The organism is Shewanella seohaensis (assembly GCF_023283775.1).
Lineage (GTDB): Bacteria > Pseudomonadota > Gammaproteobacteria > Enterobacterales > Shewanellaceae > Shewanella > Shewanella seohaensis.
Genome location: NZ_JAKILE010000010.1, coordinates 1 through 57,671, shown reverse-complemented (window position 1 = coordinate 57,671; position 57,671 = coordinate 1). Strand labels below are relative to the sequence as shown.

Below are 57,671 nucleotides of genomic sequence, written 5' to 3'. Positions count from 1 at the left end.
AAATCCCCATGTTTAAGCAAGCCTTGAATATGCCGCCTAAAACGGTGCGTAATCCCGCCTGTCAGCAAGTGGTAAAAACGGGCGATGAAGTCGATTTAACTCAGTTGCCGATTCAGCATTGCTGGCCGGGCGATGTCGCACCTTTGGTCACTTGGGGTTTAACCATTACCAAAGGTCCGCGTAAGAGTCGCCAAAACCTTGGGATCTACCGTCAGCAGCTGCTCGGCAAGAATAAACTCATTATGCGCTGGCTGTCCCACCGTGGTGGCGCCCTCGACTTTGCCGATTTTAAAGAGCAATTCCCCGGCGAACGTTACCCAGTGGTGGTAGCCTTAGGCTCTGATCCTGTGACCATTTTAGGCGCGGTCACCCCAGTGCCCGATGCCATGAGCGAATACGCCTTTGCAGGATTGCTGCGCGGCGAGCGCACCGAAGTCTGCAAGGCATTAAGCTGTGATTTAGAAGTGCCTGCCAGCAGCGAGATCATCCTCGAAGGCTATATCGATCCCGACGAAATGGCCGAAGAAGGCCCCTACGGCGACCACACGGGTTACTACAACGAGACGGATAAATTCCCTGTCTTTACCGTGACCCATATTACCCACCGTAAGGATCCGATTTACCACAGCACCTACACAGGCCGTCCACCGGATGAACCCGCCATGTTAGGTGTGGCACTCAACGAAGTGTTTGTGCCGATTTTGCGTAAGCAATATCCTGAAATTATTGATTTTTACCTGCCGCCCGAAGGTTGCTCCTATCGGATGGCGGTGATCTCGATTCGTAAACAATACCCCGGCCATGCGAAACGGGTAATGATGGGCGCATGGTCCTTCCTGCGCCAATTTATGTATACCAAGTTTATTGTGGTGGTCGACGACGATGTGAATTGCCGCGACTGGAACGATGTGATTTGGGCCATTACCACCCGTATGGACCCTAAGCGCGATACCGTGATGATCGATAACACGCCTATCGATTACCTCGACTTTGCCTCCCCCGTAGCGGGCCTCGGCTCCAAAATGGGCCTCGATGCGACTAATAAGTGGGAAGGCGAAACTAACCGTGAATGGGGCACACCGATCGTGATGGATCCTAAGGTTAAGCAAAAGATCGACTCAATCTGGGATGAGTTAGGCATAGACGACAGCCCAACCCTATAATTCAGCTTAAGCACGACTCTCGTACCCACTTAAGCCAAGAGAATAGGCCGCCAGCGGCCTTAATGTGACACCTAACGACAACAAATGATGAAAGGTGCAAAGGAAGTTTGATGAAAACCATACGTTGTAAGATAGAGAAAGTAACCCCCTTTAACGACGCCGTGTATCAGGTGTGGTTAAAGCCCGACACCCCCTTTGAGTTTCAAGCGGGACAATACCTGTGTGTTGTGATGGGTGAAAAAGATAAACGTCCCTTCTCTATCGCGTCCGCCCCCAATGCCGAAGTGATTGAGCTTCATATTGGCGCGGCCGTTAGCGAAAGCTATCCAATGCAAGTGGTTGAAAAATTGCGTAATAGCACGCATATCGACATCGAAGCTCCCGGCGGCGAAGCCCACTTACGCCACGACAGCCAGCGCCCACGTCTATTGATCGCCGGTGGCACTGGCTTCTCGTACATTAAGAGTATTGTCGAGCAACAAATCGCCCTCGACCAACAGGTCGAAACCACCCTCTACTGGGGTTGCCGTACCCAAGATGCGATGTACTACGAAAGCATCGCCCGCCAATGGCACGACGCTCACCCTTGGTTACACTTTGTGCCCGTTGTGGAAGAAGCTCCAGCTAACTGGCAGGGTAAAACCGCTAACCTGCTCGCGCAAATCAAGCAAGATTTTGTCAGCCTAAACGGCTATGACATTTATATCGCAGGTCGTTTCGATATGGTTGGCGCCGCCCGCGAAATCTTCCGCGAAATGGGTGTCGATGAAGCCCATCTCTACGGCGATGCCTTCGCGTTTATCAAATAACGCGTTGATGTGTGAGTTTGGCTGAGTAACCTTTGCCAACATAGGCTCAAACAATAACCCCCAGTTTTTACTGGGGTTTTGTTTTTTAGCGCAACTTGATTAACTGTAAGGATTAAGCACTGTCATTCCAGTGACACGCAGCGAGTACATCCATGTATGCTCGACGGCGGCATCCATGCCGCCAACGGTCACTTTCATGCCAATGCTTAATCTCTCCATCCCTTACCAAATCTTCATTCTATTTTTTACAACCACACATCAAATGATGTTAACCATCGCTGACTAAATAAAATGTCATATTACGACGAACTCCGGTGATATTATCCCCTTATAAAACATCATTATAATTCTATGCTCGTTTTAAGGATTGAAACAAAATGAAGAAGTACCTTGTCGCTTTACTCGCCTGTATTGCCGCGCTATTTTGGTTTACCCAAAAAAACTCTAACAGCTCATCGCATTCCAATGACAAGATAAAAACAGCCCAGCCCTCAACCTCGTCTTCATCCGCAACACTTGAGAAAGAAGTCGCCCACAAAAAACTGAAGGCTCCTAACAACTACTATAGTTGTCAGCAACTTATCACATCGGAAAAAGAAACACGTTGGAATTGGGCTAGAAAACAAGAATGGGATCAATGGTTAGACAAAGGGTATTCTATCGATGAGATTACATTGGCTATAGATCACTTTTTAAATTCTAATTTCGCGGCTAATTGGCGGGCAAAGCAGCTCAAAAAAGACTCAAAACTTAATCAGCAGAATCAAAGTTTAGCTGAACAAGTAAAGGCTTTAGTGCCTGATCTCCCCTCGTCTGTACGAATCGAGAGAAGCATACCTCAATCTCAAATAGAAAATATTGCCACACTCACTCAAGCTGACGCACTAGCACTCATTAAAGAAACGAAGCTCAGCATCGATGATGTTGATTGGTTGATTAAACAAGATTCACTTAGCCAGCAATTATTGTCACAAGCCATTGAAAAAATTGATAACACAGATGAGATTATAGGATTCGGAATCCAAGAGAATGAAACTCTACATCTTATCGATACCGCAGCCTACTATGGCAGGGATCAAATCGTAACCGCTCTGCTAGAAAAGAACAGTGTTCTCAGTGATGATGCATACCTAGGCACAACCATGGATTATGCCCTTGCTCGTCTGGATTACTATTTCCAAATGAATATTCCATTAGAAGATGACTTAATTGTACGACAAGTCAAAATAATTAAAGCGCTTCACGGACTAAATAGCACTGCCAACTTTAGCATTCAGTCAGATCAAAAAGCCGTGGGTTTCTTTCCTCGCCATATTTATAGCTTCGATGCACAACAAATAACAAATTTACAGCAAATGTATGGCCTCACACTCACAGATATACTCCCTAAAAAAGTATTAACTTTTAATCCTAACTCCCCTTTATTAAAAGAACTTAACGCCAATTTTGCACAACTAGATGCAAACAGTCCTACACCTGAAGCAGTTGCAGATTGCCAGTCATTCGTTCACAAAATAGATTCTCAATGGCAGCCACGTAGTCTTTCTTACTTTATCGATAAACTAACCAAAGAGGGCAAAGAGGTCACAGCCACCCATCTCCATCAAATTGATCCAGCATTAGCTGATTGCTTTAACTATCAACAATGGCAACCTCTTTCTAGACGGCAAAGTGGCGATCACAACTTAGACAGCGCTATATACAAGCTTGCGGCTCAGAATAACATCAATGAAGCCATTAAAATGGTTGAGGACGCGCAGTTAGAAGAGAATGTAAATCGTGAATTTTTCTATCAACTATTAGGTTATAACCCCAAGTATTTCACTGAGTTACAACTCAGCAAATTACGTCAAGAAACATTCGACTACGATGCCTTGTATCGCATGGCAAATTCCAAAACGATTTCCCTTATGACCGAAGGTTTGGATATCGATAAGCTAGATTATACGGGTAAAAGTTGGCTCGACATTGCGATAGTGAATCGCGATCTTCCACTGCTAAATTATCTGGTTAATCAGCATATTAGCTATCCACATAGGGAAAGCGGACGAGATCCACTGTATCTGTTATTGGAGACTAGCCATTACGAATTTAACCCTGAGCATCTATTGGAGTACTTATCCTTACTAATGGTACTTGAACCCAAGGTCTACCCTCATCATCAACGTTTAATGTCATTGATACGTTTGAAGTTCCCTGAGTCATACACTCAAATCATCAACCAATTCCCAACGTTAATCGCAAAAGAGGACACACCACTGCCACCTGCTGTGTGCCTTAATTATTAAGGTTGTCCAACAGATAAAAGTAAGAATGGAGACGCCCGCAATTCTTCTGGCTTTTCGGGCTAACTAACAACTCCAAAAATAATGGAGTTCGCCTCCCCTGCGAAGTTGTCGAAATACGTAGATAGCTCTTAGTTGTTTGAGCTGGGCCGTGGCGACATCAGGGATGATGGCGCAGGCTCGGTGAGACATGGATGTCCCATCTGAGCCGTTAGGCAATTTTTATTGGAGTATGAGACCACTAACCAATGCATGTAACTTCGCTAGGGACGTCGGGGGATTTCCAAAAGGGGAACAGGCGCTTTTCCCCTTTTGGTCGACTCTTTATAAAAAATCAAGGGGTGAAGCCCCACGACTTTGACTTTGACTTTGAATTAAAAACTCAAACGAAGTTTGAGTACCACCACCTACACTTGTGGTCTATGTAGATCGAAACGCAGATCTTCGGAGATCCCATAGTAGGCGGATGGGCCGCCAGCGCGCAGCACGGGTTCGGCGAGGGCGGTTTGATACACACCTTCACTATTGAGCAAATGCTTGGCGATATGCACGGCAACAACTTCACCTAAGACGAGCCAAGTATCAATCTTATCCCCATTGGCGGCAGTTAATTGAATACATTGAGACAGCTTACATTCAAAGTTTACCGGGCTTTCGGCCACCAACTCGGCTTGGACGATAGTGCCCGCCTTTGGGGTGAGTCCGGCAAAGGCAAACTCATCCTCCCCGCGGGGCAGCATGGCGGATGTTTGATTCATTTTCTCAGCAAGGCTGCGGGTGGTGAGGTTCCAGACGAACTCGCCGGTGTCGACGATATTGGCGACACTGTCCTTCCAGCCCGTGCTGGCAAAGCCAATGATCGGTGGTTTGTAGTTGAAACAATTGAAAAAACTATAGGGCGCGAGATTGCGTTGCCCCTGGGCACTGCGCGAGGAGATCCAGCCTATAGGTCTGGGGGCGACAATCGCATTTAAGGGGTCGTGCGATAGTCCATGTCCCTTGCTCGGCTCGTAAAAATAGCGTTCTGTAGTCATCTTCTTCCCTTATCGATTTGTGCCCAGTAAAGCTTAGCATTCACGCATGTCATTCATCTTAACCCGTGAACAGGTCGAATAACAGGAAGATATTAACCCAATAAAAAGAGGGACATGCGTCCCTCTTTTTGACTGGAGAATGAAGCTAATTAAGCACGAGTGGCTTTTTTAGCACGGCGAATAAATGCCATAGAAAGCAAGCTGAGTAAGCTCCATCCTAAGGCACCGCCAGAGCTAGATTCTGGCTCTGGGGTCTCAGGAGTCACTGGGGTGACTGGCGTAGGTTCAACACCATCAGACTCTACCGTCAGCATAAAGCTAGTGCTGGCGGCATCGGAGCTGATTTCGTTATCACGCACAGTCACTGTGACTAAGGTGTCACCGTGGAAGTTCGTTTCTGGGATCAGGGTAAACTGACTACCCTTGATCTCGGCACTAATGTGTTCACCCGTGACTTCAACCGTGTTCGGAACCTTGTTCGCATCCACATAGGATACACTCAGTCCTTCGAGACGGGTGTTTTCGGCAACGACTTGGTTAGCAATTGGCGCTAACTTGATATTGCCATTCACATTCACTGTATGCACTAACGTGGTAGGTGCTGCGCCTTCTAGGTCGTAGTTCAGCTCAACATTCAGCGTCTTGCCCGTAGCTTCCGGTTGAACAGCCACTTTAAAGCTGACTTCCATACGGCTCTGCTCAGGGCCCACATAGTCATAACAGACCACCAGATCGTTTTGCAGTTTTTCGTCTAAGTCATCGAAACCTAAGACTTCGTAGAGGTTGCCATTTTTTGGACCTACGGTTCTTGACCATGGAGAGTCAAACCCTTCCACAAATACCGCGCCTTTCGCCACATTTGCACCTAAGTTGCTATAGGCGTAAATGATTTCGTATTGGCCAGGACGATCGTCGATACCACTGCGTAAAATGGTTTCAAAGTCAAACTCTTCACCCGTTTTACTGTCGGTGACATTGTCGAACTCGAGGAACAGTAGATCGCCCAGATCTGGACGCTCTTCAGCATACTGAGTTGCAATGGTTAAACCCCATGGCTCAGAAGGATCGCGACGATACTTGCTGGTGAAAGTGCCACGCCAGAATGGTGCCAAGGCTTCGTTCAAGAATCCTGGACCACGGTGTTGTGACATGTACCAATAACCTGTGTTGAACTGCAACGCCCCCACGGTATGCATACGCATGTAGCCCGCGTTAGGTTGGTTGTAGACTTCAAACTTGGCGTTTTGTTTGTAGAACAGCCAATTGATAGGCACATCGAATGCGTTGTTAAAGTCACCGACAAACCAGTCTGCGTTAGGCTGGATGCGGAACTCACCCCACAGGTCGATATAGCCGCCTTTCGAATATTCATCGATCAGCGGTGTATGGCACATCTTATCGGTTAAGCTGGTGCTGACCTTGTACTCACGTCCAACGTTGCGTGTCGACAACTGTAAACCACTCAGGGTTAGGTTGTGCTCATCGGCAACGATCGCTTTGGTCACATCATCGTTATTGGTTTTGATCGTTCCTGTCGCGAGACGCATACCTTCTGGCAGCTTCATCTCGAACTTGTAGTTACGATCCTGTGTCTCTAAGTTAGGCGCAATGTTGAGCTTAACGTCGATGACATCCATGCTACGGGCCTTGTCTTGGCTCACAGACCAAGTTACCGCATCGTCGGCACGACGAATATCCAGCGCGGTAAAGCCTAATGTGCCTTCGGCACCTGGCATATTGCCAAGGTCGAAACCACCGTAGTAAACATCGCCAGCTTTGGTTTCAGGAATGTTCCAGTGAAGGCCAATCTCATAGTTACCATTACCGTCGTGGGATGCAGGGCCTGACATGCTCAAGTAGCCCTTATCATCGTTTTCCATCACTAGGGCATAGCCCGTTTCGATGGCGACGTCACCTTGACCAGAGCCGTAGGCCATGGCAGTAGCCACCCAGTAAGTCCCAGGGGTTGGGCTCTCAAAGCTACAGTAGTTATGCTCAGACTGACTGGTTGAAATACACACCAACTCATCGATATATTCCGCGCGAATCGCAGAACTCGTTGGGTTATCGCCCTCTGGTACGAAGGTATTACTGCCGTTCTTATCCAGACCCACCATGATAAAGGGGTGCATCTCGGTATAGCGTGGGTTCAAGTTTTCCTGCGTCGAGATAAGCTCTGCCTTTTGAACTTCTACCACGAAGCGTTTAGTGCCTTCAGGCACAACAACAGGGCGAATATCCCACCCCTTATCTATGTTCGCTTTGCTTAAGATAGCGCTCACAGCCGTTAACTTGTTGGAGGCGATCTCTGGCTTCACAGGCCCATAGAAACGTGGTGTCAGCTGGCTGTATGAATCCGTGTTCACCATCAAAGACTCTGTGCCTTGATCGCGAGAGATTTCAAAGCGGTGCGCGACAGGTAACTGATCGGCAACGCTCGCCACCACCACAGGCATATGCACTTCCGGTGAGCTGCCATTGATTTCTTTTAACAACACTTGGCCATTGAAGAAAGTGTTCTGATTGATCACTTCGCTCCAAGGCGCCGAAGCATCTTCAGGCTCAATCTTATGTTCGATAAGATTTGGTGTTTTCGCAGTGATAATAATGCTTTGCGACTCACCCGCCTTAAGGCTGAAGGACGCTGGCGATACAGATACCTCAAAACCTTCTTCCTTGCCGATACCTTCGACTGTCCAAGTGCCATCGCGGGTCGCCTTAACGGTACGCATCCAGCTACAGGTTTTCTCACATTCCATTTCCACCATAGAAGGCAAGTTCAACCAGTTCACTACACCGCCATTGGTCGGATCGGCATTCCGGTAGTTTTCGATGGTTTCATCCATCACTAACCCCGTATCCGCTGCGCGCGCCACGTTGATCGCGCCCGCACCCGCCATAAAGTTGTAGTAAGGTTCGATGAGCTCATAACCAGTATTCAATACCACAGGACCTGCGGTCAGCATGAGTGCAGACTGGATTTCAGCAGGTGTCCAATCTGGGTGTAACTGAGTCAGCAGCGTCATAGCCCCAGTAACGTGCGGCGCGGCCATTGAGGTACCGCTCATAAAGGTCCAGTCAGACGCACTCGGATTATTGGTAAACGGCTGATCGTCGGCGTTGGCCGCGTAGATATCCACACCCGGCGCCGTTAAATCTGGCACTAAGGTGTTGTTGGTTTTGCTTGGGCCTAAGGAGCTGAATGTCGCTAGGTTGTTACCCGCAGACGCATCGAAACTGTACTCGTTAGTAAAGTCGGTAATGGTCGCTCGCGCCGTACCTGGATTTTTCAGTACCCAGTTACGGATCTTAAAGCGGTCGGCATACTTCACCTGGATCCCCGGGATCACGTACACATCCGCTTCGAGGTTATCCACCGAAGAGCTCATATTTTGCAGGATCACGCCACCGGCGCCGCCTGCAGCCACGTTTTTCGCTTTTTCGATACGGGCAATATCACCACGCTCACAAACGACGATTTGATCCGATGTAAAGGTGCCCGCAGGGAAAGGCACGTTACAGCTTGCCGCCGTGTAGCTATCTTTGGTGTTAGGATCGGCATATTTCTCCGCCAACACAACTTCACCGGTAATCGCACCAGAGAAGCTGGTCCCTTGAATCGCCGCCGTTGGTTTACCCGTGCCTTCGAAGCCTGTGAGGCTCTTAATACCCGCCTTCAGCTTACGGTCATGGGTGGTTGCACCGACTGTGGTAACCCAAGGTGATGAGTGGTCAGCCGTCCAATAGGCACCGCTGTTACCCGCCGCAGCGGCCACCGAAATCCCCGCTTCGCGGGCAGATAGGAAAGCCAGCTCCATTGGGTCACCCCAAGGCATGTTTTCGGCGCCACCGATAGAGAAGTTAATCGCATCGACACCATCGGCAATCGCATCTTCAAATGCCGATAAAATGGCTGATTCAGGGCAGCCCGCATAAGGGTCGCCACTGGTGCCTGGCCAGCACACTTGGTAGGCAATAATGTGCGCGCGTGGGGCGACACCACTGGTCTGAGGGAAGGTGAAAGGTACATCCACGCCATCACTGACCTTATCGCCGGTAAAACCTTGCAGTGGTGTATCTTTTAAAGTGTTACCCGCAACGGTACTCGCCGTGTGAGAGCCATGGCCAGCGTAGTCCTCTGCGTTGGCAGGGCGAATACGCTTTTTCGCGCCACTAGAAGTTTGGAACTCAGGGGCGGCATACACATCGGTGATTTCAGGGTAAGAATGCAGGCCCACTAACTTGTTGTTACACAACTCAGGAAAGGCGCCACAATCGCCGATCGCCTGACCTTTGTATGGGTTTAAGCGTGCATATTCTTCATCATCGGCAAAGGCGACATGGTCGGTGTTGATACCGGTATCGATAATACCGACGACCATGCCTTCACCCTTCACGGGCAAACCGCCTTGCGTTGCAGTACCTTGCCACATTTGGTCGGCACCAATGAACTCTGGGCCGCGGTCGGTGCGCAGTTCAAAAATACGGTTAGGGGAAATACGCTTCACCCCAGCCTGATGCGACATACGAATCGCATCTTCCTGCGTCATCTCAACGACTAAAGCGTTGCTGGCAATAGTGAATTGCTTGTTGATTTTCAGGTTAACGCCCGCCTGACGTACGCGCGAAACAAAGTTGTCCTGTTTGCCTAACAAGAAACTCTTATAGGACTGAGCCGCCGCCGTGTTTACGCTGACACGACCCTTAGCGATGATAGAACGGTTAACCGGCGCCTTAGTCGCGGCGAACCCAGGGATATCACCCTCGTAGGTCGCCAGAGGTTCGGCCTCTAACTGCACTATGTAGGTCTGCACGCCCTGTGAATTGGCTTCAGGCTGGAAAATCTCTTGTGGAGAACGGGCTTTTTTAACGCGGTTTAGCTGTCCGGGTGTACCGACATAAATGTCACCACTTAACTCAGCCTTGCGCTCATTGGTCACTTTTAAGACATCTTCGGCGGTGAAAGTAGGAGTATAAAAACTGCTCCCTGCAACCTTCTCCATTCCAGGGTCGGCCAATGCAAACGTACAAGCACCGCTAACATAGAGCGCAGTCAGGCTCGCGATAGCGGTACGTTTGAACTGCTGATTGTTCATAGCATTTCCTTCAGAATTATATAGTTATTTTTTTACGCACAGAGGTGCGCTACTAGATATAACAAAACTCCGCAAAAAAATGCGTACCATTATGTAACCTGAGCAAAACACAAATTAAACATTTAAGATTTTGTTGGCGACGGCGATAATTCTAGAAAAAACATAAAAATACGCCGTAAATTCAACTTGTTCAGACTATTCTGCTAGAGTGTTGCAGATTAGGCATGGATAAAGCTCATCAGTCGGGCAAAGGAGTGGATATGAATCCGATAAATGCGGTCTGGAAACGTTGGCTATTGGCCCTAGTGTTAGCGGTCACGGGTTGTGCCAGCGTCGCCCAAGTGGATTTTGATAATCTTTATGGTAAAAGCTCGCCGCAGACGCGGGCCGACAATCAGTCAATCCAGAGTGAACTCACAGTAAAAACAAAGGCTTATCATTCGGCTGTTGAACCTATCATCAACAGTCGCTGCGTGGTTTGCCATGCCTGTTACGATGCGCCCTGCCAACTCAAAATGACCTCCAGTGAGGGCATTGAACGGGGCGCGAACAAGGAAAAAGTCTATCAGGGCACCCGCTTGGTGGCGGCAACACCGAATCGGTTATTTGTCGATGCCTACACACCTGAAGCATGGCGCGAACGCGGTTTTTATCCCGTGCTCAATGAGCGTACCCAAACCCCACAGGCCAATACACAGGCCTCAGTGCTGGCGCGGATGCTCACGCTAAAACAGGCCCATCCCCTGCCGGACACTAAACTGCTCGATAAAAGTTTCGACTTTAGCCTCGATCGGGTTCAGCAATGCGCCAGCATTGAGGAAATGGACAAATACGAGCAATACCAACCACTTGCGGGCATGCCCTACGGCTTGCCTGCGCTCAATCAGCAGGAACATAAGGTATTGATGCAATGGCTCGAACAGGGTGCAGTGTTGCCGACGCCACCAGCCCTCAGCGCCGAGTTTAATCAAGAAATTGCCCGCTGGGAGCAGTTCTTAAACGCCGACAGCCTCAAGGCGCAACTGAGCGCCCGTTATATTTACGAGCACTTATTTGCCTTCCACCTGTATTTTGAGTCATTAACCGCGGCCGATGCTCCTGCGGCTTACTTCGAGTTAGTGCGCTCACGCACGCCGCCGGGCAAACCGATTGATCTGATTGCCAGTCGCCGCCCCTTCGACGATCCACAAGTGTCGCGGGTGTATTACCGCTTTAAGCCCTATCACGCCACGATCGTCGATAAGACCCATATTCCCTACGCCTTAAATAACACTGTGCTGCAAAACTGGCAGCAGTGGTTTATCGATGCCAAGTACCAAGTCAGCTCGCTGCCAAGCTATGCACCGAGCGTGGCGGCCAATCCCTTCGAGGCCTTTATTCAACTGCCCGCAGGCTCGCGTTATCGCTTTATGCTTACCCGCGCCCAAGACACTATTATGGGCTTTATCAAGGGGCCGGTTTGCCGTGGTCAGGTCGCCCTCAATGTGATCAACGATAGATTTTGGGTTTACTTTGTCACCCCAGAATATATGGACGACAGCGACTTTACCGACTTCTATCAGGGCCAAATCGAGAACCTACGTATGCCCGCCGAGGAAGAAAGCACCGCCCTTGCCGTGACCTGGGTGAAATACGCCGCCAAACAGGGCGAGTATATGCGGGCGCGAAATCAGTTTTTAAATCATAAGTTTAAGAATGGTCGCCACCTTACTATCGATGGTTTATGGGACGGAGAAGGCAGTAATGATAATGCCAGCCTGACGGTATTTAGGCATTTCGATAATGCCACTGTGGTCAAAGGGTTAGTGGGAGAATCTCCTAAGACGGCTTGGGTGATCGACTATGCCCTGCTGGAGCGGATTCACTACCTCCTAGTCGCGGGTTTCGATGTGTATGGCAACTACGGCCACCAGCTACTCACCCGCCTGTATATGGATTTTTTACGGATGGAGGGCGAGTCTAACTTCTTGACCTTATTACCCCAAGAGGAGCGCCGTAAGCAGTTTAAAGACTGGTATCAGGATGCGGGCACCCAGCTAACCGCCTTTATTGCGGGGGATATTAATACCTTCAATCAACCCACAGGTGTGCTCTACTACACGGACGATCTTAAGGCCGAACTCTATCAAAAATTGGCCGCTAAGGTCGGCGAGGTTCAGCCCCAACGCTATCAAATCGCACTCAGTCAGTTGCAACCTAACAGCAAGGCATTGTTGCAGGCGCTAGGCAGAGTTAAAGGCACGCAAGCGACCCTTTTGCCCGAGCTGACGATGATTATGATTGAGCCTGAAAAAACGGGCAAAGCGGAAATCTTTACCTTAGTACGTAACAGTGCCCATCGAAATATTTCGAGCCTATTCAATGAGGAAAGCAACCGCGATCCCGCCAAGGATGATGTCACGCTAGTACGCGGGCTTTTGGGCAGTTACCCCGAAGCCTTCTGGCATATTAAGGAGCAGGACTTAGCCAAAGTTGTGGCAAAGGTCGAAGGTATGCAAACCGAAAAAGACTACGAAGCGTTATTGGATTTAGCGGCAGTGCGCCGTACCGATCCGCGTTTCTGGGCCTTTAGTGACAAACTCAACCAAGCCTTTTTCGACAGTCATCCGATTGAGAGCGGTTGGCTGGACTACAATCGACTGCAAAATCGCTAACAAAAAGGGAACCCTAGGGTTCCCTTTTTATCAACTTACGCTTACCAGATCTTCACGCGATCCTCTGGAGCTAAATACAGCTTATCGCCGGGCTTCACATCGAACGCAGTGTACCAAGCGTCTAAGTTACGCACGGTCAGCGCACGGTACATGCCAGGGGCATGGCCATCGGTCGCCACGCGGGCACGCAAAGCTTCGTCACGCATCTTAGTCGCCCACGTTTGCGCGAAGCCGATAAAGAAGCGTTGATCGCCACTAAAGCCATCGATAACTGGCGCAGGTTTGCCGTTAAGCGAAGCATGGTAGGCATCGAGCGCGGCCGCTAAGCCCGCCACGTCGGCAATGTTTTCACCTAAGGTCAGCTTGCCGTTGACATGCAGATCCGGGAATGGTGCATAGCTATCAAACTGCTTCGCCAATGCCTCACCCTGCTTAGCAAACTGAGCAAAGTCCGCTGGCGTCCACCAGTTACGCATAGCGCCAGTCGAGTCGAACGCCGCACCATTGTTATCGAAGCTATGGCTGATCTCATGGCCAATCACAGCGCCAATCGCGCCATAGTTATAGGCGGCATCGGCCTTAGCATCGAAGAATGGTGGCTGCAAAATCCCCGCAGGGAAGTTAAGCGCATTTTGCACTGGCAGGTTAACCGCGTTAACCACTTGCGGCGTCATCCACCACTCGCCCTTGTCCATAGGTTTGCCGATTTTGGCGAGTTGATGGGCGTATTCCACCTTTTCACCATTGATAGCATTGGCATAGGCATTAGTTGGCGATACGGCATAGGCATCGTAATTACGCCATTTATCGGGATAACCTACGCCCACGGCGATGGTCGCAACCTTAGCTAAGGCTTCCTGCTTGGTTGAAGGGTCCATCCACTCGAGTTTTTCGACTCGCTTACCAAAGGCACTGACGATGTTATCCACCATAGTGCTGACTTCGGCCTTGGCCGAGGCAGGGAAATAATGCTCGGCATAGGCGCGGCCCACGGCATCACCTAGATATTCATCCAAGGCACTCAAGGCGCGTTTATCACGGCTGCGCTGCTCAGGGGTACCCGATAGCTTAGTGCCGTTAAAGGCAAAAGAAGCGTTATCGATAGCCGAAGGCAATACATCGGCATGGCTGTTGATATGATGGAACACCAACCAGTCTTTCCACGCATCCAGCGGCTCAGAGGCCACCAGCGCCGACAGCCCAGTAATAGCACTAGCGTGATAGGCGGCAAATCTGTCTTGCTTGCCAAGCTGGGCGGCATCTAAAAATGCTGTCCAGTCGATGCCAGGGGCTTTAGCGTCAAAGTCAGCGCGGCTCCACACACCCGATGCCTTAGTGAAATCTTCACTGTCTTCACGGCTGGCGTGGGCGCTAGCAATCTTGTGTTCGAGGGCAAAAATGCGATCGGCACGGGCAGCGGCATCGCTGATGCCCGCATCGGTCAGCAGGGTCTCGATATAGGCACGGTAAGCGGTGCGGATCTCGACCATTTTAGGGTCGTCCGACAGATAATATTCGCGCTCGGGTAAACCTAAACCGCCTTGCAGTAGGTAAGGCAGCACTTCGCCCGGCGTCGCCAGACCTTGAGTCACGAAAATACCGAAGAGGTTTTCGGTGAAAAAGTCGGTGGCATTGAGAGGGTCCACATCGGCACGCAGGTTAGCACCGAGCGCCGCAGATAGGGCGTGTTTATCCGCAATGGCTTGATAGCTGGCTAAATCGGCTTCCATTGGCTTCATGCCCGCCGCATCGATTGCCGCAGTGTTAGTGTAAGCCTTGTAGAAATCGGCAATGCGCGCATCATCGCTGCCAGCGGCGTGTTCAGCCTTGACCAAGTCGGCGATCAGGCTGGTTTTATGTTTTTCCGTCTCTTGGAAAGCCACTAGAAATGCACCCGTGCTTGAGCGATCGGCGGGGATCTCTGTGGTTTTCATCCACTCGCCATTGGCATAGGTATAAAAATCATCACCGGGTTTAACCTTAGGCGACATGGCCGCAAGGTTAATGCCGATTGGCATGGCGGCTTTGTTGGCAGCAGGCGCTGCGCTGGTTTGTACTTTTGCTGCATTGTCGCTAGCGACAGCGGCGGTTTCCTTGGTGTTATCACCACAGGCAGTTAACCCTGTCAGTACTGTCGTCGACAGTAATATGGCGGGGATCAGGCGGTCCGACATATGAGACTCCTTCCGTTGTTATTCTTGTATTTTTGGTATTTTGGCTATTCGAATGCTTTCCAGCATGGCGAGGCAGTGTAACTGGCGATATGGTGAGATGTAAAAGAAACTCACGCTTTATGATAGAAAGTTAATGCAAAGTCTTTAATACACTCTCGATCTCTGCAAAGAGACACTTCTGGCAAACAGATGCTGCTAGCAAAAAGCCAAACAGCCGATGGTTATCGGCTGTTTAGATGGTTTTGTGATTAAAGCTTAACTTGAGTGTACTGAGTCCAGGCCAGCAGTTGCCCCATTTGTGGGACTATCCACACCGCCGTGCCCTGATTTTGATAAACCCGATAGTAAAACAGATCTTCATCGCGAATATCGTGCTTACGGATCGCGCGGTAAAACTGCATGGCAGAGCCACTCACCTCATCGGGTTTGGTGAGCTCCTTTTGCGACACTTTGACATGGAATACATCCACATTCAGATCATCAATTTGCGTTTGATACTGCTCAAACTCCCCACGGATAGTGTACTTAATCGGCGTGGTTAAACAGTCCTGATCGGTAATGCAGGAGGTGGAGTAAAACTTGCCCCGATTCTCCCCTTCGTACACCAGCGACATGCTGAGATCCGTGCGCACCAGCAGCTCGCCCGCCACAGGGAAATAGATATCCGCGTGGTAGTTATGCTCCAGCAGCTCCCCCGCCCCCTTGTCATCAATCGGCAGCACGATGCGGTTGTAGCGAATACGCTCCTCCATCGTCTTACTCAGCGGGATAAACTCGGCCATGTTAAGGCCCGCCGGCGTTGCATCAATCGAGGTGATATTGATCATGCCCTTGCCGTTACAATCCTTGGCATCGAGCGAGGGGCAAATGGCCATCGAATAGTTTTTACCATCCGTTGCGGCAAAGGCACTGAAATAAGGCAAGCCGCTGATATGGTTACCTTCTGGTGCTAAATGTTTTTGCCACCACGAGGGATGTAAATGTTCTTCATCGTCGATATACAGCACCTGTGCCGTGCCCAAGGTACCGCCAATATTGAGGCTGATATATTTATCGGCGTTCCATTTTGCCACCTGTTTGACCACGGCATGGTGATCGCTCCAGTACCACACAGAGATAAGGATTAACCCCAGCATCACGATGCCCGCCAGTTTCGTCCACGCCGAGACACCGACAATGGCATCGCGGATCGCATCGGCGTCGTTAATCGCCAACATCTTCACATGGGACTGTTCGGACACATGCAACTGATAACCGCGGCGCGCCACTGTTTTGAGCTGCACTTCGGTATAAGGCTCTAATTTTTTACGTAAGGTACTGATGCACTGAGTTAATGAGGTAGGCGCGACCACACGTTCTGGCCAGCCGACTTGCAGCAATTCTTCCTTGGTAAAAATCGCGTTCGGGGCAGATAACAGCAATACAAGTACGGCGGTTTCTGAAAAAGTCAGGCCGATCTGGGTTCCATGAACATGGTCAACAAGCTCTTTGGCCTGTTCATCTAACATTAGGTATGAAGTGATTTTATGCATGTTAAGCGCCCAAACTAAGCCAACACAATAGACTATGATTGCGCTAACAACGGGCAAACACAGTGAAACTCAGTCTCACCCGAGAGCAACCGTGATTCCTAGCTACTAAATCAAGAGGGTTTATTTTACTTCTTAACAACATAAAATACTGTGACCCTATACTCAGTTTACCCATTGTTTATAAAGCATAAATTTAAACTAATGCAGAAAAAACTAAACCTCTTGCCTCGCAAAAATCCAGCAGGCTAGTAATCCTAAAAGCCCTATCCAAGTCGCCAGCATGGCGTACATCAGCACAGGCCCCATCCCCGTTTGGGCAATCAGGGCCAGACTACTCTTCGCCGACAGGGTATCGGCGGGATTGGCGAGCAGGTTCAAGGCACGGAAAAGATCGGTAGGATTAATTAAAATCAATAGGTTAAATAGCTGGCGATTGAACACTTCCGCCAGACTCACCAGCGCCGTGAGTAGCACTAAGTCATAAACCAAGACCAGCACAAACCACAGTAGCAGTAATATGCCTAGGGCTTTGGCCTTTTCGCGCACACACAGACTCACGCAATAACCCAAAAGCACAAACACCAGCGACAGCAAAATACCGCTGCCAATCAAATGGATAAACCCGATAATTAAGGCGTGTCTTAAGTGTTCGTCAACAAAGGTAAGCAGTAGTAATGCCGTCGCGCCAAACCCCATCATACAGGCTGCAATCATCACATAGGCATGGCCGAGCAACTTGCCACACACCAAGTGCCAACGGGCCAAGGGATAGGTGAGTAGCAGCAATAGCGTGCCCGACTCACGCTCGCCAACAAAACTGTCGTAGCTGAGTAAAATCGCGCCCAAGGGCAAGATAAACACCGCCAGCGTGACTAAACCCGAGAAGATTTGTGCGCTCTCGAGCAGCACTACAGTGCCCGACACGGCGCTGCCCATAAAGCTCACGCACAGGGACAAAATCAACAAGATACCCGCCATCAAACCTAGCCAACGGTTGCGTAAATTGTCCTTAAACTCTTTCACAGCAACGGCTTGAATCAGTGTTAGCGCCCGTGGAGGGCAATATTGGGCAGCTTCTTGCTCGATACTTATCTGACTCATGCCACTAACTCCCTTTGATCTTGCTCTTCTTCAACCGCCGAGCGCACGGTTGATGAATTAGGGCGATTCAGCCCTGCCATAAAGTGATGGAAAATATCCTGCAAGCTCGGTGGCGCAATGGAAAACTCATGGATTTTAAGGAGATGTAATTGCTCGATAACCTTGGGCTTAAGCGCATCGGGCACACTAAAGCACACGCTGTTTGCGCTTGAGTGATTCCGCATTGAGGCGAACAGTGGCAGAGCCATTAGCTGCTGATATTGCCAAGGCGAAACGCGGTGCAACTCAAGCTGACTTGGCAGCGCGCTGATTGCCCTAAGCTGCGATAAATCACCTGCGGCGAGCAGCCGACCTTGGCCTAAGATCAGCGCACTATCCATTTGATCTTGCACTAATCCTAACTCGTGGGTACTGATGATGATGGCGCAGCCCTGCGCCTTCAATTGCGCCATTTTCTGATATAAAAATGCCGATGCGAGGGGATCTAAGCCTACAGTCGGTTCATCCAGCAACAGCACCTTAGGATCGGCCAATACCGCCTGAGCTAATCCCAAACGTTGGCGCATGCCCTTGGAAAAGGTGCTTAGGCGTTTATCCTTGGCCGCCATCAGGCCAAATTCTTCCAGCAAAATGGATATACGCTTGGGGGCAACACCCTTGAGTTTGGCTAAATAGCTTAAGATCTCCTGCGCCGTCATATTGTCATAAAAGCTCACATTTTCAGGCAAATAGCCTAATGAAAGGTTGGCGTTGGATCGCTTGGTATGCAGAGGTTGTCCCTGCACAAATAGCTCGCCATGGCTTGGGGAGACAAGGCCTAAGATCATTTTAATCAGGGTCGATTTACCCGCACCATTGTGGCCGAGTAGCGCTAAAGTTTGGCCTGCTTGCAGTTCAAAATGAAGATCCGTGAGCGCCTCAAATGTCGCATAACGCTTGCAAAGCCCGATGGCCTTAATCGCCACTTGCCCTTGGGATGAAGCCTCGTTTGTCATCAAGGTCAGCGCCTGTTTATGCTGTGCATCATTGCTGAAATGGCTCATTGCCCATCTCCTCGGTTTTCCATCCCATTAAGGGAAAGCTGTCACTCACACCACTTGCACCCGTTGGCTGAAACTGCCGCTCCACCCAACGCAGCAGCAAGACCACAGGGCTTTCCATCAGCAGTTTCGCCTCGGGATAGAGCCAAAAGAGTTTGTCTAAGCTATCGTTGGGCCGATGGGCGATATCCCCGACGCCGTCGCCATTAGTGTCCCAACCCTGATATTCGGACCAGTAATTGCCCTGCCCCTGATAACTCCACTCGAGTTGTGCCTCGCCAACGTATTTGACTTGGGTTTGGTTGGCTAAAATACGATTTTGCCAGAGGCGATTTGCTTCGCCGCCCATAGCCATGCTGATCCCAGTATCGCTATGGCTAAACTCATTCGCCTCGATGCGATTATTCTGCGCGGCGTAGATAAAAATACCCTTGCCCTCGTTACCCAGCTCCAGCGAACCTTGGGGATTGACCACCTCAGTCGCGATATTCGCCTGAATATGGGCATCGTTTGTGATATTGAGTAGAATGCCAAAGTCCCGCGCTTGGCTGACCTTGTTGTGGTGTAGAAAGATGTGCTGCGAGTTCATCAAGGCATAACCGCCATCGACGCTAATGGCTTGATTGTTTGAGGCCTCATCGCCTCGGGTGTACATGTAATGGATGCCGTATTGCAGCTTAGCGAATTGATTATGGTGGATTTGGCTGTCCGTCACCGACTCGAGATACACGCCATCGCGTACAAAAATAAAATGGTTATCTTGCACTTGGGGCGCACTCACATGCTTGAGAAAGACGCCGTCCCCCCTATCCAACACATAAATGGCACCATTGCCGCTGATGCAGTTTTCCGTAATGCGGGGCGCACTCAGCTGCTCGCCATAGATACCAAAGCCATCACCCACTAGCCGATTGCCCTTAATGAGCACTTCGTCAGCCCCCGCTTGCAGCAAGATCCCCGCATTCTGGTAATAGAGATCTCGCCCCCAGTGACGGATATTCAGCCCTTCGACTATCACCTTGGGCGCTGCAATGGTTAAGGCGCTACCTTGACGCAAAGCATCTAGGGTTGCCCCCGCTTCGCCCTTAAGATGAATCGCGCGGCTGACATTAAAATTGCCTTCGTAAACGGCGGTGGCGAGCACAACAGTGTCGCCATCCTGCGCCCGCGCGAGGGCTTGGGTTAGAGCCGCAGTATCCGTGACCCTAAACTCCTGCGCCAACCCAACGAGGGAGAAGCTACAGAGCCAGCCGAGGAGCAAGCAGCGCCACATAGCAATCGCCTACTTATCGCCGGCCAGTAATTCGAGGCTGATCTCATCGAATCGAAGCACGCGGCCACCGTATTCTTGAGCAAAGGCCTCGGCGGCGGCTTTAGTGCTAAAAGGTGCTACAGCAGGCCCCATCACGGCTTTTTTACTGGTGCCGTAGACATAAAACGCACTGGTGGCATCGATAAAGGCGCCATCGTCTGGCTGTTCCCAGTCGGTCGATGCGGCGTCATGCACCATCATGTACTCAATTTGTCTTTTGTTTTCAGGCTGTAGGGCAAAGTTAAACATATCGCGGCTGGAGCAAAACTTAGGCACCATCTTCTCGGCCTTCAAATGCACTTGCCCCTTAGGTCCAGGGTATTTAGTGATCACCATGCCGCAGAGATGGCAGCGGTCATGCTCGTGGATCATCTCGGCTTTATGTTGATGATCAGTGGCTTCACTCTTATTGCAACCCAATAACAAAGGAGCGGCTAGTAGCAAACTTAAGTACTTTTTCATCCTGTTATTCCTTGAAAAATATCAACGCCTCGCCAAGGCACCTTGCAGGGACAGACCTCTTGCGACGAGGGTTGATACAAAAATGGTTCTTAGCTCAGGCCCTTGGCCTTAGCTCTGGGTTAAATCGCGTAGTTTTGTCCCGCCAACAGGATGAAGAGTCGCAGGCACATCATGCCCACGACCGCGCACATGCCCGACATATAAAACGCTTTGGCCGAATGGCTAAAATGCTTACCCGTGGCGAAGTTAAGGAGCAGCGGCGCACCAAAACCGATACCGACCACACCAATCCAGAATACGCTTGCCCAGATCCCTTCTTGGAAGGCGGCAAAGGCAAACTGGCCTCCAGCATTGCCAGTTAACAGCGCGGTGGCGATCATAAAAATAAACAGGGCTTCGGCGAACATAATCGGCCACTCGGCACCGTGTAGGATCTTCATCTCGCCGCTGTGTAAAGGTTCTTTAAACAACCACACCGCCAGCATTTTGGCCGAGGCGCCGCCCGCTGAAAGCCCCGAAGCAATAAACAGCGCAGGCAATACCGAGGTGTTGATCAGCGGGAAGCGGATCAAGGCGGAGATTAAGAAGCCGGTGTAAGCACAGACGGATAACGCCAGTAATAACACCAGTGCTTCCATCGGGCGTCTAAAGCCCTTCAGCTTAGTGATGATGGGGCCGAGGAACTGCAATTGGGGAATGGCCATCAGCTCTTTTTCGAGGGCGAATAGCGCGACCACAGCCACTAACGGGATATACACCGACAGGGCAATCACACCAATCGACATCACAGAATTTAAGTTGTAGAACACCAAAATTCGCCAGAAGAATAAGGGGTTAGTCAGGTCGAGCACCAGACACAACATCCCTAAACTGATAGTGACAAACGACAGTAGAGTCGCCGCTTTTAAGAAGGCGGTATTTTCAACCTGACCTAAGTAAAACCGCAGCGCCAGCGCAATGGTTAGCGCCCCGCCCGAGATGCCCGCGAAGAACAAATACACCGCAATCGGCCAAGGCCAAGCGACGCCTTGGGAGAGGCCTAAGGTAAATTCCATACTGGTATCCATATTTACACTCCCAGTTTGACGATTGGTATGTAACGTAAGCTCGGCTCGGTGCCAAACTGCGGCTTAATCCGCACTGAATCTTTTACCGCTAAGAGTTTGCTTACGTAGGATTGAGGATCGTTGGCATCACCGAAGATCAGCGCATCGTATTTACAGCTCTGCACACAGGCGGGCAATTCGCCCTTGGCTAACTTGCTGTTCAAACAGAAATCGCAGTTATCGGCCACATCGGTATCGCTGTTGATGTAGCGGGCGTTGTAAGGACAAGCCCCAATGCAGTATTTACAGCCGGCGCATTTGCTCGCATCCATAGTCACAATGCCGGTTTTCGCATCGCGGTGCGCCGCGCCCGTAGGGCAAACGGTCACACAGGGGGCGTTCTTGCATTGCTGGCAGGAAACCCGCACAAACTTACGTTCACAGTCACAACTCATCTTGCCGCAGTGTGGACAAGGCTGACCTTCGACACGGCCACTCTGCTGCTCGAGCAACACCCGTGACTTGCCTTCGGGCAACTGGTTGGCTTGATTACAGGCGGTTTTACAGTCGCCACAGCCGACACACTTGTTTTGGTCAAAGACCATGACGTAATGGGGCTTATGGGCGCCGTCGGACTCTTCTTTGACCGAACACCCGGCTAAAGGCGTTAACATCAAAGAGCACATGCCAGCGCTTTTAAGGAACCTCCGTCTCTCTATATTTTCACTCACAACATCCTCCATCTATCGGTTTTATACCGACGTTTTTATTTATATCGTTATCGTTCCAACATGCCTGAAAGTGGCTAGCGACTTGATTAATATCCACTTTCATTCAATTTGCTTTGGGCCTTGCCGATGGCGTTTAACAGGGCCTCACGATTAATCTCTGCCCTTGGCTGCGCCAACAATGCTTGCCAATGGTCTATCGCCTCTTGGTAGCGCCCATGGAGATAGGCATCGTTGGCCTGTAGCATCCGCGTCTGCGGCTCAAAGGGCGCGAGCGCCAAGATCTGTGCAATCAGTGCTTGGGTCTCTGCGGTCATTTGCCGACCATCGCGGTAATAGAGGGCATTGGCCTTAGCGCCGAGCACCTCTGCATCCTCCCCCACCAAGGCAAGCAGTTTGTCTAGGGTCTGCACCGCATCAGCATATAAGCCTCCCGCGCTGTAAGCCTCGGCAAGCGCCTGTAATGCCAACGGGTTTTGCGGTTGTTCATCCACGAGGCGCAGGGCTTTGGTGATGTCGGCAGCCACTAAATAGTCAATGTTTTCATCGAGCTTGCCTGTGTTCCAATCCTGATAACGCCCCGTTTGGCTATAGATGGCGAGCGTGAGCAATAGCAGAAGCACACTGCACAACACAGGCACGCCATGGGAGACTTGAGACTCTCCCACCAGCGTTTGCCGTTGGTTTAAACGTGCGTGCTGCCAGAAAATCCAAGCCACAAACCCGCTTAATAGGAGTGCTATGGTGAATCCTAAACTTGCCATGCCTTACCTCGACGCTCGCCTATCCAAGTTCATCACTCACTGAACCTAAGCCAATGTTTAGCCCTTAGTGGGCTGGCATCATGCCCATCATGCGGGCTTCTTTTTTCTCGCTGGGCTTTTCGATATTTTTCAGTTCGATTTCAAAAATTAAGGTGGATTGCGGCGGGATTTCACCGACAAATTCATTGCCGTAGGCCAGCTCTGCCGGGATTACAAAACGGTATTTAGAGCCCATAGGCATGAGTTTTAAGCCCTCTTCCCAACCAGGGATCACTGTCATCAGGGCGAAACGTGTGGGTTCCTCACGGCCAACGGTGTTTTCAAACTCGGTGCCATCGATAAGCTTGCCGACGTACTCGACGGTGACCACATCCTCTGGGTTGGGCTTATTGCCTGTACCTTGAGTTAACACTTCGTATTGCAGGCCTGACTCTGTAACGGTTACGCCTGATTTCTTCTTATTTTCAGCAAGATATGCTTCACCTGCCTTAGTGTTTTCCGCAGCGAGCTTCTCGGCGTTAGCCTTTCTCACTTGGTTTAACTCTTCGGCGCGTTGGTTTAGATAGGTCAGCACTTCTTCATCGGTTAATTGCTGCTGCTTTTTCAGCGCATCGACAAAGCCCTGCACCACTAAGTCCACATTCACCTCGGCGCCCAGTTCGACTTGGTTATAAATCTGGCCAGAAATGTAGTTACCTACAGAGGCGCCGATGCTGTAGGACGCTTTATCCGCATCGGTTTTAAGCGTTGGGGCAGCAAAGCTCGCCATAGAGACAAACAATGCAGCGCAGGTCGCCACTGTGAGGGTTTTTGGGATAAAAGAAGTTGGCATAGATATTTTCATTTTATGTTCTCTACAATTTAGCCCTTGGGCTTTAGTGCTTTAGCCGAAAACGTATGGGTAACCCCATAACCGATTAAAATATTTATTTGATTACTATGGTTTTTCTGTTGTTCTGCCTGACATACGCCAGCCGAAGATGCCATCGGCCATATGGCGCACACCTGTGTAACCTAGCTTCATGGTTTCCCGTGCGGCCATGTTGCTGGCGGTGCAAAGACGGTTGGCGCAATAGAACACCATCACAGCGTCTTTATTCTTTGGCAGTAGCTCTCGCCAATTCTGCACATTGAAAAACACCGCTCCGGGGATAAAACCATCCGCCCAGATTTCCAGCGTGTTTACATCGAAAAAATACACCCCGGGCTTGCCGACTAAGGTTTCGGCTTCCCGCATGGAAATCGGATTCAACTGAATTTCGTTATAGGGCGCCTCGGAGATCTCAGAGCCCCCACCAGCCGCGACGGGTAAACTCATACCCCCTAGGCCCAGTGCCAGTAAGCCGCCTAACAGGCTGTGTCGAATCGCTTTATTCATCATTTGGCCTCGTATAGCCCCCGACACTCGCGTGTCGGGGACAAGTTAGACTCGAGTCGAACTACATTTTCTGTGCGCTCAGGCCGTTGCCATCGATAATGGCTTGGGCTTGAGTGACATAGGTCAAAGCAGCGTCGAGACGTTTCAGTGAGTAACGTGGACCATGGACACCCCATGAGCCGTCAGCCTTGATCAGGCGAACAACGTCTTGGGCTTTGTCGGTCAACATCAACACTTGAGTCTTGTCTTCTACCGACAGCTTGGTGACTTCTAACAGCTTGTCGATACGGGCAAGGGCTTGTTCTACTTGAGCAAAAGTATCCTTAACGGGTTTTTGCCACTTTTGAACTTCGCCGTAGATTTCCAGCTGATCTTCGAAGTGCAGGCCGACTTCTAGCTCAGATTGGAACTGGCTATGACAACCTTTGTTATCCACCACATCATGGTCTGAGGCCGATGTACGGGCACAGGTCCACATCAGGTCGAGGTAGTTGTAGCCGTTCTCGTCTTTCGCCACAGTCCAGCCCTTAGTGGTCGCATCGCGAGACTTGCCTTCAGGTGGGTTGAGGGTCTTACGCAGTGGGTCGACATCAATCTTCCACATGTGTGACTTACGTACGTTGTCGAAGCCCGCCATATCTGGGAATTGGATCGCCGTGAAGTTTTCACAACTTCCCATGTTTGGCATGTGGCAGCTTTGGCAAGTTTGATTGCTGTGGGTGTTAGTGTTCTTGGCGATCTCGGCTTGGGCCGTGTGACAGTCAGTACACTCTTTGATAATTTTTGGCTTAGTCATACCCGTAGTCCAATCACCGTCGGTGACTTCGTGCGGATCGTGACAGGTTGAACAACGCATGCCTTTGTCATAGTGCGCTGAGGCAAACATTTGCGAACCTTCAGTACCACAGGATGGGCAAGATGACTTCATCTTCACGTTGAAGGCATATTCCAGCTTTTCTTTACCCTGTGGCGTATCGGCTAACTCTTCAACAAAGTTAAAGCGTTGGTGACAACGTTCACAGTTAGATGGCATGCCGCCACCGATACCACCGTCTAAGTGGCCGCCCGCACCGTGACACTCTTCACAGGTAATCCCTTTGGCAATAGTGTGCTTTTGCAGCTCTTTCGGGTTACCTAAAGCCGCGAAAAATTCATCTTTGGTTTGGAAGTCAAACTTAAAGGTGTGGCACATTTCGCAATAGGAGCTAGCCGGTTGGAACAGGAATTCCTTCTCATACTTAGCACCGTATGAACTCATACCCCATTGGTGTGAACCGCTGGTACCGAAGTCTTCCATTTTGACGGGGAAGCTTGGGATAGCTTTGTTGATTTTGGCTGCCATTTCAGGGGTTAACCACTCAGCCCAACCACGGGAGAACTGGTTACCACCGGCGACCATAGTTCCAGTGCCATCCTTCAACAGACCGTCTTTCACGTGGTAAGTACCGCGCACTAGGTAGGCGTCAATAAAGCCATATTTAGTCCGTGGCGTACCCACTGTCGCGTAGATAGCATCTGGCGTAATACCCGATGGCAGAATCGAGGTATCCTTAGTGCCATACATGGTTTTCTTCAGGTCGTTATCGACCTCAGGGTGCTCGCCAGGGAAGCGAATCGTCTTAGAGTGGCGTGAACGTCTCCACTTCTCGTATTGCGGACCATGACACTCACCGCATTTTTCTGGGCCGACAAACTTGTTCGGGAAATCTAAAATCGATTTCGCCCCTAAACGGTATTGCAGTGCCTTAGGACGCTGGCCATCGTTATAGGAGCTGTAACGCACTGCGGTGCCATCAGTGGGGTTCACTTCTTTACTGTGTTTGCTGTAAGCAACACTGTCACCACCGTGCAAATATTCTTCACCACGGTCACTGACTTTATAAGTGCCCTTTAATCGACCTTCAGCGTCGTATTTAAAAACTGGGTGATTTTCAAATAGAAAATCAAACAATTCTTGCTCTTGAACAATATAATCCTGCAGTGTTTTCACACCGCGGGATTTCTCCATTAAATTTTCATTTAAATTGGGGTTAGCCAGAATATCTTGAGTATAGTGGGATTGTTGTTTATTACCCACTCCAGGTACCACTTTCCCCTCCGACTTAGCATCGGCAGCGACTGTGGTAGCGCTTACGGCAGAACCTAAACAAAATAGCACGCTTAATGCTACTTTGGATTTCCATCGCTTCATCATTCACTCCTAATTTATCATTAGTTTTATATTTTCCACTGAACCTAACTGTTCACTGAACGACATAAACAATTGACCAGTGGCGGCATGATGAAGCAGCTAAACGCCTAAAAACCTGAGCTAGTGCACATTAAATTTTGATTCAAAAATCAATAGAAATAAAAAGGAACAAATAAAATAAAACCAATAACTTAACGTAAATAAAAGAAAAATATTTTAGAAATAAATCGTGGTTTTTGAGATCTAAAAAGACCTAAAAAATGGTTTTATTTTTCAAAAATCACCAAAGGGAAAAGTGACGATTTTAATGCCGAGACAGATCACATTCCTAGCCGAAAAACTCCGCTACCCTGCCAGTCAATCCAAAGCGGGTGAAATGTTCGAGATATTTAAAAGCACTCAAAATTAAAAATAAGATGCATCAAAAATAATCCAGCGAGTATTGACATAAAGCTTAAATTAACACGCTCGAACATTATCAACGTTAAATTTCACCATTAATGAACAGCCAATAAATCAGATTAACCATGCAACACAGGAAATCACTATGATAAGTATGTCCCCAGAAATAGGTCACCTATTGCTCATCATAAGTACTGTGTTGGCATTATTCTCCGCAATCACTCACTTTATTGGCACTCATCAGCCACAACTTTATTTAATCGAGTTCGGCAATAAATTATTTAATGCCATGTTTATAAGCTTATTGGGCGCACTCTTATGCCTTATTTATAGCTTTATTAGCGATGACTTTTCGGTTGCCTATGTGGCGAACCATTCCAATAGCCAACTCGCCCTCGGTTATAAAATTGCCGCAGTCTGGGGCAGCCATGAAGGCTCTATGCTGTTTTGGGTGTTCGCCATCGCGTTATGGGGTGCCATCATCAATTGCCGCCAAGCGGGTAAATTCGTCGACTTAGATAACGCCGATGTGCAGACTGATAAAGCCTACTTTGCACGGCTACTGGCGATTCTCGCGCTCGTTATCCTCGGCTTTAATCTGTTTTTACTCTTTACCTCCAATCCCTTTGCCCGATTACTACCTAACATCCCCATTGAAGGGCGCGACCTCAATCCGATATTGCAGGACATTGGCCTCATACTGCACCCACCTATGCTGTTTTTAGGCTATGTCGGGCTGACGGTATGCTTTGCCGCGGCGCTGTCATCCCTACTGGGTGGCGCATTAGTGCATCGTCACCTCGAATACTTGCGGCCTTGGGTATTACTGGCGTGGATTTTCCTCACGGGAGGCAATGCCTTTGGTTCTTGGTGGGCCTATAACGAATTGGGTTGGGGTGGTTGGTGGTTTTGGGATCCCGTTGAAAATGCTTCTTTTATTCCTTGGCTAGTCGCCACAGCGCTGGTGCATTCTTTAGTGCTGACCAGAAAGACCCAAGGCTTTGCCCTCACCACGCTATTTTTGTGCATCTTGGCATTCTCGCTGAGCTTACTCGGCAGCTTTTTGGTGCGTTCCGGCATAGTGCAATCGGTACATGCCTTCGCGGCGGATCCCACCAGAGGCATGTCAATCCTATGTTTATTGGTGCTGTTTGTCGGTGCGGCGCTGCTGATTTTTGCGCTCAAAGCCCAAGCCTTGAAGCATGAGGTAAGCCCTAGCCTATTGAGCAAAGAGACACTGTTACTGCTTGGCATCATAGTACTGGTGGTTGCAGCCTTTTCCGTTCTGTTGGGCACCTTTTATCCCCTGCTATACGAGTTGTTAGGCTTAGGCACTCTGTCGGTCGGCGCCCCTTACTTTAATGCGATTTTTGTCCCACTGACCTTTATCGCGGTGATGCTAATGGGCATAGCGCCGTTAATTGCTTGGGGACAATCGCGCGGCAAGCCACTCAAGGTATTAGCCTTGCCTTTTATCGCCATTGTGATTATCGCGGCGCTAATGAGTTATCAAACCCAAACCGATGGAGCTCTCTTCCTATTCCTTGGCTGCGCCAGCGCGTTGTTTTTGCTCTGCTGTCTTGGGGTGAGTGTAACAGTGACATCCCAAGCATTGACGCCACCTAAGCCCGCCATATCGACAACATCAAAGCGCGCCAGATTAGCCATGCTAGTCGGCCATTTGGGTGTGGCGGTCAGCATTATCGGCGCGACCTCAGTATCGTTTTTCGAGCAGGAAGCCTTGCTGCGTATGGGGCCTGGCCAAGGTAAACCACTTGCCGATTATGTACTGGTCTACGAAAGCACAGAACCTGTAGAAACCCCAAGTTTTAGCGCGATTCAAGCCAATATCAGTATCCGCGCAGCCAAGCAGGATGACGTAGTGCTGGGTTACCTCCATCCACAGCGACAAACCTTTCATAGCAATGGCATGGAAGTGTCCCATGCGGGTATAGACCATGGTTTTTGGCGGGATCTCTATGTCTCTATGGGGCTACAACTGAGCGACACCGAATACCTGATCCGCATTAGCTATAAGCCCTTGGCGACCTGGATTTGGCTGGGTGCTTTATTGATGATGCTTGCGGGCGCGATTGCCGCTTGGCCAATCAAACAAGGCCACAGAGTCGCACAAACAAAGGCGCTGAATGTAAGTCGCTCACCACAGGAGACAATGACGTTATGAACCCACTGTTTCGCTCGCCCTATTTGAGCCTGTTGTTTTGGTTGCTGTCGCTGAGCCTCTGCTTTGGCGGCGCGACGTTTCTCGCCACGGCGCAGGAGGCCCCCAACCTTGGCGCCTCCTATCAACAGCAAGCCATAGAGATCAGCAAAGTGCTGCGCTGCCCCATGGCGACTAATCAAACCTTATTTGAATCGCAAGCACCGATTGCCCATGAGCTGAAAGGACAAATCTTTTCACTTTTGGAACAAGGCTATAAGCGGGATGAGATCCTCGATTTTATGGTGCAGCGCTATGGCGAAAAAATCCGTTATCAGCCCGAATTTAAGTCCGCCACACTGGCACTCTGGCTCGGCCCGCTCGTGCTGTTAGCCGCAGGATTTGGCTTAGGGTTTGCGCTGTTAAAGCGCAGGCCACAAGTCCCAAACGCATAGCTCCTACGCATAGCCCCTAGAAGATAGCCACTTTTACCCTATTGCTAAGTTTGAATAGAAGGATAACCCCATGAAATCTTACATCGCCAAGCTCGCTCTCCTTTGCACCGCATGGCTGCTGTGCTGCGCCGTTCAGGCCCATTCACTGCAAAACAAACTCTATGACACGGGTGAGCCCATCCCTAAACCCAGAGTCATGACCGGCTTTATCGAGATGCAGCATGCCCGCGGCGTGCCCGAAGTGCCTTTTATCGATGAAGCTGGGCAGACACACAGCTTAAAACAACACCAAGGCAAACTGACCTTAGTGAATCTGTGGGCGACTTGGTGCGTGCCCTGCTTACGGGAAATTCCAGAGCTGCAAAAACTCCAGCAACAATATGTCGATAAGAACATCGCCATAGTGCCCATCTCGATTGATGAAGAAGTAAAAGATGTACGGCCATTTTTGGATCAGCATGGCTTTAGCAACTACCGCACTTGGCTCGACCCAGAAAAAAACATCGAGCAGATCATCCCTGCCAACGTTGTCCCTGCGACCTATGTTTTTGATGCTAAAGGCAACCTAGTCGGTTTTGTCCGTGGCTATCTCGATTGGACCGATAAAGAGGTTGCGCCCTATTTAGATAAGCTTATCGCCAAATATGCCCAGTAATTTCGCTCGGCACTCATTAGCACAGCACTGAAGGGCTAAGTGGGTTTTGACTTAGCCAATCCATGAAATCAAATCTCCGTTCGGTACCCCACCCTAAATCTTTGCCGAAGCCCGCTGCTCCCCGATTTGGCAGCGGGTATTTTTACCCCAAGGCGGACTCGCTTTGTATTCTGCGCCACCTTTCTTTAGAATTGCCGCTGTTATCCATGAATCGATTTTGCAAATCCATTCGTAAAACCCATTGATAAAATCTAAGGCTTCCCGATGAAACTCACTTGTTTAACTCAACCTATTTATGACCACTTGTACCGTGATATCAGTGAGTTTCGCAGCACCTTCGACCTCGCCGTCAACGATGCCAACTCCTTGGATGAAAAGGCCGACACGCTACATACTTCACTGATTATTGAAGAATTAACCGAACTTGCCGAGGCCGATAGCCGTATCGAACAGGCCGATGCCATTGTCGATTCTGTGTATGTATTAATGGGGCGTTTAGTGCATTTAGGCGCGGCTCAAATGAGTGACCGCCTAGAGATCAGCTACCTTATCGACTTGCTGCTGTGTGTAGCTAAAAACCGTGAAATCGACTTTATCGCCTGCTGGGATGAAGTGCATTCGAGCAACATGAGCAAAGTGTGCCGTAATGAGCAGGAACTGACAGAAACTATCGCCTTCTATGCCGAGCAAGGCGTTGAAATCGTTGGCAGCAAAAAAGGCGAGTTTATCATCGCCAAATGCGCCAAGGATGTGGAAATGGCCGGTAAAGTCGTGCGCCAAGGCAAGGTATTAAAGTCGGTGTACTATCGCCCTGCGGATTTAACTCAGTTAGTAAAAGCGTAACACCGCAAACCTAGGCTGCACAGCATGTAGAAACAGCATGCAGCCTAGGCCGCTTCCCTTAGTCCGACGCGTCTTGTTCGGCATCCTTGCGGTATTCCAAAATATCCCCCGGCTGACAGGCCAAGTATTCACAAATACTCGCCAAGGTATCGAAACGCACCCCTTTGACTTTGCCCCGTTTTAACAGCGACAAGTTAGCCTCGGTAATGCCCACCGCTTTGGCCAGCTCCTTAGAGCTCACCTTTCGCACCGCCATCATGACGTCTAAATTAACGATAATATTCAAAATCAAACAAACTCTTGGTTTTCCGCCTCATAATCGCGGGCGGCTTTAAGCAAATACACGATCAGCAACATCAGTAAAATCGTCGATATATTGCCAAAATCGAGCACCAGTTCGATACGACCTTCTTCAAAAAACGACTGATGATAGATACCTATCCCTAAGGTTTGCAGCATCTCAAACACTAAGGCCGCCACTTTTAACCACACTAGCCATAGGTAACATTTCATACTCTCATCACTGAAAAACAGGCCGCGTTGATAGCAGGATAAGAGCCGTTGCAGCCAATACACTCCTAATAAAAATGTGATAAATAAAGGAGTTAACATTGCAAGCAACAGCATTCTGTTGGCGCTTGCGAGGTGCCATAACTCGAGCAACTGGGTGTTACTGCTATTGAAGCGAATATCGTCGTAGGCCCAATAGCAATAAAACAGGTAGCCAACAATGGCTACCGCAGAAAAGAGCACCAGCCAGCGGCAAAACTCACTGATTTTTATTAATTTTTTAAAATTTTGATTCATCAACTCACCCAAACATCACCCTAGATAATTCTTAGCGAACGAACACCAGTATAATCCTTCGACAAAAAATATTACAAAGAAATATAAATTTATTGTTTTACGATAATTAATTTTCGTATTAGCATGTTTTCAATTTCAATACACTCAGGTGACGACAATGCAAAAATTTCCATTCACGAGTCAGTTATGCAGTGCTGCCATTGCCGCCGCACTGCTACTGACGGGTTGCAGCGCCGCTGATACCCAAAATGCACAACCTCAAGTTGCCGCGACGCAACAAACCGAAGCGCCGTTAATTCCCATCGAAAACTTCTTTAACGAGCAGAGCATTCGCCATTTAAAAATGTCCGACGATGGCAAGTGGCTCGCCTTTGTGAAGGAGTACCAAGGGGCAAGCAATATCTTCCTGATGGCCGATAAGGCCGATCTTGCCAGCGCTACGCCACTCACCACCTCCGCCGAACCTATTCGCGACTTCGAATGGTCAGCCAAGGGCAATGACCTGTTCTTTATGAAGGACAAAGGCGGTAATGAGAACACCCAGATTTACAAGCTGAGCTTTGAAGAACACGCGGGCAAGATCACCGCCAAAGAGCAACGCTTAACCCATAAGGACGATGTGCAATACAGCGTGCTCGAGCAGGTAAAAGACAATCCTGATTTGCTGGTTGTTCAAGCCAACCACGACGATTCGAGCCGTATGGATATTTATCTGCTCAACATCCACGATGGCAAGTTAACCCCTATCCTGAAGAACGAACTGAGCTTTACTCAAGTGAAGTTTAACAAGCAGGGCAAACCTGTGATTGCCAGCAGCAGTAATCTCGATAACACCAATGCCTTGTATGTGCTGATCGACGGCAACTGGCGCAAGATCATCCAAAGCGCCAAGGGCGAGAGCATCGATATTCTTAAAGTGAACGATGATAAGAAGCTCGCCTATATCAGCGCCAATATTGGCGATCGCGATAAACAGGAATTGCTGAAAGTCGATCTGATGACGGGTAAATATGAGACGCTGCACAAGGATCCTGATAACGAGGCCGATGTCTATTCGATGCAATTTAACGATGCGGGCGAGCCATTAGCCGTGGCTTACTACGGTGGTCGCTTACGGGTTTATCCCTTAGATGCCGAGTTTGCCCGCCATTGGGATGTGATTAATCGTCATTTTAATCAAGATGTTGAAATCACGATTGGCGAAATGAACGAGAAAACCCACCTGTGGCAAATCCATGTTGCCAGCGACAGAGCAGCTGGAGCTGACTATCAATACAATGCCGCCACTGGGGATATCCATCTGTTAGTCGACATTCCGGCCAGCATTCCTGCGGATCAACTCTCGCCACGCCAATCGATTGTGTATACCGCGCGGGACGGGGTGAAAATCCAAGCCTATTTAACACTGCCTAAGGGTAAACAGACGCAGCTGCCGACCATTATCCTGCCCCATGGCGGCCCTTGGGCACGGGATTTTTGGACGCTCGACTCGGGTTACTTCCACGCAATTGCCCAGTTTTATGCAAACCGTGGCTATGCCGTGTTGCAACCTAACTTCCGTGCCTCAACGGGTTTCGGTAAGAAATTCTTAAACTTAGGTAACAATAATTGGGGGATTGGCAGCATGCAGCACGATCTCACCGATGGAGCCAACTACTTAGTGGCGCAGGGCATTGCCGATAAACAACGTTTAGGGATCTTCGGTGCCTCCTACGGCGGCTATGCGGCGCTGTCTGGCGCGACCTTTACGCCTGACTTGTACCAAGCGGTGATCGCCTATGTGGGACCATCGAGCCTAGTGACGCTGATGAATTCCTTCCCCGACTACTGGCGCCCCTATTTAGGCCAATGGTTTGAGTCGGTGGGTGACCCACAAATTGCCGAGCAGAAGCAAGATATGGAAAAACGCTCGCCAATTAACTATGTCGATAACATCAAGGCACCATTGATGCTGATCCAAGGGGCGAATGACCCACGCGTCACCCAAATAGAATCGGACAATATCGCTAAGAAGATGTACCAAAAGTCTTTGCCTGTTAAGTACATACTGGCGAAAGATGAAGGACATGGATTCAGTAAGCGAGCCAATAAACTGGCCTCGATTGTCGCCACTGAGCAGTTTTTTGCAGAGCACTTAGGTGGGCGTGTCGACACCAATGTGAATCCTGAAATCCTAAAACACTTGGACGGTTTAAACGTCGATATCAGTAAACTTTAATGCGCTAAGGGCAAGCTAAGGCTTGCCCTTTTTATTGTGCCTTTATCACTCGGCGACCACGGCATCGACGGCGGCGGGTAGACGTAGCTCAACTCGAGTCAGTAACTTAGTATCATCCACCACGAGATTAGCCTCGCCCTTTTGTGCCCGAGCAAACAAACGCGCCGCATAGGTACCTATGCCTAACCCCTCGGCCTTGCCTTGAGTGACATATTTTTCCCAAAACTGTTCACGGATATCGACGGGCACGGCGCCTGTGTTTTCGATAGCGATCAGTACATCACCTTCCTGGCGCGATAGCGAAATCGCCACCTTAGTCTTAGGGCGCGCCGCCTCGAAGGCATTTTTTAGCAGATTGAACAGCATAGGATGGCAGAGCTTAGGATCGCCCATCACATCGAAGCTGCTGCAAGGGTCTTCGTCGGGTAACAAATACGCCACTAACTGTTTGCTGTGAAAGGTTAGCTGCGCCGCCTGCAGCAACTGCTTAAGCATCTCATGCACCGAAAACCACTCGGCATCTAAGGAATATTGCCCCGCCTCGATACGCAGAATATCCGAGGTCAAATTCACGGTATTAATCGACTGTAATGCCAGTTCATCGACCAAATTAATCTTGGGCAGCCACTCCTTAGGACAGCTTTTATCCTGCGCGAGCTTTTGCGCCAGCGCGCTGATGGTCGCCAGCGGATTTTTAAGATCGTGGCTCATGATGCCATCGGCATTGTCTTTTAGCTGTGCCAGACGCTGCATCTCGTCGCACTCTTGCTGTAATGTCCGCTGGCGCTGCATTTGCGTCAGCACATTCGCCAATTTGAGCTTTAAGATTTCCGGCTGTACTGGCTTAGTGAGGTAATCTATCGCGCCGCCTCTAAGCCCCTGTAGATGGTGCTCAACCTCACCGAGGGCACTGACAAAGATCACTGGGATCTGCGCCGATTTAGGCTCAGATCTCAAGGCTTGCAGCACTTGATGCCCGTCCATCTCGGGCATCATCACATCTAACAACACCGCATCGGGCGGCGTCGCCGATTGGCAAATTTTTAGCGCCGCCTTACCGTCCTTGGCAAACAGCACCTTATATTCGTCATTTAAGAGCCCCGCCATAAAGGCCAGATTATCCGGCATATCATCGACCACCAGCACCACATTCAAGGCAGGTGCGGTTTCAGTTGTCGCCGTTGTTTCTACTTTGGCCGCCATCGCTGAAGATAACGCGACTTGAGTGCGTTTATGCCGACGCGTGAGCGCCTGTAACACTCTGCCCTGCAAGGTTTTAGAGTTAAAAGGCTTAGCGATAATGTCTGCGACATGGTATTGCATCGCCACATCCACTAAACCTCGATGGGCATTGGCCGTCACGAGGATAATGGGTAAGTCCCGCCATTTTTCCTGCTGACGCAGACTCTCGAGTAACTCTTGGCCATCACCATCGGGCATGCTCCAATCCAGCAGCAACAACTCTACCTGATGACGCTGTAAGACATCCAAGGCTTGGCGACCGCAATCGGCCTGTAACACTTGACCAAAACCGAGTTGCCGCAGCTGCTCGGCCATAATCTTACGCAGGGCATCCATATCCTCGACGATCAAACACTGCATCTGACCTAACTGCATACTTCCTCCTGCGCTAATTTAAGTGTGTGCAGTCGCGTTAATGCCTGTTCAAAATCAAACAGTTCAACATCCATTTTTAACTGTTTAAGCACACTCGCCTGGGACTGAAACTGCGGCGCATGGATAAGCTTATTCACCCATTCCAAGGCATTGGTGTTGTATTCCAGCAGGCTGTTTTCTAATTGCTCCATCAGCCCAGTTAAGGCGTCATCATCCAGACAGCTTTCATCCTTAATGTTGAGCTGTTGATGCCAAAGCTCCAAGCCATTGACCAAACACTGCAATTCGGTTTGTAGCGCCAACAGTTGCTCGTGTAACTCCACGGTAAAACTCTGCTGCGCCGTGTGGCATTGCTGCTCGAGTTCACCGGCTTGGCGGCTGATCTCCACCGCCCCGACATTGGCGGCAACGCCCTTTAAGGTGTGCAAGCTTAAGCGCAGCTCATCGGCATTTTCGTCCTGCCAGGCGCGCTGTTGCTGCCCGAGCAGTGTCTTGCTGGTGTTGAGAAATAACCCCAACAAATGGCTGTAGAGCGACTCATTGTGATCGCAAAGCGCGAGGCCATTGTGAGTCTGTAAGCCATCGAGCTGCGGCAGGCCATGGCCTGTGCTCGCTCGCTTTAATACCAAGGGCACAGGTTTACGCTGCTTTGGCGTTATCCAGCGCGCCATCACAGTGTAGAGATCCTTCACATGCACAGGTTTAGTAATTTGGTCATTCATCCCCACCGCCAGCGCTTTTTCAATGTCACCGGACATGGCATTGGCCGTCATGGCTAAAATCGGTAGATTGGCAAATTCGGGCAATTCGCGGATCCTGCGAGTCGCCTCGTAACCATCGAGCACTGGCATCTGGCAATCCATAAGCACACAGTCGAAGTACTGCAGCTCGATGCGCTCAATGGCCTCAAGCCCATGATTCGCCACTGTGACATTCACGCCCGCTTGGCGTAATAGCTCTACCGCCAGCTCCTGATTGAGCTGATTATCCTCAACCAGTAACACCTCAGCCCCCGCTAACTGAGTCTTCAGGGCGTGCAGAGAGTGGTCCTGCTGCACTTGTCTGCCATGCTCATTGTTGTGTCCCAGCAGGGATAACAGGGCATTACCTATGGCAATAGGCGTCAGGGGTTTCGTTTGTGACAGCACTCTTGGGTTATTTTCAATCAGCGGCCTTAGGGTGTCTTGGTCGCTAAGGTTACCAATCAGCAGCATCCGCGAATCGGGATTGGCCATTAGCGCAGCCAGTAACGCTGGGCTAAATGCACTGTAATCACAGAGCACAAGCTGGCGTGTACCTGAGTGGTTAAGCGATTCAATCACGCTATCAGGGTCGGCCACTGAGACCTGCATTTGGGCCGATATCCCATGTTCTGTGAGTAACGTTTCTAATCTAGGGTGCAGCCCGACTAACTTAGCGGTTTCGCCCGCTAAGGCATCGAATTGCGACTTAGGCTCATAGGTATCTGCACAGTTGAGTGTGATCCTGAGGTAGAAGCGGCTGCCCACGCCAAACTCACTCTCACACCACACCTCGCCGCCCATCAAATGGGCGAGGCGCTTACAAATGGCCAAGCCAAGCCCGGTGCCGCCATATTCCCGAGAGGTCGAGGCATCGACTTGTTCGAATGAGCCAAATAGCATCCCTTGTTTTTGCTCGGGAATACCAATACCAAAATCTTCCACGCAGAAGGTCAGCTCGACCTCATCCCCCTGTTGCGTACTCTGACAACTTAACACCACACTGCTGTCGTCGTGGGAAAACTTGACCGCGTTATTGCAGTAGTTGATCAGGATCTGCCCCAAGCGCAGGCCATCACCATGGTAATAACGGGGCAGTTCGGGCGGCAGATCGAAGATAAACGCCATGTTTTTCTCTTCGACCTTGTAACTCACTACATTGGCCAAGTTAGACAGCACATCGTCGAGATCGAATACCGTGCATTCGATATCCATCTTCTCGGCCTCAATCTTGGAAAAATCCAAAATATCGTTGAGTATGCCCAGCAGCGAGCCTGCGGCTTGATGCACCTTGCCCACATAATCCCGCTGCTTACTGTTCAGCTCTGTCTGTAGCACGAGATACGACATCCCCAGAATCGCATTCATCGGCGTGCGGATCTCGTGGGACATATTCGCTAAAAAGTCCGACTTGGCGTGGTTAGCCGCCTCAGCCGCCTCTTTGGCTATGGCCAGTTCGTCCTGAATCGACTTAGTGTCGGTAATGTCTAAAGCCCAACAAAGGTTAGCATTTTGGCCATCCTGCACGGTGTGATAGGAGGTCAGCAGCACATCGCGGCGCTGGCCATGGGCATCAAACAGTTGCGTCTCAAATACGGTACTGTCTTGGCTTAAATCCAATTCGCGGATATGGCAGCGGTAGTCATCGGGCTGCACAAAAATCCGATAAACCGATTGCCCCACCTCTAGCCCCGTCATCTCGGTAATTTGCTCATTCACATAACGGCAAACCCCTTCGATACAGATCCAGACCCCGATCGGGCTTCTGCCTAACACGTGTTTCAGCAAATCCCGCTCACGCTCGAGCAGGGCATTCATTAACTTTCGTTCCGACAAATCGTGGTACGACCCCAGCACAAATAGCTCGCCATTGAGCTCGATACGCTTGAGTGTCACGTCTACGTGAATAACCTCGGCGGCCGTGTTAATAAAGTCGGCCTCAAACTTAAGCTGCCCTTGGTCTAACACGGTTTGCAGACGTTGCTCAAACACGCTCTGATTTAAAGCATCGTCGCCCTGCTCGGGGTAATAGACTAAGGTGCGCTGACCAATGAGTTGGTGTTTACTCTGATACTTGAGCAATGACAGCAGTGCACTGTTGCACTCGATGATCACCCCCTGACTATCGGTAATCACACAGGCATCGACCGCCGAATCAAACAGCGCTTGAAACTTATGCATGCTTAGGCTTAGCTGCTGCTCGGTGTGGATCCGCTGCACGATATCTTTATTTAATCGTCTGTTGCGCAAGCTAAAAAGAAACAGCACCAGCAAAACCGCCACGGCAATCCGCACCGCCCAGTCGAATACTTTCTGCTTCTTTATCCCTAGGTCATATTGCACATTCACCCAGCGGTGCTGAATTTCGCGCGCCTTATCCTGCGGGATTTGTGCAAAGGCTTTATCTAAAATGCTTTGCAGTTCGGGCCAGTCCTTACGTACCCCCATCGAAATCCCAAAGCGGTAGTCACTGGCCGCCGCAATTTGCAGGCGATTAAAGGGAGGCGACTGAAGTAAGTGCGCTGTACTTGGGAAATTAACGAAGGCCGCATCGACCTGACGCTTATCCACCGCCGTTAAGGCTTGCTCCAAGTTACTGACGGGGACCAGCACTATGTCGGGATAGTCTTCGAGTAGCTGCGTGTGGGTAATATCACCGGCTACCACGCTGACCGATTTGCCCTTAAGGCTCTCAAGGCTGTTGGGATGCTCGCCCTCGATGTGGGTCACTATCACCGGCGGATACTGATTTAAGGCATCGGTAAATAACATCCACTGCTCACGTCCAGAGCCTGCCGAGGCCAGCGATAACATATCCACTTTATGCTGCTTAAATTCCTCTAGCGCTTGCTGCCAGGAACCTTCGTTATAGGTCTGGAAAATCAGCGGCACCACACGGCTGATTTCGGCAAGATAGTCCGCCATCATGCCGCGGTGAATACCGTTTTCATCAATAAAATCAATCGGCGCAGAATGGGGATCCACGCCCACCCTGATGATGGGATTGTTGTTGATAAAGGCCCTTTCCTCTACGGTGAGCATGCTCATAAAGCGGTGCACATCCATATTCGGGATCAGCGCGCCTAGGCGAAAATCGACCAGAAACAGATTTTTATTGAGCGCCAACGAGACTCGGGCGAAATCGGGCTGCAGTGAGTCAAAGTCGAGTAACTCATAGTAATCGTTATAGTTATTAGGGCTGATGATCAAAGGTGTAATTAAAAACTCCGCCCCCTTGGAGCGAATATCCACCCCATTTAAATAATCGAACAGCAGCACGAGACCAAATGCGCCCTGAAACTCCACGCCACCGACCCCCGCGGCGATAGCCCCCTTTTGGATCCCTTGGGCGAGCTGATGATCCCAGCTTAACGAAGCAATATGGGGAATGGGCCGCAGCGGATTGGCTTCGGCCTCATGGCTTACCGCCAATGCCATAGTGGTATTCATGGCAATCACGGTATTGATATTAGGATCCTGCTGTATGGCTTTAAGATAAGCCTCACGCGCCGCAGGCGCCGTCCAGTCGGTGTTCACTACTTTGAGCTTGGCATTGGCAAATTGCTTGTTGACCGCAGTTTTCAGCTCAGCTGTACGCTTTTGCACATCGTGATTATCTTTATTCCCCGCGAGTAACAGCACATTCATGCGCTCGGCAGCGCTTTCCTGCTCAAACATTTTTTCGAGTAGGTTTTGCCCAAGGTTGTTGTTATTCATCGCCACTCGGCCAATCCAGTTGGCATTTTGTGTGCGCAGAGACAATGAGCTTTGGCTAAATTCAGAATTGATGGTGACTACAGGGATATGCTGCTGATTTGCCTCGGTTAAAAGCGCCTGCCCCTTGCCAGCAACGGGGACAAAAATAATCCCAGAAACATCGTTAGCTATCGCCTCACGGCCCAGCTTGAGCAAAGTGTCTGGCGTGCCATCGCCGTAAACAACGTCGAGCTGGATATTGAGATCCATCGCCGCAATTCTGGCGAACTTAGCGATTTGGTGCCAAAAGGGTCTATCGGATTCCAAGATCATACTCACCCTATGGCTATGGGCGAGTTTTTGCGCCGGCGTCAACTGAGCCAGCGCCTGACGATGTTGCAGCATCGATGACTCATTAGCCAGCGCAGCATTGGGCCATACAGACAGTAGCGCGGCTGATAACAGCAAGAGACCCGCACAATAGCCCAGTGAAACGAGTGGCTTACAAGGGTGCGCTTGGTATTGACCCCAGCCGAGGGCGGCCAAGACTTGTCGAATGGTCCTGTGTATACGACCTGATGAAATGCCAAAAACGGCCATAACTTTTCCTCTTAGGTTAAGTTTCTTACCGTCCCGTTGGTATGAATGGTGTATTAAGAATGAGAAGACGAAATGCGAACAGCTAAAACACGGAGGATCTTATGGGATCCGAGATCATGGATGGAGCACTCTGTTGGCCAGCGTTTCACCGGGCCAAAGGCGCTTTCGCTCATAAAACAGACAACAATTGTAAAAAAAACCGTATCAACTAAAAAGTATCAATACCTAAAAGTGTGAACAAAACAGGCCAAAAGATACAACATGATACATTTTTTTGGGGTATTATCCTGTTAGTACAAGATTTAACCAGCCGTTAAATCCGCAATATTTTTCCGTCAAGCTTACAGCTACCGCCATCATATAACCTGAAAAATGAAAATGTAGACTTCATATTTTTTATGATGATTTTCATATTGTTATATTGATTCTTCATGGAATTAAGCAGCATTAACCGCCTAGTTTGGCACTGGCATTAACGGGGACGAATTGAGGCTCTCTCAGCATCGTCGCCGGATTAATACGGGAAACCAACCGACACAGTTGAGGCGAAACCATGACTCCATTTGTAACAAAGCCCACCCTATTAGTAGTGGATGATACTCCTGACAATATTCAGATCATTCATGGGATCCTGTCGGCGCACTATACGATCCGCGCCGCAACATCGGGTGAGAAAGCGTTAAAACTGGCCAGCACCCATCCATTACCAGAGTTAATCCTACTCGATGTGATGATGCCTGAGATGGACGGCTTCGAAACCTGCCGCAGGCTCAAACGCGATCCTGTGACCAGCAAGATCCCCGTGGTGTTTGTGACCGCCAAGACAGATACCATAGACGAGCAAACCGGGTTTGAACTCGGCGCCGTGGACTATATTTCCAAACCCATCAGCCCAGCGGTACTCAAGGTTCGGACTCAAACCCATTTAGCCTTGAGCAATCAAGCAAGGCAGCTCGAAGCACTGGTTCAACAACGAACCCAAGAGCTTGAATCGACGCGCCATAAGATTATTCAAAAGCTTGGGCTGGCGGCAGAATATCGGGATAACGAAACGGGATTACATATCTCCCGTATGAGCCATTATGGGCGTATTCTGGCCGAGCAAGTCTGCGACTCCCAAGCTTGGTGTGAGATGTATTTTACGGCGCTGCCGATGCACGACATCGGCAAAATTGGTATCCCAGATTCGATCCTATCGAAACCGGGTAAGTTAACCGATGATGAGCGCCAGCAAATGCAGCAACATACCAGTTTTGGCGCGCAGATCCTCGATGACGAAAACGATCCCTTGTTATCCCTTGCGCAGGAAATCGCCCTCCACCACCATGAACGATGGGACGGAACTGGCTATCCCCATGGGCTGGCAGGCGAGCACATTCCATTAAGCGCCCGTATTGCTGCGGTTGCCGATGTGTTCGATGCACTCACCTCAGACCGCCCCTATAAAGTGGCGTGGAGTACTGAGCAGGCCTTTGATTACATTCAAGAAAACTCAGGGACTCAGTTTGACCCTCAGTTGGCGCAGGTCTTTATCGCCTGCAAGGCGCAAATACTGCAAGTGCAGCGACGTTTTGCCGAGCCAGCGACCACTGTCACCCATTGAAAGTCTGACCAAGTGCTTCAGAACGAGGTAGACTCCTAGAACATGGGTGCAACGGATAGGGATAACAAATGAATCCAGCAAAAGTGGTACGCGCTAAGGTCGTGCAATTAACGGATTTACCGAATATAGGTAAAGCGAGCGCGGCGGATTTACGCCTGCTCGGCATAGAGACACCGGCGCAATTGCTGGGGCAAAATCCCTACCAGATGTATCGCACTCTGTGCGACAAAACCGGCCAAAGACACGACCCCTGCGTACTGGATGTGTTTCTGTCTATCACCCGCTTTATGGCGGGTGATGACCCTAAACCTTGGTGGTATTACACCGAAGAGCGCAAACAGACATACGGCCAGCTTTAATCTGCATGCTTTGGCAGTATCTCTTGGGATGCGGATGCCTGAACCTCAGGTGAGTCAGGCTCGGTACTGGGATCGTCCCTTAACCATTCGCGCCAAATGGCAATCAGCAACGCCATCAACACAGGGCCGACAAACAGACCAACAAACCCCATGGTTTTCACCCCGCCAATCAAACCGAAAAAGGTCGGCAAGAAGGGTAATTTGATTGGCCCGCCAACCAAATTAGGTCGCAGCGTTTTATCGACAATAAACAGTTCGATACTGCCCCAGAGGAATAAGCCCACCCCTGCTGTCATGTCGCCGGTGCCGACTAAGTACAGTGAAATCAAGGTGAACATGGTTGGCGCACCACCGGGCACTAAGGCCATAAACGCGGTCAACACCCCAAAGGCCACGGCCGAAGGTACACCAGCAATCCAGTAAGCAATCCCCAACACTATGCCCTCGCCGATGGCGATAAGTGTCATGCCTATAACGGTTGAACTCACAGTCGCAGGCACCACGCGGGAGAACCTATGCCAGCGTGCAGGAAGAATGCGCTCGCCAACAATATCCAACTGTTTAGCCACCGATTCGCCATCTTTATATAAGAAAAACAAGGTGATCAGCATAAACAGCAAGGTCAGCAACAGGCCCAAGGTATTCCAGCCCAATTGCAGTACCCAACGGGAAATACCACTCAGATTCTGGCCGCTGATCGCGCTGACTATCTTGCCCAGCTCATGGGGTTCACCGATAAACTGCTGCCATTGCAGGGTGAGCCACTCGCCAATCCAAGGTAGATCCTTAATCCACAGCGGCACGGGAGCGCCATGCTGGTTGGCATACACCAGCCACTCCACCCAGGCTCTAATCTCTTGTAAAGCATAGGAAAATACAAAAATCAGCGGCGTGATAAGCCCAAGAATAATCAAGACTAAAGCTATGGTGGCTGACAACGCCGAGCGACCACCGCATTTAGCCATTAATTTTTGATACAGCGGCCAACTGGAGAAGCAGACGATCAGGGCGGCCAAGGCGGGCACTAAAAAGTCGATAAAAAAGAAAACACCAGCACACAGCAATAAAATCAATAGGGTACGACCCACCGCAGCATTACTGATAATCTGTGCCATCCACAAACTCCCACAATAGAATCCAACAACAAGGTGGAAAACTTGGCAGAGTGCCAAGCAACAACCAGCCTTTGGGTGTTCCCCATTCTGTGAGCCAGTTTATTGCGCAGTGCTTTCCATGGGCAACGACATTTAACTAAAGCGTGAGTAGTGTATCAGTGCTACTTGTATCCCCAAAGGCCTTCGAATGTCTCGAAGGCCAAATGGTTGAAAATCCCTATGGCGCAACCTTGAGCCTTGCGACAATTTTCTCTGGTTGGCTAAAATCGGTAATACGCTCAATGACTTTACCGTCTTTCACCCAAAGCAATGTCGGGATGTTGCGGATACTAAAGTGATTAAACAGCACGCCTAATTCATCAATACTAAAATCGACGCGTGAAGGATAGAGCTGTTTAAAATCGGCGAGGGCTTTATCGTCCGTCCACAGATGATTCACCACCCCATGCCAAGCTTTGTTCGGCAACTGTTGCGCTAGGTTGTCTAAATCTTTCTGGGCGGCAACACAGGCCTTAGACATTTCAGGACGACTCTCTGCCAAATACCAATCACACCAAGTGGCGGTAAAAAACAGTAAATGCTCACCTTGCTCCCAAGGTTTCAGCAATTTAGCCGTTTGTTCAGGGTTTGGTGCATCTGTAGTTTGTGCCGTGAGTTCTTGGCCATTGGCCAACATATCGATAAATTTATCGAGGTTCGCATCCGACTCATGGCTAGTGTAAACCACTTCGCCCGCGCGATTGATTAACACGCTATAGGGCGTCCCGACCAAGCCTAGGGCCACACCCAATTCGCCCTCGTTGTCTAGCCAGATTGGCATAGTCAGACCGAAACGTGAGATCACTTCGGCTATCTTAGGTTGTTCTTCGTTGATATTGATATTCAGGGCAAGGATATTGACCTTGTCCTGATACTTTTTCTGCAATTCCTCAAAATGCGGCATCTGCTCCATACAGGGCTGACACCAAGTTGCCCAAAACTTAAGGTAAATCGGCTTATCGCCAGCGATGTTTTTTAAGGAGGTTTGCTGTTGATCTGGATAGGTTTTTAGCACTATATCTTGATAGCTTTTATCGGCAGCAAAAGTGGAAAAACTGATAAGGGCGAGACAGGTAACTATGATTCGACGTAACAACATTAGCGTTATCCTTTCAGGTGGAGATCGCTCGCAACCACAAGGGTTGGTCGTGATATTCAGCCAGTGACATAAGCAATTACTGAGAACAAATACCAAGTGAAGCAGAGCGGCATTGCAGGACTGAGCCGCCCGGCCGCCAGTATAAATGAATAGGCTTATATTTTAGCCATGTAAAATATAAGCCTATTTGAGCAGAAGCGACGCGCCGATTGCACCAAGGCCGCGAACTCATTTTCTTCTCGCTACGATACCTTATCTAGCACAACACTTGGGGTTAAGGTATCGGCTAACGCTTGAGGGGCCTCGACGACTAAGTTAACCACAGTCAATGACTCAGGTAATTGCCCCATCCCGCCGTAATAAACTTGTGGCCGTTTAAATATCAGCTGCACATTCGCCTCACCACGACCTAGGGTTAAGATTTCGGGTACGTCACTAGGCGTGGGGTCCCCCTGTGAGGTCTGCGACACAGAACTGCTAAAGTGCCCTAATTTCAGTTCACTAATCTGCGTGAAATCAACGGCCATAAAGCCCCACATACCGTTATTAATGATGAGCTTACCCGCCCTTTGGTAGAGCGAGTAATAACGGCTGATCCGATAATTTGCCGCCATTAATAGGATGGAGTACAAAAGCAACCCCGAAACAAATAGTGCCGCAATATGGCTTATTCCATCGAGTAAGCTGTAGCTCACCGCTGAGGCGGCCATTAACCCCACGATGATAACCAAGGCATGCCAAGGCTTAGCGCTGAGCAAGTTGAGTGAGCCAATGGCCTCTGGGTGACGACGGGAAAAGTAAGGAATAGCGTAATACCAACTGGCGGGCTCAGTGGCGAGGATCAACCCCAATGTTAACCTCTTCTCGTCGGCACTTGGCGGCAAACCAGACTCTGACGGCTTGTCGGGATGAATTGACTCTATTTTTTCCGTTTCAGCACTCGGCTCAGGCTGCGCCATTGCGACATACTGCTCAACGATAGTTAATCTTGGATCTCCCGAAGCCTTTCTCGCCTGCCATAAGCCCTTAATAATGCTCACCATCAAGTACAGCTCAATAATGAGTAATACCGCAATAATGGGGTAACGTAGCCAAGCGATAAACTCGAAATACTCAGCCACTTCATGTGGATAGCTAAGCCTAGCCATCAGGCTACTCAAACTTAACACAACCAATATCTTCCACGGCTTTTGCGCACCTATTTTGATAATCCAATACCAATAAAGCACTGGCAACAACACAAAATAGAGCACCGTCACTACGGCTAAGGATAAGGTTTCGCGCGTGTTTGTAAGCTGCTCCGGCAGCAAATGAAAGCCTAGGACATATACCGCAATCATCAGTACCAGAAAGGCAATACGGTATTTAGCTTGGCGTCTAAGTCGGATTTTTAGCATTTAACATCCCTATCAACGAGCATATTCAATATAGGGATGCGGCTCGATACACCTCATCCCCATGATAATGAACACCAAACTCCTCACTTGGCTTAGTAGTGATATGGGGAGTGACGGCCATGGAGACAAGGTTGAGTGAGAAATAATCAGCTAGATAATAACCCCATCACCCCTAAAGCCAGCTGCCGCGTCAGCTCGGCTGCGGGAATGTTTCGACAACCACTGGCATTTTGGCCGCACCATAGCGGACTAAAATCACCAAATCCTTGCCGCTCCGCCGCCGTTCTTAAGCCTGCAACGGCTGAGGATGCCAAGGGGAAATCTGGCACAGCCTCATTTATCGGTCCCATTTCGGCCATCAAGCGGTTCACTATGCCGCGAGCGGGTCGACCGGAAAATAAATTAGTCAGTGCCGTATGCTGAGCGGCGTCGCTTTGCAGCGCCTCACGATGAATGCTGCTGGTATTGCACTCGGGGCAGAGTAAATAGGCCGTCCCCACTTGCACCGCCGAAGCGCCCATCGCCATGGCAGCGCGCACTGTGGTGGCATCGACAATGCCGCCGGCGGCAATCACCGGAATATCCACCGCCGCAATCACCTGCGGTAATAGACTAAAAGTCCCCTGCTGCTCGGTTAAATCCTCGGATAAAAAGTGCCCTCTGTGCCCGCCCGCCTCTAGACCTTGGGCAATAATCGCATCGGCGCCGCGAGCCTCGAGCCAAAGTGCCTCCTCGACTGTCGTCGCCGTGGAGATAACTTTTGAGCCCCAAGATTTGATTTCCAGCAGCAATTCTTCATCGGGCAGCCCAAAATGAAAACTCACCACCTCGGGCTTAAATTTGGCTAACACCTCGGCCTGCGCCTTGCTGTAGGGTGTGCGCTGGGCGCCAGCGGGCTGCGCACTCGGGTCGAGATTAAATTCAGTGAAATAGGGCGAGAGCTGTTCGAGCCAAGCCGCTTGCTTGGCCGCCTGCGGTAAAGGCTCACTATGGCAAAAAAAATTTACATTGATAGGTTTAGTGGTATTGCTGCGGATTTCGGTTAACTCAGCCTCAAGCGCCTCGAGGGATAACATGGCACAGGGCAAGGAGCCCAATCCGCCCGCCTGCGATACTTCAATCGCCAGTGCACTACCCTGCACGCCCGCCATCGGGGCTTGAATAATCGGAAACTGGATCCCAAACAATTGTGTTAGTCGGCACGGCATACTTCACCTCCATTGAATAAATCCTGTAGCCACTCGCGCCAGTCTTGCTTACCGCGAATACGGCGATAAGCGAGCGAGCCGAGTACGAGTTGTCACAATCTACCAGAAAAATGCATACGACATACAGCATTTGGCCGATAGTGAAAAATTGGCACTTTAAATCAGCCCTTTAAATAGGATGATAAAATGTCATCATTTAATGGATATTTCAGTCTAATTAAAAACAAAAATAATATAACCAAAATAACAATGACATTTGTATCAAAGTAAAAAACACTTATCGAAACTTCCTAAAAAATCACGTGATATCCGCCGCATTCACCAATTAAAAAACTATTTAGGGATATTTAAATCCCTTATGATTCGCCCCCATTTTTTGGAGGCCATAATGTTATTAAAATCCAGTCTATTTTCGACGACCATCATCCATCGACTCATTCTTTGTTTACTACTCGCGTTCACCACATCCGTTGCCCACGCAAAAGATGATAAGGACGATGAAATCACCCTAGGTCGAACCCTGTTACTCGGCATAGGTGATCATCCTGCCACCATCCCGCTTATCATTTGTAGACAAGCAAAGTACATTAAAATCAAGGCAGAAAGAGATGTCAGCGTTGAGCGCGTCGTAGTGACCTATGGGGATGATAAAACCCGTACCGTCCGCTTTGATACCGATATCGAAAAGGATAAACACTCGGAGTGGAAATCACTCGGTGCGCGCCGCTGTGTGAAAAAAATTGAGGTATATGGAAATTCAGACCGCAGTAAAGCGGGTATTAAAGTATTAGGTCGTAAGTAAGACTTATCTATTTAATTATTCCATCTTTATTCAATATTGGAATTGAGCAATATATTAATGAATTTTCGTGCAATATTATTGTTATTACTCGGTATTAATTTGACCGCATGTGTGACTTTTCCAACCGAGGAGTCGGCACAGGTTAAAATATTATGGGAAAACTCTGTCGCTATTGAAAACTGTACCTATAAAGGCACTGTCATTGGTTCACAGGGACATTTCTATGACTATTGGTTACACAGTGATAGGGATATGGTGTGGGGTACTCTCAACGAGCTGCGTATCAAAAGCCATGCCCTCGGCGCCGATACGGTTTATCTCTATCAACCGCTTAAGTTTTTAGGCTCAGTGACTATGATGGGAAATGCTTACCAATGTGCAGAGACTCAATCTTCTGAGGCCGAAGCTTCTGAGGATAAAGCTTCTGACGCTCTAGATTCGACAAGTCTGCCGTCGCAGATGAATAGCGTATCGAGTCAATGAGTTGAACGTTGAGCAGGCTTTTAATGAGTTTTGAGCGGCTATCAGGCGACACGCCTGATAGCACTCATACAAACGGAGAGGGAAACTTAAAACAGGTAATCGGCGCCTAAACCAACAAACAGTGCTAATCCCGCCCAGTTATTGTTGAGGAAGGCTTTAAAGCAAGGAGCTCTTTCGCGGCCAAAAATCAACATCTGTTGGTAAGTGCTAAAACCAACAAAGGTAAGTAGTCCTAGACCATAGAGCAGGCCACGGTCGGCACTCCAACCCGCGGCGATAAAACACAGCAGCGCGGCAAATTGAAATAACCCAATGATTTGGCGATCGTATTGGCCAAACAAAATCGCGGTCGATTTGATACCGACTTTTAAGTCATCATCCCTATCGACCATGGCGTACATAGTGTCGTAGGCCACAGTCCAGAACCAATTGGCGGCAAATAACCACCAGGCTTCGATGGGCACTTCACCGGTTTGCGCCGCATAGGCCATGGGAATAGACCAGCTCCACACCACGCCCAAAAACATCTGCGGCATGTTCGTTACCCGCTTAGTAAAGGGGTAGATAATGGTGAGGATAATGCCGACAACAGAGAGCTTAACCACTAAACCGTTGAGCAGTAACACTAAACCAAAAGCAGCTAAACCTAAGATCACAAACAGCAATAGCGCTTCTTTGGTGCTGATTTCGCCACTGGCGAGGGGACGGGATTTAGTGCGTTCAACGTGGGAGTCGAGGTCGCGGTCGGCATAGTCGTTAATAATGCAGCCACAGGCGCGCATGATCACCACACCGATAATAAAGATAATCAACACTTTAATATCGGGCATTCCACCCGCAGCTAACACTAGCGCCATTAAACAGGGCCAGAGCAATAACAAGGTGCCGATAGGACGGTCGAGTCGAGTCAGGCGGGAATACACGTCCCACTTCTGCTTTAGATTCATTAACTAGCTACTCCCAAACCTAATTTTTTATCTCGGTTGCTAGGGCGTGTTGACGTTTCAGGCTAAGCATCATATACCCTAGCTACCTTTTAAGCGAATTTGTGCAGACTCAAGCTGTCACAAAATCATGACATTGGCGTCAATCAACGCGCCTCTAAACGCGCGTAGGCGACCACCAGCCACTTACTGCCAAAATCACTAAAATTCACCTGTACCCGCGCCTGTGCGCCACTGCCTTCGAAGTTAGTCACTTTGCCGTCACCAAACTTGGGATGATGCACCCTTTGGCCGACACTAAAGCCAGTATCGTTGGCGACCGCCGACTTTTGCGCACTGAAGCGATTATTGGCCATCGGCGTTGACACCTGCGCCTTTAAGCGAATTTCGTCCACATATTGCGGCGGAATTTCCTTAATAAAGCGCGATGGACGGGCATAATCTTCGCGGCCATAAATACGGCGGGATTCGGCATAGGTGATATAGAGTTTTTCCATCGCGCGGGTCATGCCCACGTAACAGAGGCGGCGTTCCTCATCGAGTCTGTCGCCCTCTTCGAGCGCCATCTTACTCGGGAAGATCCCCTCCTCGACACCCGCCATAAACACCATGGTAAACTCAAGCCCCTTAGCCGAGTGCAGTGTCATCAACTGTACGGCATCGGTAAAGGCATCGGCCTGACCTTCGCCAGCCTCTAAGGCCGCGTGGGATAAGAAGGCGTTAAGCTCGCCCATATCCTCAAGCTCCTCTGGCATTTCGAAGGTGCGCGCCGCAGTGACGAGTTCCTCTAAGTTTTCGATACGGGCGTGGGCCTTTTCGCCTTTCTCCGCCTCGTACATGGCCTTAAGCCCAGAGGCTTGGATCACTGTGTCCGTCATCCGGTACAGCGCCATATCCTGAGTTTCTTCCTGCAGGGTGACGATAAGATCCATAAAGCCACGTACCGCAGAGGCGGCGCGGCCAGCGAGCACTTTTTCATCCAGCAAACGTAAACAAGCCTGCCACAGGGTGAGTTCCTGCTGACGGGCGGTTGAACGCAGAATATCTAAGGTGCGATCGCCAATGCCGCGGGGCGGTGTATTGACCACGCGCTCGAAGGCGGCATCGTCATTTTTATTGCTGATTAGACGCATATAACCCATAGCATCTTTAATCTCTTGGCGTTCGAAGAAGCGCAGGCCACCGTAAATACGATAGGCTAAGCCTTTGTGTAATAAGGCTTCTTCGAGCACACGCGACTGGGCATTCGAGCGATATAAAATCGCGCAGTCACTTAAATTGCCGCCTTTTTCGTACCAATCATTGATACGGCCGACAATAAAGCGCGCCTCGTCCATTTCGTTAAAGGCGCAGTAGAGCGAAATCGGCTCACCATCGGCTTCGTCGGTCCACAACTCTTTACCTAAACGCTCGGGATTGTTGGCGATAAGGGCGTTCGACGCCTTCAAAATATTGCCCTTGGAGCGATAATTTTGCTCGAGGCGAATCGTAGTCGCCGTCGGGAAATCCCGCAGGAAGCGGTGCAGGTTTTCAACCTGAGCGCCGCGCCAACCGTAAATGGATTGGTCGTCGTCACCCACTATCATCACGTTGGCAGTTTGGCCGGCCAACACACGGATCCAGGCATATTGAATGGCGTTGGTATCCTGAAACTCGTCCACCAGAATATGCTTAAAACGCTCCTGATAATGCGCCAGTAAATGCGGTTTATTGAGCCATAACTCGTGGGCACGCAGCAGGATTTCGGCAAAGTCGACTAAACCTGCACGGTCGCAAGACTCTTGATAAACCTGATAAATCTTCAGCAGGTTTTGCTCAATCGGAAAACCACCCGCATCGATATGCTTGGGCCGCAAGCCTTGGTCTTTCTTGCCATTGATATAGGCCTGCGCCTGACGGGGAGGATATTGTTTTTCATCCAGATTCAAACTTTTAAGGATGCGTTTCAGCAAACGCAGCTGATCGTCCGAATCGAGAATTTGGAAGCTTTGCGGTAATCCCGCATCTTGGAAGTGAGTGCGTAACAGACGATGCGCTAACCCGTGGAAGGTACCAATCCACATCCGTCCCATATTGGTGCCAGCGACCTTCTCCACCCGCTCACGCATCTCGGCCGCGGCTTTATTGGTAAACGTCACGGCTAAAATCGAGTAAGGACTCTGCTGTTCAACCTGCATTAACCACGCGATACGGTGGGTTAACACCCGCGTTTTACCACTGCCTGCGCCCGCAAGCACTAACATGCTGGATTGCGGTGCCGCGACAGCCTCGCGCTGTTTATCATTCAGGCCGTCTAGTAAAGAAGATACGTCCATTCTCGCCTCCAAAAAATCGAGGGGGCAGTATAACAGAAGAAGCGCCCAAGGCATGCCACGAGTTTGAGCTCAATCACAGACAATTCATTTGACTCGAGGGCCAAGTTTGACTTGAATTGATCGATACAATTTATTAACAACTAAAGTATGACTCGATGCCAAGGGACCTGAATGCATTATTGTTTTAACGCTTTTGTGTTGGATACCCAGAACCGAACCTTATTCTGCAACAACCAAAGGCTCCACTGTGACGAGCGCGTTATCCTGTTACTCGCAAAGCTAATCGACGCCTATCCCGCCCATTGCGATCAGGCCTGCTTGCTCGAACATATTTGGCCCAATACAGTGGTGAGCAGTTGGTCCGTCGCAAGATTAATCTCTGATACCCGTAAATTATTTGAGGCAGCGGGCCTTAAGGTGCCCATTATTCAAACCTTGCATGGCCGAGGGTATCGGCTCTCCCCCGATATCGCCGCCATTATTCGCTCCGATGCCGTCGCTAATAGTTTTGCCGCTCAAGACCACTCACTCGCAATAACAGATAACGCCACCAGCGCAGCCAACTCGAATACACTTCAACCCGCGCAAAAAAAGCCCTATTTCACCCTGCCGGGATTAGTCTTGATTGGTATCTTGTCGAGCGCAGTGCTTGCCCTGCTCTATCACAATCAGGCTGAACGCAACGGCCAATTAGTGTTGGCCGAGCCGCAAAACGTAAAAGCACGCATATTGTGGGTCGATGATCACCCGGAAAATAATCAGGCCGAGCGCCAGTTTTTAGAGCAAAAAAAGATTGGGGTTTACACCACCAAAACCAGCAGCGATGCACTCACACTGCTGAGTTTGTATAGCTACGATGCTATTATTACCGACATGGGCCGGGGTACAGATCCCCTCGCCGGTCTGAAGCTGATGCAGGCAATCCGCGAGCGTGGCATTAACACGCCCATTTACCTCTACACTATCATGCCCTCCGAGGCGCTAAGGCAAAAAGCCCGAGAACATGGCGCGCAGGACATCGCCGTCGAAGCCGAAGACTTATATCAACACTTGATGCCACTCATCCGTTATGCCGACGAAGGCATGGAGTAAAGCCGCGCTCAACCTCAACAAATTTTGCTTCAATCTATTGATATTATTCATTTTCAAAAACATTCAATAAGTTTCAAAGACAAAATCCCTCCCGAGGATTTATATCTTGTTCAGGGTTCAGCACCTGAACCCTTCTGCCGATCGCTATCGCCCGTGCCCCAATGATGACTAACGACCATCCCGCTATGTGGGATAGCGAGTTGTTGCTGATATTTGCTCAGTAGCCTAAAAGGAATTTACATAATGAAGCCAATCTATCGACTCACGGTTCCCATTCTCTTAGGTCTCACGCTCGGTGCCTGTGGCGGCGGTGATGATGACGATGAAGATCCTAGCCCCATTGAATCCCAACAGTTTGCCATTAAAGGGACAGTAAAAGGGCTGACCAACACTCTAAAACTCACCCTACAAACCAATGGCCAGACAGTAGAAACGCTTTCTGTTCAAAGTGATGGCACAGATAAGGCCTTTGCATTTTCGAATATGCAGAATGAAGGCGTTAGCTTTGCCATTACCGTTAATACGCAGCCAACGGCACAAACCTGTACCGTCACCAATGGCAGCGGCACCTTAAGCCAAAGCAATGCCGAAACCGCCCTCGTCACCTGTGAAACCAATGCTAATGCCGAATTAACCGGGATCTTTAGGGACAGCCCAGTTGCCGGGATCCATTATCAAACCGACAGCCAAACCGATGGCACCACCAGCGATATTGGTGAGTTTCAATACTTACAGGGGGAACAAGTCACCTTTTCGGTCGGCGCGATTCAGTTTCCCAGCACAGCTGCCAGCGCACTCGTCACTCCCACCGAAATTGCAGCGGGCAATGTGATCACAAAGGTAAATATCCTGCAACTGCTGCAGACTTTAGATCAGGATTGCGATGTCGAAAATGGCATTCAGATTAAAAGCTCACACCATGATCTGCTCGCCAATACCGTACTGGATATCAGCAGTACCGATTTTGATTCCCAACTCAACACCGCCTTTGCCAGCCTCGGCTCGGGTTTGAGTCTTATCGGTGAAGCCCAGGCCCTCAGCCATTTTGATAATTCAAATCGTAATCTGTTGCTGGGTAGCTGGCTGCTGTCGGAGGGAGAGGGCCAAAGCAATATTCTGACCTTTATCGACCATAGCCGTTACCTATTGATCCACGAAAGTTCTGGCGATGGTGGCCAAGCGGCGGCCTCGGTCGAATACGGTAATTACACTTGGGACAGTGTGACAGGCAGCTTCAGTGTCAGCCTTATCGGCCAATCTGACGGCTCCGGCGGCCTGTACGATGGCAGCAGTGTCGTCAATAAGGCAGAGGTCAGTTTAACCACCCTCAAGCTGACCCTCACGGATAATGGCGCCAGCAATATCACGCTCACACGTATCGAAGATGCTAGCGATGCGTTAATCGGCACTTGGCATGTGTACGACCCCGAAACCGAGAACGACAGCTTTGTGACTTTCCTGCCCAATCAAGCCTATGCCATTGTGCATACCGCCAACTCCGACAGCTATGAGGGTCAATCCCCCCAAGCACAATCGGGAGAATTTGGTCATTACGTCAAAGATGCCAGTGGCTATAAGTTTACCGCCAGTGTCGAGTCCGACGGCCCTAATGGTCTCTATGATGCCCAGTCGGCTGACGCCCATCAGTTTTCATCCATCAGCACCAACCAATGGGGCGAGATGATGGCGACTGAAAATGGCCCAGACGACGGTACTTTCACCTTAGATAAGGTCGGCAGTTTTGTGACTGAGTTGGTCGATAAGCCTTCTGCCGCCGCAGGTACCAGCCTTGGACGCATCACCTCGGTACGGGATATCGAAGGCTTTAGCTACGACGCCACCGTCAATCGCCTGCTGCAATTCGACTTAACCTTTGCCACGGACACACAAAACCGCTGCACCACCGAGTTCGCCAATGGCCAATGCGGCGCACGTTATAACATGCTGGTACAGAATGTGTCCGAGAATGATATGGGGGATGTGATTGGCGACATCAGCCTGAACGAAGTCACCAGCAATGCCCAAGTGAACAGCGATTTTTATATGACGACCGCTGGCACACTGCACTTTGCCTTTAGTGGCAGTCAGACGATGACCATCAGTCCTTTGTTAGGCAAATCTTGCCAAGGTAATCAACGCGCCTTAGTGAGTTTAACCGATACCAGCAATAACCAATCGCTTTGGTTAGTCGAGTTAACCCCAGCCGCCCTATAGCTAACGCTATCTTCCCTTTGTCGGGCTATGTTCTTCCGTAGTCCGGCATTTTTTATTCTAAAAACTATGAAATCTAGCGAAGAACGCAATTACCTATCGAACCGCGAGAAATCGACCTATATGGGCTGATTTATTTTCTATCACCACCTGAACCTTTTGTGATTTCAAAAGCTGTAAATAATGATTAAGCACTTTCATTCCAGTGACACGCCGCCTTTTTATTTAAGAAGAAGTATCCCTATAGGCTCGACGACGGCATCTGATGTAAAAGGATTTACGAATGTCGCGATCACATGGATGTGAAAGAGCGACCATGCCGTAGACGGTCACTTACATGCCAATGCTTAATCTTGCCAACCCCAACAGTAATCTGAACCCTTTCTTACAAGCATGCACTCTATAAATTTAACAATGGGTGGCTCGTTGATTCCTAGAATTAGATAAAGCCACGCCACTGACCGCTGCATGATAGCCGCTGAAATGGATATTAGCTCCAGTGTACAGGCTAAGCTGGTGCCGCTGGATTATATGATGAAGGATATGAATACTTATAAGGTTGTGAAGGGAAATATACGGATGACTAAAGTAGAATCGAGAGAGCTAATATAATATCGAACTATGTTTTTATAAAGTATTTAATTTAATACATGCTGACTGTATCCTCCTGTAATACTAAGAGTGGAGATACTGTATAATGGAAAGTAAAGTGCAAGCTGACAATAACACTAAAATTGATTGGCCAAAAGTTTTTTATGAGATTTTTGTAAATAAAAGTGGGGTTCACTTTGCTTACATAATAGTAATCTTGGTGTCAGTTTTGATTTTTTTGTTCACTTATAATTTCGCTGAAAATAAGGAATTAGTTGCTTATTTGTCATTTGCTGCAACTATATCATCACTAATTCTTGCAACTTTTGCTATTTTTTATGCTGTTCATTCAAATAGTGGTATTTCGAAGTTGTCTAGCGAGTTGGGTGGAATTTCTGCAATTCTAAAAGAATCATCAGATGACATTAGAATATCGAGTGAAAAACTAAACGGTATTACCTTTGAAATTAATACTGCGATGAACGGGCTGTCAGCTAAACTTGATATAATGCCAAAAACAATTACTGATAGCTTTAAAGGTATTAAAGAAAGCGCATTTTCAGTTGATGGTAATGATGGTGAGACAGTTAAATCAACCCAAAGAGCAACGGAGTTTTTGAGTAAGGAATCACTTGAGCCATTCATTAAATCCCTTGCTTTATCACCAAAAATGTATCTCTTTTATTCATTGTTGTCATATAAAAGTGGCGAGATAATAGATGCAGAACAGTTTCACAAAGTTTTTAATGATGAATTTTTTGGAATAATGTCCATTTGTTCTGTATTTAATACTCTTAACTTGTTTAAAAATACAATCGTCTTTGATAAAACTCGTAATAGAATGATTATTACGATTACTAAATTTAATGAAGTTTTCGAAGAATTATTACTTAAAGAACTAGACTCTGTAATAGAGCGCGAAATGGAAAATGACAACTTCAAGTCATCTTTTGCATTCCGAACCATAGCTAAGTGTTATCAAAAATTTGACGAATATCTAACTCCTGATGCATATATATTTCTTAAAGAAGTAGCTCAAAATAAAAAGTGAGGTACCCGTTAAAAGGTACACTTTTCTCCAACCCAAAATCCTAGTATACCTATAAACTCACTTAGCCAACTCTGTGAAGCGTAGGCACGTTAACTCGGACAGCTGATCTAGGCATCAATTATTAATTTTCCCAGCGGCTAGCACGAATCAATGTTTATCGAGAAGTCAGACAAGACATCCACTACTCTTTATTGCTTTAAGTGACCAACAGACAACTCAACAATCACAGTAATACACCATCCCCTCGGAGTTGCCGCAGGGCGATTAGACAAATTGCGTGAGTCTCGCCATGGATAATGGAATGGACCCATCCACTTTTAATCGGCCTCGCAATGGGCCACGATGTAGTCGCTAAAACTCATCAGAAAGAGGACGGGTCCACCTATGAAGATTACTACA

40 protein-coding genes (1 of these 40 running past the window's edge) are annotated in these 57,671 nt (G+C 49.4%); 16 read left to right on the top strand and 24 right to left on the bottom strand.

Annotated elements, in window-relative coordinates; all coding sequences use genetic code 11:
• From ubiD to L2713_RS12800, 3 genes are all read left to right on the top strand, one after another.
• On the top strand, window positions 1-1,163 hold the 3' portion of the coding sequence (gene ubiD, locus L2713_RS12810; RefSeq protein ID WP_011627318.1) for a 4-hydroxy-3-polyprenylbenzoate decarboxylase. The gene continues 319 nt to the left of window position 1, outside the view; 1,163 of the gene's 1,482 nt are visible here — the last part of the coding sequence; its start codon lies off the left edge, out of view; its stop codon occupies window positions 1,161-1,163.
• 110 nt (window positions 1,164-1,273) lie between these two features.
• Window positions 1,274-1,972: an NAD(P)H-flavin reductase gene (gene fre, locus L2713_RS12805; RefSeq protein ID WP_248968163.1), complete on the top strand. Its 699-nt coding sequence runs from the start codon at window positions 1,274-1,276 to the stop codon at window positions 1,970-1,972.
• 377 nt (window positions 1,973-2,349) lie between these two features.
• On the top strand, window positions 2,350-4,260 hold the full coding sequence (locus L2713_RS12800; protein ID WP_248968162.1) for a hypothetical protein: 1,911 nt from the start codon (window positions 2,350-2,352) through the stop codon (window positions 4,258-4,260).
• 404 nt (window positions 4,261-4,664) lie between these two features.
• On the opposite strand, the gene L2713_RS12795 is transcribed toward L2713_RS12800, so the two are convergent.
• Together L2713_RS12795 and L2713_RS12790 are read right to left on the bottom strand one after the other, a co-directional pair.
• Window positions 4,665-5,291, bottom strand: coding sequence for a flavin reductase family protein (locus L2713_RS12795; protein ID WP_011621304.1), 627 nt, complete (start codon window positions 5,289-5,291; stop codon window positions 4,665-4,667).
• Window positions 5,292-5,440: 149 nt separating this feature from the next.
• The gene (locus L2713_RS12790) at window positions 5,441-10,387 is read right to left on the bottom strand and encodes a S8 family serine peptidase (RefSeq protein ID WP_248968161.1); all 4,947 of its coding nucleotides are present in this window, start codon (window positions 10,385-10,387) and stop codon (window positions 5,441-5,443) included.
• 260 nt (window positions 10,388-10,647) lie between these two features.
• Between L2713_RS12790 and L2713_RS12785 the strand changes: the two genes are divergently transcribed.
• Window positions 10,648-13,041, top strand: coding sequence for a fatty acid cis/trans isomerase (locus L2713_RS12785; protein ID WP_248968160.1), 2,394 nt, complete (start codon window positions 10,648-10,650; stop codon window positions 13,039-13,041).
• A 41-nt stretch (window positions 13,042-13,082) separates the two neighbouring features.
• On the opposite strand, the gene L2713_RS12780 is transcribed toward L2713_RS12785, so the two are convergent.
• The 12 genes from L2713_RS12780 to sirA form a co-directional block, all read right to left on the bottom strand.
• A complete protein-coding gene (locus L2713_RS12780) occupies window positions 13,083-15,215 on the bottom strand; it encodes a M13 family metallopeptidase (protein WP_248968159.1) in 2,133 nt (710 codons plus the stop codon).
• A gap of 248 nt (window positions 15,216-15,463) precedes the next feature.
• Entirely contained in the window at window positions 15,464-16,747 is a 1,284-nt protein-coding gene (locus tag L2713_RS12775; RefSeq protein WP_248968158.1) for a winged helix-turn-helix domain-containing protein, read from the bottom strand.
• Window positions 16,748-16,960: 213 nt separating this feature from the next.
• A complete protein-coding gene (locus L2713_RS12770; protein ID WP_248968157.1) occupies window positions 16,961-17,848 on the bottom strand; it encodes an ABC transporter permease in 888 nt (295 codons plus the stop codon).
• Entirely contained in the window at window positions 17,845-18,891 is a 1,047-nt protein-coding gene (locus tag L2713_RS12765; protein WP_248968156.1) for an ABC transporter ATP-binding protein, read from the bottom strand. The genes L2713_RS12770 and L2713_RS12765 overlap by 4 nt, the downstream gene beginning before the upstream one ends.
• On the bottom strand, window positions 18,872-20,161 hold the full coding sequence (nosD, locus tag L2713_RS12760) for a nitrous oxide reductase family maturation protein NosD (protein WP_248968155.1): 1,290 nt from the start codon (window positions 20,159-20,161) through the stop codon (window positions 18,872-18,874). Before nosD ends, L2713_RS12765 begins: the two co-directional genes overlap by 20 nt.
• Window positions 20,162-20,170: 9 nt before the next feature.
• A complete protein-coding gene (locus tag L2713_RS12755) occupies window positions 20,171-20,662 on the bottom strand; it encodes a nitrous oxide reductase accessory protein NosL (RefSeq protein ID WP_248968154.1) in 492 nt (163 codons plus the stop codon).
• Window positions 20,663-20,781: 119 nt separating this feature from the next.
• Window positions 20,782-21,729, bottom strand: a complete 948-nt coding sequence (gene nrfD / locus L2713_RS12750; RefSeq protein ID WP_011621295.1) for an NrfD/PsrC family molybdoenzyme membrane anchor subunit — start codon at window positions 21,727-21,729, stop codon at window positions 20,782-20,784.
• Between the two features lie 2 nt (window positions 21,730-21,731).
• On the bottom strand, window positions 21,732-22,439 hold the full coding sequence (locus L2713_RS12745; RefSeq protein WP_011627331.1) for a 4Fe-4S dicluster domain-containing protein: 708 nt from the start codon (window positions 22,437-22,439) through the stop codon (window positions 21,732-21,734).
• A gap of 86 nt (window positions 22,440-22,525) precedes the next feature.
• Complete coding sequence (locus tag L2713_RS12740) at window positions 22,526-23,200, bottom strand: tetratricopeptide repeat protein (RefSeq protein ID WP_248968153.1); 675 nt, start codon at window positions 23,198-23,200, stop codon at window positions 22,526-22,528.
• Between the two features lie 64 nt (window positions 23,201-23,264).
• The gene (locus L2713_RS12735) at window positions 23,265-24,044 is read right to left on the bottom strand and encodes an FKBP-type peptidyl-prolyl cis-trans isomerase (protein ID WP_248968152.1); all 780 of its coding nucleotides are present in this window, start codon (window positions 24,042-24,044) and stop codon (window positions 23,265-23,267) included.
• A gap of 93 nt (window positions 24,045-24,137) precedes the next feature.
• Window positions 24,138-24,581: a rhodanese-like domain-containing protein gene (locus L2713_RS12730; protein WP_248968151.1), complete on the bottom strand. Its 444-nt coding sequence runs from the start codon at window positions 24,579-24,581 to the stop codon at window positions 24,138-24,140.
• A 58-nt stretch (window positions 24,582-24,639) separates the two neighbouring features.
• Window positions 24,640-26,769 carry a dissimilatory sulfite reductase SirA gene (gene sirA / locus L2713_RS12725; protein ID WP_248968150.1) on the bottom strand — a complete coding sequence of 710 codons (2,130 nt, stop codon included), beginning with the start codon at window positions 26,767-26,769 and terminating at the stop codon, window positions 24,640-24,642.
• Window positions 26,770-27,316: 547 nt separating this feature from the next.
• Between sirA and L2713_RS12720 the strand changes: the two genes are divergently transcribed.
• From L2713_RS12720 to L2713_RS12705, 4 genes are all read left to right on the top strand, one after another.
• Window positions 27,317-29,356, top strand: coding sequence for a heme lyase CcmF/NrfE family subunit (locus L2713_RS12720; protein ID WP_248968149.1), 2,040 nt, complete (start codon window positions 27,317-27,319; stop codon window positions 29,354-29,356).
• Complete coding sequence (locus L2713_RS12715) at window positions 29,353-29,787, top strand: cytochrome c-type biogenesis protein (protein ID WP_248968148.1); 435 nt, start codon at window positions 29,353-29,355, stop codon at window positions 29,785-29,787. Before L2713_RS12720 ends, L2713_RS12715 begins: the two co-directional genes overlap by 4 nt.
• A 70-nt stretch (window positions 29,788-29,857) precedes the next feature.
• Window positions 29,858-30,442, top strand: coding sequence for a TlpA family protein disulfide reductase (locus tag L2713_RS12710; RefSeq protein WP_248968147.1), 585 nt, complete (start codon window positions 29,858-29,860; stop codon window positions 30,440-30,442).
• Between the two features lie 264 nt (window positions 30,443-30,706).
• Complete coding sequence (locus L2713_RS12705) at window positions 30,707-31,285, top strand: nucleoside triphosphate pyrophosphohydrolase family protein (protein WP_011621286.1); 579 nt, start codon at window positions 30,707-30,709, stop codon at window positions 31,283-31,285.
• A gap of 58 nt (window positions 31,286-31,343) precedes the next feature.
• Here L2713_RS12705 and L2713_RS12700 read toward each other — a convergent pair whose 3' ends face one another.
• Both L2713_RS12700 and L2713_RS12695 read right to left on the bottom strand, forming a co-directional pair.
• Window positions 31,344-31,571 carry a helix-turn-helix domain-containing protein gene (locus tag L2713_RS12700; protein WP_086903013.1) on the bottom strand — a complete coding sequence of 76 codons (228 nt, stop codon included), beginning with the start codon at window positions 31,569-31,571 and terminating at the stop codon, window positions 31,344-31,346.
• Between the two features lie 2 nt (window positions 31,572-31,573).
• Window positions 31,574-32,092: a DUF2975 domain-containing protein gene (locus L2713_RS12695; protein ID WP_109286855.1), complete on the bottom strand. Its 519-nt coding sequence runs from the start codon at window positions 32,090-32,092 to the stop codon at window positions 31,574-31,576.
• A gap of 157 nt (window positions 32,093-32,249) precedes the next feature.
• Between L2713_RS12695 and L2713_RS12690 the strand changes: the two genes are divergently transcribed.
• A complete protein-coding gene (locus L2713_RS12690) occupies window positions 32,250-34,310 on the top strand; it encodes a S9 family peptidase (RefSeq protein WP_248968146.1) in 2,061 nt (686 codons plus the stop codon).
• 45 nt (window positions 34,311-34,355) lie between these two features.
• Here L2713_RS12690 and L2713_RS12685 read toward each other — a convergent pair whose 3' ends face one another.
• Together L2713_RS12685 and L2713_RS12680 are read right to left on the bottom strand one after the other, a co-directional pair.
• Window positions 34,356-35,927, bottom strand: a complete 1,572-nt coding sequence (locus tag L2713_RS12685; RefSeq protein WP_248968145.1) for an ATP-binding response regulator — start codon at window positions 35,925-35,927, stop codon at window positions 34,356-34,358.
• Window positions 35,918-40,963 (bottom strand): response regulator, encoded by a 5,046-nt coding sequence (locus tag L2713_RS12680; protein WP_248968144.1) that lies wholly within the window; start codon window positions 40,961-40,963, stop codon window positions 35,918-35,920. The genes L2713_RS12685 and L2713_RS12680 overlap by 10 nt, the downstream gene beginning before the upstream one ends.
• A 553-nt stretch (window positions 40,964-41,516) precedes the next feature.
• Here L2713_RS12680 and L2713_RS12675 point away from each other — a divergent pair.
• Window positions 41,517-42,566, top strand: coding sequence for an HD-GYP domain-containing protein (locus tag L2713_RS12675; protein ID WP_248968143.1), 1,050 nt, complete (start codon window positions 41,517-41,519; stop codon window positions 42,564-42,566).
• A 68-nt stretch (window positions 42,567-42,634) separates the two neighbouring features.
• On the top strand, window positions 42,635-42,925 hold the full coding sequence (locus L2713_RS12670) for a helix-hairpin-helix domain-containing protein (protein WP_248968142.1): 291 nt from the start codon (window positions 42,635-42,637) through the stop codon (window positions 42,923-42,925).
• Here L2713_RS12670 and L2713_RS12665 read toward each other — a convergent pair.
• From L2713_RS12665 to L2713_RS12650, 4 genes are all read right to left on the bottom strand, one after another.
• Window positions 42,922-44,040 (bottom strand): AI-2E family transporter, encoded by a 1,119-nt coding sequence (locus L2713_RS12665; protein WP_248968141.1) that lies wholly within the window; start codon window positions 44,038-44,040, stop codon window positions 42,922-42,924. The two genes, L2713_RS12670 and L2713_RS12665, sit on opposite strands and share 4 nt — an antisense overlap.
• 217 nt (window positions 44,041-44,257) lie before the next feature.
• The gene (locus L2713_RS12660; RefSeq protein ID WP_248968140.1) at window positions 44,258-45,178 is read right to left on the bottom strand and encodes a TlpA family protein disulfide reductase; all 921 of its coding nucleotides are present in this window, start codon (window positions 45,176-45,178) and stop codon (window positions 44,258-44,260) included.
• A 242-nt stretch (window positions 45,179-45,420) separates the two neighbouring features.
• On the bottom strand, window positions 45,421-46,575 hold the full coding sequence (locus L2713_RS12655; protein ID WP_248968139.1) for a hypothetical protein: 1,155 nt from the start codon (window positions 46,573-46,575) through the stop codon (window positions 45,421-45,423).
• 146 nt (window positions 46,576-46,721) lie between these two features.
• The gene (locus L2713_RS12650) at window positions 46,722-47,783 is read right to left on the bottom strand and encodes an NAD(P)H-dependent flavin oxidoreductase (RefSeq protein WP_248968138.1); all 1,062 of its coding nucleotides are present in this window, start codon (window positions 47,781-47,783) and stop codon (window positions 46,722-46,724) included.
• Window positions 47,784-48,171: 388 nt separating this feature from the next.
• On the opposite strand from L2713_RS12650, the gene L2713_RS12645 reads away from it, so the two are divergent.
• The gene (locus L2713_RS12645) at window positions 48,172-48,585 is read left to right on the top strand and encodes a DUF2541 family protein (protein WP_248968137.1); all 414 of its coding nucleotides are present in this window, start codon (window positions 48,172-48,174) and stop codon (window positions 48,583-48,585) included.
• Window positions 48,586-48,642: 57 nt separating this feature from the next.
• Window positions 48,643-49,068, top strand: coding sequence for a DUF4156 domain-containing protein (locus L2713_RS12640; protein WP_248968136.1), 426 nt, complete (start codon window positions 48,643-48,645; stop codon window positions 49,066-49,068).
• A gap of 86 nt (window positions 49,069-49,154) precedes the next feature.
• Here the strand turns inward: L2713_RS12640 and ubiA are convergent, their stop codons facing one another.
• Together ubiA and uvrD are read right to left on the bottom strand one after the other, a co-directional pair.
• Entirely contained in the window at window positions 49,155-50,015 is an 861-nt protein-coding gene (gene ubiA, locus L2713_RS12635) for a 4-hydroxybenzoate octaprenyltransferase (RefSeq protein ID WP_086903820.1), read from the bottom strand.
• 143 nt (window positions 50,016-50,158) lie between these two features.
• A complete protein-coding gene (uvrD, locus tag L2713_RS12630) occupies window positions 50,159-52,327 on the bottom strand; it encodes a DNA helicase II (RefSeq protein WP_220057186.1) in 2,169 nt (722 codons plus the stop codon).
• A 171-nt stretch (window positions 52,328-52,498) separates the two neighbouring features.
• On the opposite strand from uvrD, the gene L2713_RS12625 reads away from it, so the two are divergent.
• The 3 genes from L2713_RS12625 to L2713_RS12615 all read left to right on the top strand — a co-directional run bounded on the left by L2713_RS12625 (window position 52,499) and on the right by L2713_RS12615 (window position 57,272).
• On the top strand, window positions 52,499-53,419 hold the full coding sequence (locus L2713_RS12625) for a response regulator (protein ID WP_248968135.1): 921 nt from the start codon (window positions 52,499-52,501) through the stop codon (window positions 53,417-53,419).
• Between the two features lie 243 nt (window positions 53,420-53,662).
• The gene (locus L2713_RS12620; RefSeq protein WP_248968134.1) at window positions 53,663-55,633 is read left to right on the top strand and encodes a hypothetical protein; all 1,971 of its coding nucleotides are present in this window, start codon (window positions 53,663-53,665) and stop codon (window positions 55,631-55,633) included.
• 694 nt (window positions 55,634-56,327) lie between these two features.
• A complete protein-coding gene (locus tag L2713_RS12615) occupies window positions 56,328-57,272 on the top strand; it encodes a hypothetical protein (protein ID WP_248968133.1) in 945 nt (314 codons plus the stop codon).
• Window positions 57,273-57,671: the final 399 nt, after the last annotated feature.

Excerpts from the sequence above, each read along its gene's own strand:
- fre (WP_248968163.1), top strand. The coding sequence starts at position 1,274 with ATGAAAACCATACGTTGTAAGATAGAGAAAGTAACCCCCTTTAACGAC.
- L2713_RS12800 (WP_248968162.1), top strand. The coding sequence starts at position 2,350 with ATGAAGAAGTACCTTGTCGCTTTACTCGCCTGTATTGCCGCGCTATTT.
- L2713_RS12795 (WP_011621304.1), bottom strand. The coding sequence starts at position 5,291 with ATGACTACAGAACGCTATTTTTACGAGCCGAGCAAGGGACATGGACTA.
- L2713_RS12790 (WP_248968161.1), bottom strand. The coding sequence starts at position 10,387 with ATGAACAATCAGCAGTTCAAACGTACCGCTATCGCGAGCCTGACTGCG.
- L2713_RS12785 (WP_248968160.1), top strand. The coding sequence starts at position 10,648 with ATGAATCCGATAAATGCGGTCTGGAAACGTTGGCTATTGGCCCTAGTG.
- L2713_RS12780 (WP_248968159.1), bottom strand. The coding sequence starts at position 15,215 with ATGTCGGACCGCCTGATCCCCGCCATATTACTGTCGACGACAGTACTG.
- L2713_RS12775 (WP_248968158.1), bottom strand. The coding sequence starts at position 16,747 with ATGCATAAAATCACTTCATACCTAATGTTAGATGAACAGGCCAAAGAG.
- L2713_RS12770 (WP_248968157.1), bottom strand. The coding sequence starts at position 17,848 with ATGAGTCAGATAAGTATCGAGCAAGAAGCTGCCCAATATTGCCCTCCA.
- L2713_RS12765 (WP_248968156.1), bottom strand. The coding sequence starts at position 18,891 with ATGAGCCATTTCAGCAATGATGCACAGCATAAACAGGCGCTGACCTTG.
- nosD (WP_248968155.1), bottom strand. The coding sequence starts at position 20,161 with ATGTGGCGCTGCTTGCTCCTCGGCTGGCTCTGTAGCTTCTCCCTCGTT.
- L2713_RS12755 (WP_248968154.1), bottom strand. The coding sequence starts at position 20,662 with ATGAAAAAGTACTTAAGTTTGCTACTAGCCGCTCCTTTGTTATTGGGT.
- nrfD (WP_011621295.1), bottom strand. The coding sequence starts at position 21,729 with ATGGATACCAGTATGGAATTTACCTTAGGCCTCTCCCAAGGCGTCGCT.
- L2713_RS12740 (WP_248968153.1), bottom strand. The coding sequence starts at position 23,200 with ATGGCAAGTTTAGGATTCACCATAGCACTCCTATTAAGCGGGTTTGTG.
- L2713_RS12735 (WP_248968152.1), bottom strand. The coding sequence starts at position 24,044 with ATGAAAATATCTATGCCAACTTCTTTTATCCCAAAAACCCTCACAGTG.
- L2713_RS12730 (WP_248968151.1), bottom strand. The coding sequence starts at position 24,581 with ATGATGAATAAAGCGATTCGACACAGCCTGTTAGGCGGCTTACTGGCA.
- sirA (WP_248968150.1), bottom strand. The coding sequence starts at position 26,769 with ATGAAGCGATGGAAATCCAAAGTAGCATTAAGCGTGCTATTTTGTTTA.
- L2713_RS12720 (WP_248968149.1), top strand. The coding sequence starts at position 27,317 with ATGATAAGTATGTCCCCAGAAATAGGTCACCTATTGCTCATCATAAGT.
- L2713_RS12715 (WP_248968148.1), top strand. The coding sequence starts at position 29,353 with ATGAACCCACTGTTTCGCTCGCCCTATTTGAGCCTGTTGTTTTGGTTG.
- L2713_RS12710 (WP_248968147.1), top strand. The coding sequence starts at position 29,858 with ATGAAATCTTACATCGCCAAGCTCGCTCTCCTTTGCACCGCATGGCTG.
- L2713_RS12705 (WP_011621286.1), top strand. The coding sequence starts at position 30,707 with ATGAAACTCACTTGTTTAACTCAACCTATTTATGACCACTTGTACCGT.
- L2713_RS12695 (WP_109286855.1), bottom strand. The coding sequence starts at position 32,092 with ATGAATCAAAATTTTAAAAAATTAATAAAAATCAGTGAGTTTTGCCGC.
- L2713_RS12690 (WP_248968146.1), top strand. The coding sequence starts at position 32,250 with ATGCAAAAATTTCCATTCACGAGTCAGTTATGCAGTGCTGCCATTGCC.
- L2713_RS12685 (WP_248968145.1), bottom strand. The coding sequence starts at position 35,927 with ATGCAGTTAGGTCAGATGCAGTGTTTGATCGTCGAGGATATGGATGCC.
- L2713_RS12680 (WP_248968144.1), bottom strand. The coding sequence starts at position 40,963 with ATGGCCGTTTTTGGCATTTCATCAGGTCGTATACACAGGACCATTCGA.
- L2713_RS12675 (WP_248968143.1), top strand. The coding sequence starts at position 41,517 with ATGACTCCATTTGTAACAAAGCCCACCCTATTAGTAGTGGATGATACT.
- L2713_RS12670 (WP_248968142.1), top strand. The coding sequence starts at position 42,635 with ATGAATCCAGCAAAAGTGGTACGCGCTAAGGTCGTGCAATTAACGGAT.
- L2713_RS12665 (WP_248968141.1), bottom strand. The coding sequence starts at position 44,040 with ATGGCACAGATTATCAGTAATGCTGCGGTGGGTCGTACCCTATTGATT.
- L2713_RS12660 (WP_248968140.1), bottom strand. The coding sequence starts at position 45,178 with ATGTTGTTACGTCGAATCATAGTTACCTGTCTCGCCCTTATCAGTTTT.
- L2713_RS12655 (WP_248968139.1), bottom strand. The coding sequence starts at position 46,575 with ATGCTAAAAATCCGACTTAGACGCCAAGCTAAATACCGTATTGCCTTT.
- L2713_RS12650 (WP_248968138.1), bottom strand. The coding sequence starts at position 47,783 with ATGCCGTGCCGACTAACACAATTGTTTGGGATCCAGTTTCCGATTATT.
- L2713_RS12645 (WP_248968137.1), top strand. The coding sequence starts at position 48,172 with ATGTTATTAAAATCCAGTCTATTTTCGACGACCATCATCCATCGACTC.
- L2713_RS12640 (WP_248968136.1), top strand. The coding sequence starts at position 48,643 with ATGAATTTTCGTGCAATATTATTGTTATTACTCGGTATTAATTTGACC.
- ubiA (WP_086903820.1), bottom strand. The coding sequence starts at position 50,015 with ATGAATCTAAAGCAGAAGTGGGACGTGTATTCCCGCCTGACTCGACTC.
- uvrD (WP_220057186.1), bottom strand. The coding sequence starts at position 52,327 with ATGGACGTATCTTCTTTACTAGACGGCCTGAATGATAAACAGCGCGAG.
- L2713_RS12625 (WP_248968135.1), top strand. The coding sequence starts at position 52,499 with ATGCATTATTGTTTTAACGCTTTTGTGTTGGATACCCAGAACCGAACC.
- L2713_RS12620 (WP_248968134.1), top strand. The coding sequence starts at position 53,663 with ATGAAGCCAATCTATCGACTCACGGTTCCCATTCTCTTAGGTCTCACG.
- L2713_RS12615 (WP_248968133.1), top strand. The coding sequence starts at position 56,328 with ATGGAAAGTAAAGTGCAAGCTGACAATAACACTAAAATTGATTGGCCA.